The 55,722-nt window shown below is 70.9% G+C and carries 53 protein-coding genes, 1 tRNA gene and 5 pseudogenes (2 of these 59 only partly in view); 31 read left to right on the forward strand and 28 right to left on the reverse strand.

From position 1 onward, the window contains the following. Positions 1–403, forward strand: partial view of a phosphatase PAP2 family protein gene (locus BN2279_RS14940; protein WP_059010841.1) — the 3' portion only. 233 nt of this gene lie to the left of the window's left edge; 403 of the gene's 636 nt are visible here — the last part of the coding sequence; its start codon lies off the left edge, out of view; the stop codon is at positions 401–403. A gap of 22 nt (positions 404–425) precedes the next feature. On the opposite strand, the gene BN2279_RS14945 is transcribed toward BN2279_RS14940, so the two are convergent. The 9 genes and pseudogenes from BN2279_RS14945 to BN2279_RS27745 all read right to left on the reverse strand — a co-directional run. Then, positions 426–875, reverse strand: a complete 450-nt coding sequence (locus BN2279_RS14945; protein ID WP_059009810.1) for a heat shock protein transcriptional repressor HspR — start codon at positions 873–875, stop codon at positions 426–428. A 6-nt stretch (positions 876–881) separates the two neighbouring features. Next, positions 882–2,081, reverse strand: a complete 1,200-nt coding sequence (gene dnaJ / locus BN2279_RS14950) for a molecular chaperone DnaJ (protein WP_059009812.1) — start codon at positions 2,079–2,081, stop codon at positions 882–884. A gap of 42 nt (positions 2,082–2,123) precedes the next feature. Further along, positions 2,124–2,825, reverse strand: a complete 702-nt coding sequence (gene grpE / locus BN2279_RS14955) for a nucleotide exchange factor GrpE (protein ID WP_059009814.1) — start codon at positions 2,823–2,825, stop codon at positions 2,124–2,126. After that, entirely contained in the window at positions 2,822–4,681 is a 1,860-nt protein-coding gene (dnaK, locus tag BN2279_RS14960; protein WP_059009815.1) for a molecular chaperone DnaK, read from the reverse strand. The genes grpE and dnaK overlap by 4 nt, the downstream gene beginning before the upstream one ends. A 114-nt stretch (positions 4,682–4,795) precedes the next feature. Next, the gene (locus BN2279_RS14965) at positions 4,796–5,866 is read right to left on the reverse strand and encodes a PP2C family protein-serine/threonine phosphatase (protein WP_059009817.1); all 1,071 of its coding nucleotides are present in this window, start codon (positions 5,864–5,866) and stop codon (positions 4,796–4,798) included. Between the two features lie 26 nt (positions 5,867–5,892). Further along, the gene (locus tag BN2279_RS14970) at positions 5,893–6,648 is read right to left on the reverse strand and encodes a peptidoglycan recognition protein family protein (protein WP_059010843.1); all 756 of its coding nucleotides are present in this window, start codon (positions 6,646–6,648) and stop codon (positions 5,893–5,895) included. Positions 6,649–6,663: 15 nt separating this feature from the next. Then, the gene (locus BN2279_RS14975) at positions 6,664–7,308 is read right to left on the reverse strand and encodes an NADPH-dependent F420 reductase (protein WP_059009819.1); all 645 of its coding nucleotides are present in this window, start codon (positions 7,306–7,308) and stop codon (positions 6,664–6,666) included. A 234-nt stretch (positions 7,309–7,542) separates the two neighbouring features. Further along, the gene (locus BN2279_RS14980) at positions 7,543–8,457 is read right to left on the reverse strand and encodes an LCP family protein (RefSeq protein WP_079032178.1); all 915 of its coding nucleotides are present in this window, start codon (positions 8,455–8,457) and stop codon (positions 7,543–7,545) included. 109 nt (positions 8,458–8,566) lie between these two features. Then, positions 8,567–9,133 (reverse strand): annotated as a pseudogene (locus tag BN2279_RS27745) (NADPH-dependent FMN reductase); the annotation flags it as partial. A gap of 372 nt (positions 9,134–9,505) precedes the next feature. Between BN2279_RS27745 and BN2279_RS14990 the strand changes: the two are divergent. The 3 genes and pseudogenes from BN2279_RS14990 to dcd all read left to right on the forward strand — a co-directional run bounded on the left by BN2279_RS14990 (position 9,506) and on the right by dcd (position 13,007). Continuing rightward, a pseudogene (locus tag BN2279_RS14990) lies at positions 9,506–11,686 on the forward strand ((Fe-S)-binding protein). Positions 11,687–11,688: 2 nt separating this feature from the next. Further along, positions 11,689–12,375: a Yip1 family protein gene (locus BN2279_RS14995; RefSeq protein ID WP_059009825.1), complete on the forward strand. Its 687-nt coding sequence runs from the start codon at positions 11,689–11,691 to the stop codon at positions 12,373–12,375. Positions 12,376–12,431: 56 nt separating this feature from the next. Further along, positions 12,432–13,007 (forward strand): dCTP deaminase, encoded by a 576-nt coding sequence (gene dcd, locus BN2279_RS15000; protein ID WP_059009827.1) that lies wholly within the window; start codon positions 12,432–12,434, stop codon positions 13,005–13,007. Here dcd and BN2279_RS30645 read toward each other — a convergent pair. Next, positions 12,921–13,205, reverse strand: a complete 285-nt coding sequence (locus BN2279_RS30645; protein ID WP_079032180.1) for a hypothetical protein — start codon at positions 13,203–13,205, stop codon at positions 12,921–12,923. The genes dcd and BN2279_RS30645 overlap by 87 nt on opposite strands. A gap of 105 nt (positions 13,206–13,310) precedes the next feature. On the opposite strand from BN2279_RS30645, the gene BN2279_RS15005 reads away from it, so the two are divergent. Then, positions 13,311–13,384: transfer RNA gene (locus tag BN2279_RS15005), tRNA-Gly, on the forward strand. 63 nt (positions 13,385–13,447) lie between these two features. Here BN2279_RS15005 and BN2279_RS15010 read toward each other — a convergent pair. Beyond that, positions 13,448–13,882 (reverse strand): annotated as a pseudogene (locus tag BN2279_RS15010) (tyrosine-type recombinase/integrase); the annotation flags it as partial. Positions 13,883–14,058: 176 nt separating this feature from the next. Beyond that, complete coding sequence (locus BN2279_RS15015; RefSeq protein WP_234347986.1) at positions 14,059–14,355, reverse strand: hypothetical protein; 297 nt, start codon at positions 14,353–14,355, stop codon at positions 14,059–14,061. Between the two features lie 217 nt (positions 14,356–14,572). Between BN2279_RS15015 and BN2279_RS30650 the strand changes: the two are divergent. The 3 genes and pseudogenes from BN2279_RS30650 to BN2279_RS29370 all read left to right on the forward strand — a co-directional run. After that, positions 14,573–15,224 (forward strand): annotated as a pseudogene (locus BN2279_RS30650) (XRE family transcriptional regulator); the annotation flags it as partial. 16 nt (positions 15,225–15,240) lie between these two features. Beyond that, positions 15,241–15,710: pseudogene (locus BN2279_RS15025) on the forward strand (NUDIX domain-containing protein). 104 nt (positions 15,711–15,814) lie between these two features. Beyond that, positions 15,815–17,134: a hypothetical protein gene (locus BN2279_RS29370; protein ID WP_159037225.1), complete on the forward strand. Its 1,320-nt coding sequence runs from the start codon at positions 15,815–15,817 to the stop codon at positions 17,132–17,134. Between the two features lie 709 nt (positions 17,135–17,843). Here the strand turns inward: BN2279_RS29370 and BN2279_RS27760 are convergent. The 3 genes from BN2279_RS27760 to BN2279_RS15040 all read right to left on the reverse strand — a co-directional run bounded on the left by BN2279_RS27760 (position 17,844) and on the right by BN2279_RS15040 (position 20,923). Beyond that, on the reverse strand, positions 17,844–18,695 hold the full coding sequence (locus tag BN2279_RS27760) for an Eco29kI family restriction endonuclease (protein WP_079032181.1): 852 nt from the start codon (positions 18,693–18,695) through the stop codon (positions 17,844–17,846). A 117-nt stretch (positions 18,696–18,812) separates the two neighbouring features. Then, positions 18,813–19,607, reverse strand: a complete 795-nt coding sequence (locus BN2279_RS31200) for a very short patch repair endonuclease (RefSeq protein ID WP_059009833.1) — start codon at positions 19,605–19,607, stop codon at positions 18,813–18,815. Then, positions 19,604–20,923, reverse strand: a complete 1,320-nt coding sequence (locus BN2279_RS15040) for a DNA cytosine methyltransferase (RefSeq protein ID WP_059009835.1) — start codon at positions 20,921–20,923, stop codon at positions 19,604–19,606. Before BN2279_RS15040 ends, BN2279_RS31200 begins: the two co-directional genes overlap by 4 nt. A 117-nt stretch (positions 20,924–21,040) precedes the next feature. On the opposite strand from BN2279_RS15040, the gene BN2279_RS15045 reads away from it, so the two are divergent. Further along, a complete protein-coding gene (locus tag BN2279_RS15045) occupies positions 21,041–21,874 on the forward strand; it encodes a GIY-YIG nuclease family protein (RefSeq protein ID WP_059009837.1) in 834 nt (277 codons plus the stop codon). A gap of 551 nt (positions 21,875–22,425) precedes the next feature. Here the strand turns inward: BN2279_RS15045 and BN2279_RS15050 are convergent. From BN2279_RS15050 to BN2279_RS15060, 3 genes are all read right to left on the reverse strand, one after another. Beyond that, a complete protein-coding gene (locus BN2279_RS15050; protein WP_059009839.1) occupies positions 22,426–22,740 on the reverse strand; it encodes a hypothetical protein in 315 nt (104 codons plus the stop codon). Between the two features lie 10 nt (positions 22,741–22,750). Beyond that, positions 22,751–23,920: a Shedu anti-phage system protein SduA domain-containing protein gene (locus BN2279_RS15055; RefSeq protein ID WP_234347873.1), complete on the reverse strand. Its 1,170-nt coding sequence runs from the start codon at positions 23,918–23,920 to the stop codon at positions 22,751–22,753. Positions 23,921–24,369: 449 nt separating this feature from the next. Then, on the reverse strand, positions 24,370–25,107 hold the full coding sequence (locus BN2279_RS15060) for an alpha/beta fold hydrolase (protein WP_199827731.1): 738 nt from the start codon (positions 25,105–25,107) through the stop codon (positions 24,370–24,372). Positions 25,108–25,588: 481 nt separating this feature from the next. Between BN2279_RS15060 and BN2279_RS15065 the strand changes: the two genes are divergently transcribed. Continuing rightward, a complete protein-coding gene (locus tag BN2279_RS15065) occupies positions 25,589–25,885 on the forward strand; it encodes a DUF3303 family protein (RefSeq protein ID WP_059009845.1) in 297 nt (98 codons plus the stop codon). 62 nt (positions 25,886–25,947) lie between these two features. Here the strand turns inward: BN2279_RS15065 and BN2279_RS15070 are convergent, their stop codons facing one another. Further along, on the reverse strand, positions 25,948–26,427 hold the full coding sequence (locus tag BN2279_RS15070) for a hypothetical protein (RefSeq protein ID WP_234347874.1): 480 nt from the start codon (positions 26,425–26,427) through the stop codon (positions 25,948–25,950). Positions 26,428–26,434: 7 nt separating this feature from the next. Further along, positions 26,435–27,232 (reverse strand): ArsR/SmtB family transcription factor, encoded by a 798-nt coding sequence (locus BN2279_RS15075; protein WP_059009848.1) that lies wholly within the window; start codon positions 27,230–27,232, stop codon positions 26,435–26,437. Between the two features lie 187 nt (positions 27,233–27,419). Here BN2279_RS15075 and BN2279_RS15080 point away from each other — a divergent pair, with 187 nt between their 5' ends. Further along, entirely contained in the window at positions 27,420–27,917 is a 498-nt protein-coding gene (locus BN2279_RS15080) for a lamin tail domain-containing protein (RefSeq protein ID WP_059009850.1), read from the forward strand. A gap of 26 nt (positions 27,918–27,943) precedes the next feature. Here the strand turns inward: BN2279_RS15080 and BN2279_RS15085 are convergent, their stop codons facing one another. Next, positions 27,944–28,348, reverse strand: a complete 405-nt coding sequence (locus BN2279_RS15085; RefSeq protein WP_059009852.1) for a DUF5997 family protein — start codon at positions 28,346–28,348, stop codon at positions 27,944–27,946. A gap of 60 nt (positions 28,349–28,408) precedes the next feature. Here BN2279_RS15085 and BN2279_RS15090 point away from each other — a divergent pair, with 60 nt between their 5' ends. Then, on the forward strand, positions 28,409–29,212 hold the full coding sequence (locus BN2279_RS15090; RefSeq protein ID WP_059009855.1) for a LysR substrate-binding domain-containing protein: 804 nt from the start codon (positions 28,409–28,411) through the stop codon (positions 29,210–29,212). A 217-nt stretch (positions 29,213–29,429) separates the two neighbouring features. Here BN2279_RS15090 and BN2279_RS15095 read toward each other — a convergent pair whose 3' ends face one another. Further along, the gene (locus BN2279_RS15095) at positions 29,430–30,023 is read right to left on the reverse strand and encodes a hypothetical protein (protein ID WP_159037226.1); all 594 of its coding nucleotides are present in this window, start codon (positions 30,021–30,023) and stop codon (positions 29,430–29,432) included. Positions 30,024–30,066: 43 nt separating this feature from the next. Next, the gene (locus tag BN2279_RS15100; protein WP_059009858.1) at positions 30,067–30,912 is read right to left on the reverse strand and encodes an LppU/SCO3897 family protein; all 846 of its coding nucleotides are present in this window, start codon (positions 30,910–30,912) and stop codon (positions 30,067–30,069) included. Between the two features lie 118 nt (positions 30,913–31,030). On the opposite strand from BN2279_RS15100, the gene BN2279_RS15105 reads away from it, so the two are divergent. The 6 genes from BN2279_RS15105 to BN2279_RS15130 all read left to right on the forward strand — a co-directional run bounded on the left by BN2279_RS15105 (position 31,031) and on the right by BN2279_RS15130 (position 35,672). Next, on the forward strand, positions 31,031–31,420 hold the full coding sequence (locus BN2279_RS15105) for an ArsR/SmtB family transcription factor (protein WP_199827732.1): 390 nt from the start codon (positions 31,031–31,033) through the stop codon (positions 31,418–31,420). Then, the gene (locus BN2279_RS15110) at positions 31,417–31,929 is read left to right on the forward strand and encodes an SRPBCC family protein (RefSeq protein ID WP_059009860.1); all 513 of its coding nucleotides are present in this window, start codon (positions 31,417–31,419) and stop codon (positions 31,927–31,929) included. Before BN2279_RS15105 ends, BN2279_RS15110 begins: the two co-directional genes overlap by 4 nt. Before the next feature lie 97 nt (positions 31,930–32,026). Next, entirely contained in the window at positions 32,027–32,392 is a 366-nt protein-coding gene (locus BN2279_RS15115; RefSeq protein ID WP_059009862.1) for a PH domain-containing protein, read from the forward strand. Between the two features lie 34 nt (positions 32,393–32,426). Next, complete coding sequence (locus BN2279_RS15120; RefSeq protein WP_059010849.1) at positions 32,427–34,244, forward strand: NAD-binding protein; 1,818 nt, start codon at positions 32,427–32,429, stop codon at positions 34,242–34,244. A gap of 167 nt (positions 34,245–34,411) precedes the next feature. Next, positions 34,412–35,068, forward strand: coding sequence for a ClpP family protease (locus BN2279_RS15125; RefSeq protein WP_059009864.1), 657 nt, complete (start codon positions 34,412–34,414; stop codon positions 35,066–35,068). A 1-nt stretch (position 35,069) separates the two neighbouring features. Continuing rightward, positions 35,070–35,672: a ClpP family protease gene (locus BN2279_RS15130; RefSeq protein WP_059009866.1), complete on the forward strand. Its 603-nt coding sequence runs from the start codon at positions 35,070–35,072 to the stop codon at positions 35,670–35,672. Between the two features lie 11 nt (positions 35,673–35,683). Here the strand turns inward: BN2279_RS15130 and BN2279_RS15135 are convergent, their stop codons facing one another. Beyond that, positions 35,684–36,058 (reverse strand): helix-turn-helix domain-containing protein, encoded by a 375-nt coding sequence (locus tag BN2279_RS15135; RefSeq protein ID WP_059009868.1) that lies wholly within the window; start codon positions 36,056–36,058, stop codon positions 35,684–35,686. Between the two features lie 233 nt (positions 36,059–36,291). Between BN2279_RS15135 and BN2279_RS29915 the strand changes: the two genes are divergently transcribed. The 7 genes from BN2279_RS29915 to BN2279_RS15170 all read left to right on the forward strand — a co-directional run bounded on the left by BN2279_RS29915 (position 36,292) and on the right by BN2279_RS15170 (position 44,406). Further along, positions 36,292–36,576, forward strand: a complete 285-nt coding sequence (locus BN2279_RS29915; protein WP_059009869.1) for a hypothetical protein — start codon at positions 36,292–36,294, stop codon at positions 36,574–36,576. Between the two features lie 194 nt (positions 36,577–36,770). Further along, on the forward strand, positions 36,771–38,324 hold the full coding sequence (locus BN2279_RS15145) for a S8 family peptidase (RefSeq protein WP_059009871.1): 1,554 nt from the start codon (positions 36,771–36,773) through the stop codon (positions 38,322–38,324). Between the two features lie 113 nt (positions 38,325–38,437). Further along, positions 38,438–38,956 (forward strand): hypothetical protein, encoded by a 519-nt coding sequence (locus BN2279_RS15150; RefSeq protein WP_059009873.1) that lies wholly within the window; start codon positions 38,438–38,440, stop codon positions 38,954–38,956. A gap of 312 nt (positions 38,957–39,268) precedes the next feature. After that, positions 39,269–39,532, forward strand: a complete 264-nt coding sequence (locus BN2279_RS15155; protein ID WP_059009875.1) for a hypothetical protein — start codon at positions 39,269–39,271, stop codon at positions 39,530–39,532. Between the two features lie 47 nt (positions 39,533–39,579). Beyond that, the gene (locus BN2279_RS15160) at positions 39,580–40,065 is read left to right on the forward strand and encodes a hypothetical protein (RefSeq protein WP_059009877.1); all 486 of its coding nucleotides are present in this window, start codon (positions 39,580–39,582) and stop codon (positions 40,063–40,065) included. A 109-nt stretch (positions 40,066–40,174) separates the two neighbouring features. Beyond that, positions 40,175–43,258, forward strand: a complete 3,084-nt coding sequence (locus BN2279_RS15165; RefSeq protein WP_079032182.1) for an FAD-binding and (Fe-S)-binding domain-containing protein — start codon at positions 40,175–40,177, stop codon at positions 43,256–43,258. A gap of 89 nt (positions 43,259–43,347) precedes the next feature. Further along, a complete protein-coding gene (locus BN2279_RS15170) occupies positions 43,348–44,406 on the forward strand; it encodes an acetate/propionate family kinase (protein ID WP_234347875.1) in 1,059 nt (352 codons plus the stop codon). Positions 44,407–44,467: 61 nt separating this feature from the next. On the opposite strand, the gene BN2279_RS15175 is transcribed toward BN2279_RS15170, so the two are convergent. Further along, positions 44,468–45,994: an FAD-binding oxidoreductase gene (locus BN2279_RS15175; RefSeq protein ID WP_059009879.1), complete on the reverse strand. Its 1,527-nt coding sequence runs from the start codon at positions 45,992–45,994 to the stop codon at positions 44,468–44,470. A 279-nt stretch (positions 45,995–46,273) separates the two neighbouring features. Between BN2279_RS15175 and BN2279_RS15180 the strand changes: the two genes are divergently transcribed. Both BN2279_RS15180 and BN2279_RS15185 read left to right on the forward strand, forming a co-directional pair. Next, entirely contained in the window at positions 46,274–47,242 is a 969-nt protein-coding gene (locus BN2279_RS15180) for a glycosyltransferase family 2 protein (protein ID WP_059009881.1), read from the forward strand. 3 nt (positions 47,243–47,245) lie between these two features. Beyond that, positions 47,246–48,631, forward strand: coding sequence for a polysialyltransferase family glycosyltransferase (locus tag BN2279_RS15185; RefSeq protein WP_059009883.1), 1,386 nt, complete (start codon positions 47,246–47,248; stop codon positions 48,629–48,631). A gap of 64 nt (positions 48,632–48,695) precedes the next feature. Here the strand turns inward: BN2279_RS15185 and BN2279_RS15190 are convergent, their stop codons facing one another. Beyond that, positions 48,696–49,793 carry an acyltransferase gene (locus BN2279_RS15190; RefSeq protein WP_059009885.1) on the reverse strand — a complete coding sequence of 366 codons (1,098 nt, stop codon included), beginning with the start codon at positions 49,791–49,793 and terminating at the stop codon, positions 48,696–48,698. Positions 49,794–49,957: 164 nt separating this feature from the next. On the opposite strand from BN2279_RS15190, the gene BN2279_RS15195 reads away from it, so the two are divergent. The 4 genes from BN2279_RS15195 (at position 49,958) to BN2279_RS15210 (ending at position 54,589) form a co-directional block, all read left to right on the forward strand. Next, positions 49,958–50,698, forward strand: coding sequence for an LmeA family phospholipid-binding protein (locus BN2279_RS15195; protein WP_059009887.1), 741 nt, complete (start codon positions 49,958–49,960; stop codon positions 50,696–50,698). Positions 50,699–50,739: 41 nt separating this feature from the next. After that, the gene (locus BN2279_RS15200; protein ID WP_059009889.1) at positions 50,740–52,257 is read left to right on the forward strand and encodes an ATP-dependent DNA ligase; all 1,518 of its coding nucleotides are present in this window, start codon (positions 50,740–50,742) and stop codon (positions 52,255–52,257) included. Between the two features lie 161 nt (positions 52,258–52,418). Further along, the gene (locus BN2279_RS27770) at positions 52,419–53,522 is read left to right on the forward strand and encodes a L,D-transpeptidase family protein (RefSeq protein ID WP_079032183.1); all 1,104 of its coding nucleotides are present in this window, start codon (positions 52,419–52,421) and stop codon (positions 53,520–53,522) included. A gap of 71 nt (positions 53,523–53,593) precedes the next feature. Continuing rightward, a complete protein-coding gene (locus tag BN2279_RS15210; protein WP_059010858.1) occupies positions 53,594–54,589 on the forward strand; it encodes a ketopantoate reductase family protein in 996 nt (331 codons plus the stop codon). Positions 54,590–54,601: 12 nt separating this feature from the next. Here BN2279_RS15210 and BN2279_RS15215 read toward each other — a convergent pair whose 3' ends face one another. Next, positions 54,602–55,030 carry a hypothetical protein gene (locus tag BN2279_RS15215; RefSeq protein ID WP_059009891.1) on the reverse strand — a complete coding sequence of 143 codons (429 nt, stop codon included), beginning with the start codon at positions 55,028–55,030 and terminating at the stop codon, positions 54,602–54,604. A gap of 68 nt (positions 55,031–55,098) precedes the next feature. After that, positions 55,099–55,722: the 3' portion of an NAD(P)H-binding protein gene (locus BN2279_RS15220; RefSeq protein ID WP_234347877.1), read on the reverse strand. The gene runs 231 nt beyond the window's last position; the window shows 624 of its 855 coding nt (coding positions 232–855); its start codon lies beyond the right edge, outside the window — the gene reads right to left on this strand; its stop codon occupies positions 55,099–55,101.

A 55,722-nucleotide genomic window follows, 5' to 3' on the forward strand; every position in this document is an offset into this window, starting at 1 on the left:
CCGCGGCCGGCGGTGGGCGGGCGCGATCGTGGGCGCGGGGGCGCTGGTGCTGGCGCAGTGGCTGCGGTACGTGCTGGTCACGGCGGTGGACCGGGCCAGGCCCCCGGCGGCCGACTGGACCCGGCATGTCAACGGCGACGCGCTGCCGTCCGGCCACGCCTCCACGGCGGCGCTCACCGCGATCGGCCTGGCCGTCGCGCTGCTGCCGCACTGCCACCGCACGGTGACCCGCGCGCTGGCCATCGGCGTGCCCGCCGCCGGGGCGGTGGCGGTCGGCGCCAGCCGCGTCTCCCTCGGCGTGCACTGGCCCACCGACATCCTGGCGGGCTGGCTGTTCGCCACCGTCGTGACCTGCGTCCTCCTCCCGCCGCTCGGCCGCGCCCTGGGCCGGACGCGGGAGTGACGGAACGGGCGCGGGCGAAGGGTCAGCCCCGGCGGTCCGGGCGCCACACCACGATCGCCGCCGAGTGGCGCACGTCCTGGTACGGCACCAGATCGCGGCGGTAGGACGCGTGCACCTGGGCCTCGCGCTGCCGCATCGCGCTGGCGGCGCCCTCCACGGCCTGCTGCAACTCGGCCACCGTCGCCTGGAGCGCGGCGACCTGCTTCTCCAGCTCGATGATCCGCTTGATGCCGGCCAGGTTGATGCCCTCGACCTGGGACAGCCGCTGCACCTCGCGCAGCAGCCGGATGTCCCGGGCCGAGTAGCGCCGGCCACGACCGGCGGTCCGGTCCGGGGAGACCAGACCCAGCCGGTCGTACTGGCGCAGCGTCTGCGGGTGCAACCCGGAGAGCTGCGCCGCTACCGAGATGACGTACACCGGAGACTCGTCGGTCAGTTCGTAGGGGTTGCTGTGTCCGTTCCGGCCGTCCATCTCTCGTTACTCTCCCTTCGCGGCCTCGAACAGCCCTGCCCGAGGATCCTCGTCCCGCACCGCCGCGCGGTACTCCTCAAGGGCCTTCCTCGCCTCGTCGCCCAGCTCGCGCGGCACGGCCACCTCGATGGTGACCAGCAGGTCGCCCCGGGTGCCGTCCTTGCGGACCGCGCCCTTGCCCCGCGCCCGCATCGTGCGCCCGCCGGGGGTGCCCGGCGGCAGCTTGAGCGTCACCGGCGGGCCGCTCAGGGTGGGCACCCTGATCTCGGCGCCGAGGGCGGCCTCCGGGAAGGTCACCGGCACCGTGATCGTCAGGTTGTCGCCCCGGCGGCCGAAGACGGGGTGCTCGTCCACATGCACCACGACGTACAGGTCGCCGTTGGGGCCGCCGCGCTCGCCCGGCGCGCCCTTGCCGCGCAGCCGGATGCGCTGCCCGTCGTCCACGCCGGGCGGGATGCGGACCTGCATGGTGCGCGAACTGGTCGCCCGGCCGCTGCCCCGGCACACCGGGCACGGGTCCTGCGCGATCAGGCCCCGGCCCCGGCAGTCCATGCACGGGTCGGTGAGCGAGAACCCGCCCCCGCCGCCCCGGCTGACCTGCCCGGTGCCGACGCACGTCGGGCACACCCGCGGCGTGCCGTTCTTGTCGCCGGTGCCGGAGCACGCCTTGCAGGCCGCGCTGGACGACATCCGCAGCGGCACGGTCGCCCCGGCCACCGCCTCGGTGAAGCTGAGCGTCACCTCGGACTCGATGTCCTGACCGCGCCGCGGCTGTGTGCGCGTCCCCGGCCCGGTCCGGTTGAACAGGCCGCCGAAGACGTCCCCGAGCCCGCCGCCGAAACCACCGGCCCCGGGGCCTCCCGGCCCGCCGGGACCGGCGGGACCGCCGGGCTGGGTCCCGCCGAACAGGTCGCCGAGGTCGAAGTTGAACTGCCCGCCCCCGCCGGGACCGGGGCGGAAGCCGCCGTTCCCGAAGAGGGCGCGCGCCTCGTCGTACTCCTTGCGCCGCCGGGCGTCACCGAGCACGTCGTACGCCTCGGAGACGCTCTTGAAGCGGTCCTCGGCCCGGGCGTCCCCCTTGTTCGCGTCCGGGTGGTACTCCCGGGCGAGCGCGCGGTACGCCTTCTTGATCTCCGCCTCGGTCGCGTCCTTCGGGACGCCGAGGACCTTGTAGTAGTCCTTCTCGATGAAGTCCTTGGTGCTCATCCCCGGCGTCCCTCCTTCCGCTGCCTCGCGTCACCCGGCGCGTCAGCCCTCGTCCGGGCCACCGCCGTCTTCCTTCTCCGGCGTGCTCTCGTCCTGGTCCGCCGGCTTGCCCGGCTGCGGCTCGGCGACGCCGACCCTGGCGGGCCGGATCGTACGCTCGCCGATGCGGTACCCAGGCTGGAGGATCTGCACGCACGTCGTCTCCGTGACGTCCGGCGAGTAGCTGTGCATCAGGGCCTCGTGCACCATCGGGTCGAAGGGCTCGCCCTCCTTGCCGAACTGCATCAGGCCCATCTTCGCCGCGACCGTCTCCAGCGACTCGGCGACCTGCTTGAAGCCGCCGACCAGCTCCCCGTGGTCCCGGGCGCGGCCGATGTCGTCGAGCACCGGCAGCAGCTCGGTCAGGAGATTGGCCACGGCCATCTCCTTGACCGCGATCCGGTCCCGCTCCACCCGGCGGCGGTAGTTCTGGAACTCCGCCTGGAGCCGCTGGAGGTCCTGGGTGCGCTCGGTCAGCGCCGAACGCGCCTGGTCGAGCTGGGCGGTCAGGGCGACGTCCTGACGGTCCTTCGCGTCCTTCTGGTCCGGTGACGCCTGCGGCTCGGCGGAACCGCCGTCCTCCTCGGGGGCGGCCCCCCCGCCGAGTTCGTCGGACGCGGCGGACTCGACGGGTGCCTCGGGGGTCGCCGCCTCGGCGTCGGGGACCTCGGGCTCCTTGTCGAAGCCCTGCGGGTCCTGGGTCACGCCGCACCACCCTTCGGCTTGTCGTCGTCCACGATCTCGGCGTCCACGACGTCCTCGTCGGCGCCGCCGGGCGCGGCGCTCTCGGTGCCGCCGGGCTCCGCGTCGCCGGCCGCTTGCGCCGCCTGGGTGTCGGCGTACATCGCCTGGCCCAGCTTCTGGCTGGTGGCCGCGACCTTCTCGGACGCCTCGCGGATGGCGGCGGTGTCCTCGCCCTTCAGCTTCTCCTTCAGGTCGGCGATGGCGGCCTCGACCTCGGTCTTGACCTCGCCGGGCACCTTCTCGGAGTTCTCCTTGATGAAGTTCTCCGTGGAGTAGACGAGCTGCTCGGCCTGGTTGCGCGTCTCGGCGGCCTCGCGGCGGCGGGCGTCCTCGTCCGCGTACTGCTCGGCGTCGCGCATCATCCGCTCGATGTCGTCCTTCGGCAGCGCGGAGCCGCCGGTGACGGTCATCCGCTGCTCCTTGCCGGTGCCGAGGTCCTTGGCGGAGACGTGCATGATGCCGTTCGCGTCGATGTCGAAGGTGACCTCGATCTGCGGGACGCCGCGCGGCGCCGGGGGCAGGCCGGTCAGCTCGAACATCCCGAGCTTCTTGTTGTACGCCGCGATCTCGCGCTCGCCCTGGTAGACCTGGATCTGCACCGACGGCTGGTTGTCCTCGGCGGTGGTGAAGATCTCCGAGCGCTTGGTCGGGATCGTGGTGTTCCGCTCGATCAGCTTGGTCATGATGCCGCCCTTGGTCTCGATACCGAGGGACAGCGGGGTGACGTCCAGCAGCAGGACGTCCTTGACCTCGCCCTTGAGCACACCGGCCTGGAGGCTGGCGCCGATGGCGACGACCTCGTCCGGGTTCACGCCCTTGTTCGCGTCCTTGCCGCCGGTCAGCTCGCGCACCAGCTCCGCCACGGCGGGCATCCGGGTCGAGCCGCCGACCAGGACCACGTGGTCGATCTCGGACAGGTGGATCCCGGCGTCCTTGATCACGTTGTGGAACGGGGTCTTGCAGCGCTCCAGCAGGTCCGCGGTGAGCTGCTGGAACTGCGCCCGGGTGAGCTTCTCGTCCATGTGCAGCGGGCCCTCGGCGGACGCCGTGATGTAGGGCAGGTTGATCGTGGTCTCGGTGGACGAGGACAGCTCGATCTTGGCCTTCTCGGCCGACTCGCGCAGCCGCTGGAGGGCCATCTTGTCCTTGGACAGGTCCACACCGTGCGCGTTCTGGAACTGGCGGACCAGGTGGTCCACGACGCGCTGGTCCCAGTCGTCACCACCGAGGTGGTTGTCACCGTTGGTCGCCTTCACCTCGACGACGCCGTCGCCGATCTCCAGCAGCGAGACGTCGAAGGTGCCGCCACCGAGGTCGAAGACCAGGATGGTCTGGTCGTCCTTCTCCAGGCCGTAGGCCAGGGCGGCGGCGGTGGGCTCGTTGACGATGCGGAGCACGTTCAGCCCCGCGATCTCACCGGCCTCCTTGGTGGCCTGCCGCTCGTGGTCGTTGAAGTAGGCCGGGACGGTGATGACCGCGTCCGTGACCTTCTCGCCCAGGTACGCCTCGGCGTCCCGCTTCAGCTTCTGCAGGATGAACGCGCTGATCTGCTGCGGGTTGAAGTCCTTGCCGTCCAGACCGATCTTCCAGTCCGTGCCCATGTGGCGCTTGACCGAGCGGATCGTCCGGTCCACGTTGGTGACGGCCTGGCGCTTGGCCACCTCGCCGACCAGCACCTCGCCGTTCTTCGCGAAGGCCACGACGGACGGCGTGGTCCTGGCGCCCTCGGCGTTGGTGATGACGGTGGGCTCACCGCCTTCGAGAACACTGACGACGGAGTTCGTCGTGCCCAGGTCGATGCCGACCGCACGTGCCATTTCGATATCCTCCAGCTACTAGCTTGAGCGCTACAGGCTCAAGAGTGCCGCAGCCGGGAACCCTCGTCAAATGTCCTGAGCGGATGTGGCTCAACTATCGTCCGGCGGCCCGGCTCAACCGTCCGGTCGCAGCGCCAGCAGGGCCACGTCGTCCGTGATCCCGGCAGCGAACCCGGACACATCCCGCCACACGGACTCCACCAGCGCCTCCGGCTCCGGCCCCCCGGCGCCCAGCCGGCCGGTCACCCGCTCGGCCAGCGGATAGAACGTACCGGCCCCGTCGCGCGCCTCGATCACCCCGTCCGTGTAAGCCAGCACCAGATCGCCCGCGCGCAGCGGCACCGCCCCGGGCCGCGGCGGCACCGGCGCCCCGGCGCCCAGACCGAGCGGCGGCACCGGCTCGGCGGCCAGCTCCCGGGCCCGCCCGTCCCGGATCAGCAGCGCGGGCGGATGGCCGCACGCCACCAGCCGCATCTCGTCGCCGCGCTCGGCGAACTCCAGCAGCAGCGCGGTGGCGAACAGTTCGGAGACCTCCTCGTTCCCCGAGGCCCGCGCGTCCACCACCAGCCGCCGGTCCAGCCGGGCCGCGACCCGCCCGAGGTCCGGCTCGTCCAGCACCGCCTCCCGGAACGCCCCGAGCAGCGCCGCCACCGTGCCGACCGCCGCCAGGCCGTGCCCCCGCACGTCCGCCACCAGCGCCCGCACCCCGAACGGCCCGGCCCGCACGTCGAACAGGTCCCCGCCGACCACCGCGCCGACCTGCGCCGCCCGGTACAGCCCGGCGCCCCGCCCCCGCCCGACCCGCTCCGGCAGCGGCGGCAGCACGGCCCGCTGCGCGGCCTCCGCGACATCCCGTACGACGACCAGATCGCGCGTGTACCGCGTCCGGATCGCCGAGACCAGCACGCCGAAGACCGCGATGGCCGCCACCGCGCCCAGGTCGGCGTCCGAGACGTGCGGGGCGCGCGTGGCGGGCAGCACCAGCAGCGCCATCACGGCGGAGGCCAGCAGCGCGGTCGCCCACGGCCCGTAGATCAGCCCGGCCAGCGGCGGCAGGGCGGCGAAGACGAACCCGAGCTGCACCCAGTGCGGCGAGGCCCACTGCGTGACCGCCACCGCCGCCAGCAGCAGCGGCGGCAGGGCGAGCAGCCAGTGGGGCACCAGGCCCGGGGCCGCTCGCGTCATCGGCCGCGGCACCCGGATCCCCGGCCTCAGCGCCGGCCCGCCATGCGCGTCCGGGCCGCCTCGGCACGGATCTCGGGCAGGGCGGCGTACAGGGCGTCACCGGGGCAGTGCGTGGGCACCAGGTCACGGTGGCCGGAGATGACGTCCAACTCGGCCGGCTCGCCCGCCGGCACCCGGGCGGCGTCGTTGGTGGACACCAGCCGCACCCGGCCGCGCGGGTCGGTGCCGGCGCGCAGCTTCCAGGCGGCGATCTTCGCGATGGCGGTGACCAGCTCGGGTGGGACCTCCCGGCCCTCGGGGTAGTCGCCGAGCACGGCGACGCCCACGGTGTCGGAGTTGAAGCCGCTGGTGTGCGCGCCCATCACGAACCGGTCCAGGCCACCGGCCCGGCCCTCGTAGATCCGGCCGCACTTGTCGACCACGAAGTTGTAGCCCAGGTCGTCCCAGCCCTTGGCCAGCACGTGGTCGGCCTGCATCGCGCGCAGCATGGCGGGCACGTCGGCGCAGTCGTAGTCGTCGGGGTGGTTGGTGTGGTGCACGAAGAGCGCGCGGGCCGCGCCCGTGTAGGTCACCGCCTCCCGGCGGAGCGACTCGTCGGCGCCCCACGACTCGCGCGTGATGATCTCGGGCGCCGGCGCGGTCCGTTCCACCGCCGGGCGGCCCGGCTCGGCCCGGGGCGGCGTCCCGGTGACCGGCGGCGGCGTCAGCGGCGGGGCGCTCCAGGTCAGCACGGCGACGAGTGGCGTCAGGGCCGCCCACAGCGCTGTCCGTCGGGACCACACGGCGCTCACCCGGTCTCAGGCCAGAATCGTGATGGCGCTCGACCAGTTCAGGCCGAGGCGCTCCTGGGCGGCCATGTGCAGGAGCTGGAGGCCCTCCAGCTCACGGGCCCTGCGCAGGGGCCCGACGTCGAGGGGGCGCAGTCCGCCCGAGGAGGCCAGCGCGGCGACGGCGCGTTTGCCGTCCTCGTCGTCCCCGGCGATCAGGACGTCCAGCGGCCGTCCGGCGACCCGGCCCTCGATCAGGGTGCCGGCGAAGGTGGTGTTGAACGCCTTCACCACGGGGACGCCGGGCGCCGCCTCGGCGGCCATCTGTTCCGCGGCGGAGGTGCCCGCCGGGACGGTGAGGGAGTCCAGGGTGGCGAAGTCGACGGGGTTGGAGATGTCGACCAGCACCGAGCCGGTCAGCGCCGTGCCGTACTCGGCCACCACCGCGCGCCCGGCCGGGTACGGCACGGCGAGCACCACCAGGTCGGCGTCCTCCACGGCTATCGCGTCGGACCGCGCGACATCCGCGTCCGGGTCGGCGCGGCGCAGGTCGTCGGCCAGGTCGGCGGCCTTCTTGGCCGACCTGTCCACCAGCCGCACGCCGTGCCCGCCGGCCAGGGCTCTGGTCGCTATGCCACGGGCCATGGCGCCCGCGCCCACGATCGTCACCTTCATCTCTCCATGCCAGCACGCCCCCCGGCGGGCCGCATCTCCGGCGGCCGGGGGGCGTGCGGTCCCGAGGTTGCCGGTCCGGGTCCGCCGGTCCGGGGCTGTCGGGCCGGGATCTCGGGCCGGGGTCTCTCAGGCCGGGGGTGGGAGCGGACGGTCCTCGCGCAGTGCGGCGAGTATGACTCGAGTGTGATTTTGTTGTAAGCACAGGGGCGAGCCGGGAGCGCTGTGGGGTGATGGTTAGAGGGGGCGTGGGATGGGTATAAGGGGCAGGGCGGGGATGGTGCGGAACGTCAGCCCGCCGTCCGGAACGGCCTGGATGTCCCGCACGAGACGGCGCAGTTCGTCCAGCGCGTCGAGCCCGGAGTCGGCGGTGATCGCGGGGGTCACCGCCTCCAGCACCGGGTAGAGGCGGGCCGGGTTGGCGAGCGTCCCCGCGTCCGCCCGCTTCTCGTGGGGCAGGCCGCGGAACTTCTGCTGCCGGGCGAGCCGGTTGAGGTCGCTGCCGTCGCCGACGTGGACCCGGGCGCGGGCGTAGGCCAGCGCCTGGTCCCCGTCGAGGAGGTGGCGGCCGGCGGACAGGTCGTGGCCCACGTTCGGGTCGTACTCGGCCTCGGCCAGCTCCACCTCGACGCCGCCCACCGCGTCCACGACATCGGCGAACCCCTCGAAGCCGAGCACCAGATGATGGTCGACGCGGACGCCGGTCATCCGCTCGAACGTACGGATGGTGCAGGCCGCGCCCCCGTACTGGTAGGCCCAGTTGAACTGGGCGGCGCGCGCCTCGCTCGTGCCGCCGTCGCCGGTGCGGCACGCGGGGATGTCGACCACGATGTCGCGCGGCACGTTCACCGCGTCGGCCCGTTTCCCGTCGGCGGAGAGGTGGAGCAGCAGGACGGTGTCGGAGCGCGCGTTGCCCGTTCCGGAGCCCCAGTCGTCGCCGATGAGCAGGATGTTCCGCGCCGTGCCGGCCGGGGTCGGCCGTTCGCCCGCGTGTTCGTCCAGCGCCTCGGCGGCGGCGCGATCGGTGCGGATGTTCCCGTCCAGGCGCTGGTAGGCCCACAGGGCGGTGCCCGCGGTGATCGTCAGCAGCACGCCGAAGGCCAGCAGCAGCCACCACCAGACCCTCTGACCGCGCGTCATATGGACAGCCATGGCAGCCCACCCTTCCGGCTCGCTTGTGGTGCTCCATCCTGCGGGCCGGAAGGTGCGTTATAAGGCATTTGGGCTTATTGTTCGACACCTTCCACCGATCGGACGCGGGCTACGACCCGTACGGTCGGGCCGCTCGGGCCGCGCGGAGGGCGCCGCCCCACCAGGCGAGCTGGTCGAGCATGGTCTTCGCCGCGCCGCCGGCGCCCTCCGCGTCGAGGGGGCGCCCCTCGTCGTCGAACGCGCTCCAGGCCAGGTGGAAGCTGACCGTGTCCCGGACCGTGACGGCGTGCAGCTCGGCGAAGACGCCGCGCAGGTGCTCCACCGCGCGCAGCCCGCCGGAGAGACCGCCGTAGGAGACGAAGCCGACCGGCTTGGCGTGCCACTCCTTGTGATGCCAGTCGATGAGGTTCTTCAGCGCGGCCGGGTAGCTGTGGTTGTACTCGGGCGTGACGACGACGAACGCGTCCGCCGAGGCCAGCCGCGCGCCGAGCCCTGGGCCCTCGCCCGGCGGCGGGGCGGACATCTCCAGCGGCAGCGTCGCGGCGACCTCGGCGGAGTCCACGGTCTCCACGACCATGTCGCCGCGGGCGGCGGCCCGCTCCGCGAACCAGCGCGCGACGGTCGGCCCGAACCGGCCGGCCCGGACGCTGCCGACGGAGAGGGGCGTGGAGGACGCGGGGGTGGGGGGGCGCTGAAGAGAATGGAGTGCGGGGTGGGGACGGGCGGGGCAGCGGGGGAGCCATGCGGTCCGGGAGCCGGGTGGTGGCGGAGGGGGGGGGTCAGGGGCGGCTGGGTGGCGCAGGGCGGGTTGGGGCGGGCGCGGCAGTGGGCATGACGTTCTCCTCGTGATCGGCGTCAGCGATCCCCGTCCGGCGGGTGCCGGGCGGGTGAGAAGCAGCGTCATACTTCAAGGAACCTTGAAGTCAAGCAGGGCGGTCGCGCCCCTCCGCGGCGAACGGGGCGACGCGGCAAGTTACCGCCTAGTAAGATGGCGCTGGGCTATGTTGCTAGCCCTGCTCGCCCCCGCCCGCAGGTCCGAGGAGCCGACATGCAACTCGCCGCGATCATCGTCTCGCTGGTGCTCACCGCGATCGCCATCGCCCTGTTCAGCAGGGCCGTCATGGAGATCGTCCGTTTTCTGCGCATCGGCCAGTCCCTGCCCGCGGGCGCCCGCACCGACGATCCCACCGCGCGCAGCATCACGCTGACCAAGGAGTTCCTCGGTCATACGCGCATGAACCGGTGGGGCATCGTCGGCGTCGCGCACTGGTTCGTCGCCATCGGCTTCCTCACCCTGGGCCTGACGATCGTCCAGGCGTACGGCCAGCTCTTCGAGGCCGACTGGACGCTGCCGGTCCTCGGGGGCTTCGTTCCCTACGAGATGTACATCGAGTTCATCGCGGCGATGACCGTCCTCGGCATCGTGACGTTGATCACGATCCGGCAGCTCAGCGTCCCGCGCCGCCCCGGCCGCAAGTCGCGCTTCGCCGGCTCGACGACCTGGCAGGCGTACTTCGTCGAGATCGTCATCCTCACCATCGGCGCCGCGATCATGGTCCTGCGCGGCCTGGAGGGCGCGCTGCACCACGTGGACCACTACGAGCCGGCGTACTTCCTGTCCTACCCGCTCGTGCTCGCCTTCGACGGGCTGAGCACCGACACCCTGCACACGCTGGTCTACCTCGTCGCCATGATCAAGCTCGGCACGACGATGATCTGGGCCATCACGGTCGCGCTCAACACGGACATGGGTGTGGCGTGGCATCGGTTCCTGGCGTTTCCGAATATCTGGCTGAAGCGGAACGCGTCGGGTGGGACGTCGCTGGGGCCGTTGCTGCCGATGACGTCGGGCGGGAAGCCGGTCGATTTCGAGGACCCGGGCGAGGAGGACCAGTTCGGTGTCTCCCAGGTCGAGCACTTCTCCTGGAAGGGCCTGCTGGACTTCTCCACCTGCACCGAGTGCGGCCGGTGCCAGTCGCAATGCCCGGCCTGGAACACCGGCAAGCCCCTGTCACCCAAACTGCTGATCATGTCGCTGCGCGACCACGCCCACGCCAAAGCCCCCTACCTCCTGGCCGGCCAGAACACCGACACCACCCCCGCCACCGCCCTCACCGAGGCCCAGCGCCCCCTGATCGGCACCGCCGAGGAACACGGCGTCATCGACCCCGACGTCCTGTGGTCGTGCACCACCTGCGGCGCCTGCGTCGAACAGTGCCCCGTCGACATCGAGCACGTCGACCACATCGTCGACATGCGCCGCTACCAGGTCATGATCGAATCGGCCTTCCCCAGCGAGGCCGGCACCATGCTCAAGAACCTCGAACGCAAGGGCAACCCCTGGGGCCTGGCCAAGAAGAAGCGCCTGGAATGGGTCAGCGAGGTCGGCTTCGACGTCCCGGTCGTCGGCAAGGACATCGACGACCTCACCGGCATCGACTACCTGTACTGGGTCGGCTGCGCCGGCGCCCTGGAAGACCGCGCCAAGAAGACCACCAAAGCCTTCGCCGAACTCCTCCACATCGCCGGCGTCAGCTTCGCCATCATGGGCGGCGACGAATCCTGCACCGGCGACTCCGCCCGCCGCCTGGGCAACGAGTTCCTCTTCCAGCAGCTCCGCCAGAACAACGTCGAGATGCCCGTCACCGCCCTCGGCGACACCCCCGCCTAACGGATCTAGGCCACCTGCCCCCACTGCTTCAACACCCTGGCCAACGAATACCCCCAGCTCGGCGGCCACTACCAGGTCATCCACCACACCCAGCTCCTGCAGACCCTCATCGACGACGGCAAACTCATCCCCGTCACCCCTGTCGAGGGCCTGATCACCTACCACGACCCGTGCTACCTCGGCCGCCACAACAAGGTCTACACCCCGCCCCGGGAGATCATCGGCCGCGTCCCCGGCCTGCGCAACGAGGAGATGCACCGCCACAAGGAACGCGGCTTCTGCTGCGGCGCCGGCGGCGCCCGCATGTGGATGGAAGAACGCATCGGCAAACGCATCAACGAAGAACGCGTCGACGAAGCCCTCGCCCTCAACCCCGACATCGTCTCCACCGCCTGCCCCTTCTGCCTCGTCATGCTCTCCGACTCCGTCAACGGCAAGAAGAACGAAGGCAAGGCCAAGGACGACCTCAAAGTCGTGGACGTGGCACAACTCCTTCTCGAATCCGTACAGCACACCCCCGAAACCGCACCCGAAGAACCCGACACGGTACGTTCATAGGCGTGGCCGGATTCCGAAGGAAGCGCGACGACCAGCAGCCGTACCACCAGGCTCCTCCGCCGTACCAGGCTGCGCCGCCGCCGTACCCGTACAACACCGCGGACTACGGCGACGGCGCCGCGCCGGAGCCCCCGGCGCCGGCTCCGCTGCCGCCGCTGCGGTGGCAGGAGCTGCTGACGGGCATCGTGTTCCGCCCGAGCCCGACGTTCTGGCGGATGCGCGACTACGCGATGTGGTGGCCGGCGCTGATCGTCACGTTCCTCTACGGCATGGTCGCGGTCTTCGGCCTGGACGAGGCCCGCGAGTCGATCCTGGACACGACCGCGTCCACGGCCGCGCCGTACCTGCTGTTCACGGGCGTGGCGATGGTGCTGGGCGCCCTGGTGCTCAGCACCGTGACGCACAACCTGGCCCGCCAGTTCGGCGGGAACGGCCTGTGGGCGCCGACCGCCGGCCTGGCCATGCTGATCATGGTGCTGACGGACGTACCCCGCCTGGCCCTGGCCCTCTTCCTCGGCGGCGCCGACCCGGTCGTCCAGGTCCTGGGCTGGGCCACATGGCTGTTCGCGGGCGTGCTGTTCACCATGATGGTCAGCCGCTCCCACGAGATCCCGTGGCCCCGCGCCCTGGCCGCCTCGGTCATCCAGCTCCTGGGCCTGCTGATGCTGGTGAAGCTCGGCACGATCTGACGGCCCCGACCGACCCGTCGGACGACCACCATCTCCCGTACGGGTAACCTCGGGGCGTGCTTCTGTCAGACAAGGACATCCGTACGGAAATCGACGCGGGACGAGTGCGGATCGACCCTTACGACCCGACGATGGTCCAGCCCTCCAGCATCGACGTCCGGCTCGACCGCTTCTTCCGGGTCTTCGAGAACCACCGCTACCCGCACATCGACCCCTCGGTGGAACAGCCGGACCTCACCCGGACGATCGAACCGCCGGGTGAGGAGCCCTTCATCCTCCACCCGGGCGAGTTCGTCCTGGCGTCCACCTACGAGGTGATCTCCCTCCCCGACGACATCGCCTCGCGCCTGGAGGGCAAGAGCTCCCTGGGCCGCCTCGGTCTGCTGACGCACTCCACGGCCGGCTTCATCGACCCCGGCTTCTCCGGCCACGTCACGCTGGAGCTGTCCAACGTGGCCACGCTCCCGATGAAGCTCTGGCCCGGCATGAAGATCGGCCAGCTCTGCCTCTTCCGCCTGACCTCCCCGGCCGAACGCCCCTACGGCTCAAGCGGAGTCGGCTCCCGCTACCAGGACCAGCGAGGCCCCACGGCCTCCCGCTCCTACCTCAACTTCCACCGCACGCGCGTCTGACACCGGCACGGCACTCCGCAACCGGGCACACCCCGGACACCGCAACAACCGCCCCGGCCCGATCCGCTCCCGCCCCAACCGCGCCAACGGAAACCGCGCGGTACGGAACACATGCCCCTCGGCACAGCGAACAACGGTGCTGGTGGTCGTCTCCAACGCTTCCCTCTTCCCTACCGGTTGACAAACGAACGCCAACATTAGGGGATGAACCCGACACCCCCCGGCACCGGCACTCCGCCGTACCGACCCAGTCCCGGGATGCGGTAGGCTGGGACCCGACGATCAGCCTTCGGGCGATCTTCGGCGGGCGTAGTTTAATGGTAGAACATGAGCTTCCCAAGCTCAGAGCGCGAGTTCGATTCTCGTCGCCCGCTCCACCGGTAAAGGCCCAGGTCGGGGACATGGTCCCCAGCCTGGGCCTTTGTGTTGTCCAGACCGATTTACCCCCCGCGTGCCAGATCCGTGCCAGATTCACCGGCCGCCGCCCGCTGCGCCTCGACCCGGGCGTTGATCCCGGCCGCGACCTCCCGCTGACGTTCGTGGTTCGAGTGCTGGTAGATCATCGCGGCCTTCTCCGAGGACTGGCCCGCGCGGACCATCGTGTCCTTCAGCGTCGCCCCGCTCTGCGTCGAGAGTGTGTGTCCGGTGTGCCGCAGGTCGTAGAAACGGAAGTCTTCCGGCAGTCCGACCTTGACCCGAGCCTTGCGCCACTTCCGCCCGAAGGTGGACCGCCGGAACGGCTTGCCCTTCTCCCCCACGAACAGCAACCCGTCCGGTGCCTTTTCGGCGTACCAGTCGAGATGCCGACGCAGGTCCTTCTCCATGAAGGCGGGGAGCGTGATGAACCGCTTTCCGGCGGCCGATTTGGTATCACCCACGACCCCCGGATCGTCCGGGACGCTGACCACTTGATCCCCTGGTGAATCCCACTCAGGGCCGCCACCGGGCGGACGCAGCCACACCCGACTCAACTGCCGTCCCACAACCCGGCCGACCGTGCCCCGCGACAGGTTACAAGCCAGCGAGCCGATCTCCGGGGTCTCCTCAGCCATCACGACAGCGCCTCCGCGCCGTGAATCCAGCGCGGCCCCACGTCCATCCCGTGAGTGGCCAGCCACAGCGTCCGACGCCGCTCGCGCCGCAGGCGCTCGGCCCGCTCCGCGTCGCGCCGCTGCCGACTTTCTTCCGGCGTCAGCATGTACGGCCGGACCAACGCCACGGGCGAGTCAGGCGCCACGCGCGGCAGCACCATCGTCGCCCGGTCCTCGACGGGGGCAGCACCCTCAGCAGACGCTCGGTGCCAACCAGGCGCCGGGAACAACAGTCTGAGCAGCGGCTCGACCAGCATCGCCACGGCCGCAGGGTTACTTCGCTGCGTGATCCTCGCGTCACCGAACGGGACGTTGGAACTACGGCCGAACACCACTTGGGGACGTCCCGCGTCGGGTAAACGTCCCGAGTGCCGTCCTGAGATGCCGAGAGAGACTGTGACGCCCAAGGAGAGGCTACGAGCTGTCATCGCAGCCGACGGCTGAACCCACGCCACCCTTGCGGCGAAGGTCGAGGTGGACCCGAAGTCCGTCGAACGATGGGTGAACCTCGATCGTGTTCCACGCCGTTCCACGGCCCTGCTGGCAGCGGAAACGCTAGGAGAAGACGTGCACGCACATGGCCGGCGCTCCGCCAGGCGCGCCCCGCCCGAGCAGTCAGCCCGGAACTCGTGGCGCTCTACGACCAGCGCGCAGACATCCCCGCAACGACGTTCGTGGATTCGCTGGCCAGGCCGGGGAACACATCGACGTGCTGGTGTACGCGGCCGTGTTCCTGCACGAGGCGTTTCCCCGCCTTAACGCCCACCTCCGCGAGCGCGCCGCAGCGGGCGCGACGATCCGCATCGCCATCGGTGACGCCGACAGCCCGAACGTCCGGCAGCGCGGCGGAGAGGAGCGCTTCGGCCACGGCATCGAGTCCCGGTGCCAACTGGGCCCCGATGCACTACCGGCCACTGGTCGGCATCCCGGACATCGAAGTCCCACCCACGGCACCACGCTCTACAACTCCCTCTATCGCGGCGACGAGCAGATGCTTGTCAACGCCCACGTCTGGGGCGTGAACGCCTATGCCGCCCCGGTGTGGCACCTCCGCCGCAGCGACGCAGGCGGGATATTCGACACCTACGCCGAGAGCCTCAACGCCGTCTGGGCCACCGCGTCCCCGTCGGGAACACTGAACCATGGCACGAACCGAGTACTACGACGACCCCAACGCCCCGGAGCCCAACAGCATGCTCGTCGCCGCCTCCGCCGTCGTCACGGACGACCAGGGCCGCATCCTGCTCCAGCGCCGCCGCGACAACAACCTGTGGGCACTGCCCGGCGGCGCCATGGAGATGAACGAATCATTGCCCCAAGCGGCGATCCGCGAGGTCAAAGAAGAGACCGGCCTGGACATCGAGATCACGGGCCTGGTCGGCACCTACACCGACCCCCGCTACATCATCGCCTACTCAGACGGCGAAGTCCGCCGCCAGTTCAACATCTGCTTCCGCGCGCGAATCACCGGCGGTAAACTCGCGATCTCAGATGAGTCAACCGAACTCTGCTTCGTCCCCCCGGAAAACTGGTCGACCTATCGATGCACCACACCCAACGCCTTCGCCTGAACCATCACCTACAGGGCGCGCCCCTTCCCCATCTCGGATAGATATAGCCACTAGGTACTCAAAACACACGCATCCGGGCATACACGCCCATTTAGCATCAATCAGACAATATGAATTCCACCCAGACCGAACTGCATGAGGAAATGTGACCACACAAGAAAATACCCCTTCAGCCTACCCGAAGGAGATCGCCAGCATACTCTCACTCAATGGATTTCAGGTAAAGAGTTTCGATCCTTCGCGGATCATAATCACACGCAATGACGCAACAAGGCCCTACGATTCGCACATGATTCCAACTGTCGAAATTGAAACTTTGCGCCGACAGCTCCGGTCTCCCATTTCCCCCCTCTCTGAGTATGCTGGCTTAACAATTCCAGCAGATCGCTACTTTGAGATGCCAGTACAGAACATATCGATAAGGGCGAGAAGGCTCGATCCTCGCATCCGGATCAAAGAATCGGAGCAGCCCCCTTGCCGCCATTCGTCCGGCGAACCGCTTCCTTCTGTTGTCCCACCCAATTATCAAACCAACGGTACGGTAGACGCGGTTCCACGGGTTCAAAAACTGCACCTAAGCGACCCCCGCCAGGATACGTGTATTGAAATATCATGGGCATCCCCGTGCGGAATCCTCTGGGGGCCGCCGAATTCGCGCTCGTGGACCGAGCGCTTTATGTCAAGCATGTCAGTTAAGATAGAATTCGGGGATACGACCACTCCGGCAGAAATCGAAACGAAGGGAAAAGAACTCGCCTATTCTCTCCTGTATGAACTGAATATCCGTAACGGAGTCGCACTGGAGCCAATCTCGCTCGCGGAATTCGAGCAGAAGAACAGGTACACACCCAGAAAGCCCACACCACCGGCCAGATTCCCAAGCACGGCCATAAAAAAGGAAGTTGCCGAACTGTTCATGTTCGCCGAAGGCGCGAGGGCCAATCCAAGTCTCGCGTTTCTGTCCTATTATCAAGTCCTGGAATACTTCTTCCCTTTTGCCGTGCGCCGCAGCACCCTCAGGAAAGTGCGCAAAGAGATTTCAGACCCCCTCTTCGACAGAAGTTCCGATGATTCATTGATCAGGATTCTATCTGTCGCCGAGGCGGCGACTCAGACGTCTGAAGCGACACAGATATCTGTACTCATTACGGAGTCCGTCCGCGACGACCTGTTGCTGGAATTCTTCGGAACAGACAACGATTGGGGTCAACATTTCAGCAGCTCCGGCCCCATATCGGGCGTCGAGTCAATTAATCTCAAGAATAAAACCAAAACCCTGCAAGCGCAGGTTGCCGATAGGGTCTACAGGATAAGAAATCGCATCGTACACGCGAAAGACGACCCGAAGTACGCAAACGTTCGAGTCCTTTTGCCGAAAAGCCGAGAGGCTTACGCTCTGGAACCGGATATCCAATTGGTCCGGCTCTTGGCTACCGAGGTCATCCTTGACTCTCAGGCCTCATAGGGGGACGTGGTCTGAGAGCGCCTACCTCTGCGGAAGCGTGCCAGATACATGCCAGAACGGCCGGGGAGCAACGGTCAACAGCGGGCATCATGGAGAGGGCTGGGAGCCCAAGTCCCGGCGAGTTCCAACAGGCCAGAGGCCACATGGAGGCAGCCGCACCTGTGATTCCCAAGCTCAGAGCGCGAGTTCGATTCTCGTCGCCGCTCCACGACAAAGCTTCAGGTCAGCGGCCTGGAGCTTGTTTGTTGTCTGGACCTATCCAGACCCCTCGCACCACTTGCGCACCACTGGATGACTGTCCGCAGTGTCCTGGCGGGCCGCCAGCATGCGGGTGTTGAAACCCCGCGCCACTCACCCGGTACCCCTGGAACCGTGAGAGGGAGCAAAGGGCCCGGCGCCGACGACGGGCCGCGTGTGTCTATTGGCCTCCGGTGCGGACCGCCTCCCACAGCGCCGGCCGCCGGAGACTGGCCGACCCTTCGTCCCAGTCCGCGTCGGCGGGCTGGGAGGGCCGACGCCAGTGGCCAGCACGGCCCACGGGGCGGTGTGCCGAGTGCCGTCGCCCGACGCGACTGTCCACGCCGTTCAGCCAGCAGCCGATGGCGTTCGCTGGGCCGCTGGAAGACGAGCGGGAAACACGGGTCACCGTGTGCGTCGAACCGCGCGATCGCTGGGCGCCCTGGGCGTCGGGACGCCCGTCAGGCGACGTTTATCCTTCGAGAGCATCGAGTGCGGCCGCCTCAGTCGTTGTCTGCTCTGGCTTGTCAGCCAGCTCCCATTCGAGGGCACTGATGTCAAAGCCGAATCGGGCGTTTTCCTCCAGAAAAACATCCTCACGGAAGACGAGAACAGGTTTGGGGCCGGGCCCAGAACCCTTCGCTTCTTCCCAGATGGTCCGCACAGGGGAATCACGAAACGCCTTCAATTTTTCGTCACGCTGCTCACCCGCCTCCATCAGCGAGATACCGATGCCGTCCAAAATAAGCTTTTCCATTTCAGTACCGCTGTAGTTGCGGTTGCAGAGCAGCCTCGCCGCCCGCTTCCGTCCCGGGTGGATTGAATCCCAGACTGAGCGAGCGTTCCTCCGCCCCTGGCCAGGCGGGTTACCCCCGAACCCGGTCATCACGGTATTCCAGAGCACAGGACTATAGGAACGCAGAAGGGCTCGCTCACCCAGAACTATCCAGATGTCATCGAGGGTCAGACATCTGACGTCGAAATCCGAAGCAGCAAGATTGGCGACCTCGTTGATGCTTCTACGGTGATCTCTTATTCGGCCGAACAGCTTTCGTTCGGCCATGTTCGGCGGGTCTCCGTAGCTGCTATCGCCAGCCGAAGCTTTCCCAACGTAGATGGGAATATCCCGCCCCTTCAGCCCTTTATAGATGTCGAGATCACCCTTGTAGTAGAGCGCATATAGTCCCGCGCCCGGGAACGGCTTAACTTCATCCAGGGGGACGCGCGGTCGCCCGTCCATCTCCTCCCGGAGATTGCGGCCAAGCAAGTCAAGGCCCAGCGGGTTGAACTGTGGCGATGTCACGCCATCGGGGTTGGGAGCCATGGGCGGGATTCTACTCACCGCCGTAGACGCCGCCCTCGATCCTCGACGTTCGGTCAAGAGGCGGGGCACGCGAGTCGACGGTTGGCTCTTTGGATCATCTCTTCATGTTCGACCCACTCATCCGGAGCCGTGCCGATCGGGTGACGAGGCTCGCACGGCTGATATCACCCGCGCGGCGGCCGCATCGGAGACCTCGTGCTCCCAGACGCGAATGACCGTCCAGCCGGCCTCACGCAGGCGGCGATCCGTCTCCGCGTCCCTGGCCCGATTGCCCTCGATCTTGCTTCGCCAGAACTCGGCGTTCTTGTGTGACTCCCGAAGGTGTTCCGGACAGCCGTGCCAGAAGCAGCCGTCGACAAACACCGCGATCTTGGGCCGAGAAAAGATCAGGTCCGCGGTGCGCCGCAGTTCGGGAAGGGGGCGTGCCGCCACGCGATATCGGAGGCCCTGCTTGTGCAGCAGCGATCGGAGCCTGAGTTCAGGTCGGGTGTCCTTGCTCCGGTTGGCTCGCATCACCGCGCGTACCGACGGCGAGGAAGCCCAGGATCCCCCCGCCGGTGGTTCCTCGGTGAGAAGGCCCTTCTCCCAGGCCATCCTCCAACCCTCGGCGAGGTTCGCGGCCCGGGTCTCGCGCTCGACCTGTCCGAGGTAGCGGGCAGGAGACTTGCCACCGTCGGACCAGCGCAGGTACGCGCGAATGCGTCGCGTCTCGGGAAGGACCTTCAGCTCCACCGACGCCCGGGCGAACCGTCCCTCGCCGAGATCCACAGAGCGCCTGTGGCGACCACCGGCGGCCCGATCCTGTTCCGCCGCGATGGCGGCCCGGGTTCTGCCGGGCCGCCCTTTCCACGCCCGGTCGGGCGGCAGGTCGTGTTTCCAGCCGCTCTGCGCCCTGCTGGTGGGCCCGGTCACCTCTGGCGCTCCTCCGCCTCATCCAGGACGGTGGCGACCGCCTTGGCGAAGACCTCGCCCAGGGCAACGGGCACAGCGTTGCCGAGCTGACGCATCTTCTCCCCTCGCGGCCCCTTGAGTTCCCACGTGTCAGGGAACGTCATGACGCGAGCCGTTTCGCGGACCGTCATGTACCTGTACTTATACCGAACGCCGCCCCGCGCGGCCTTGTCGGCCACCAACTCGTCCAGGAGCATGACCGACTCACCCCCGGGCACACCGTGCACACCGGCCTTGACGGTTTTCGCCGGACGGTCGAGCTCGTTGGGGGTGTGCCCGTCGTAGACGCGAGCACCGGGCCAGCCGATGTGTTCCGTGAACCCGCCGAGCAAGTGCTCGGTACGGTCCAACCACTCATCTGGCACGTCCGGCAGTGGCTTGTTGTCACCGATGCCAGCGATCGCGTCGCGCAGGGTGCGCCAAGGGAGCAGGCCGTCATCCATCGGCATTGTCCTCGGGAGGCGGGCAATGACCCACTCGCGCACATGGTCAGGCACATTCGAGTGCCGCTTCCAGTACTCCCCGTCCTCCTCCATGGAGCGGACGAGGGCGGCCTCGGAGTGTGTCGGCTTCACGAGTTCCTTGAACAGCTCGATGTCGACGCCCAGGTCGCGACGGAACGCGACGATGATCACGCGGTAGCGGATCTGGGGAACCCCGTAGTCGGCGGCGTTCACCGGCATCATGACGATGTCGTACCGCTTCCTGGGATCGTCCGGCACCTTCTCGCGCCGCTCCAACAGGTACTCGTAGTGCCGCTCCCAGTCAGTGCCCTCGGCTCGTTCCTCGAAAGGCAGCTCCAGTTCGCGCTGGATGTAGTCGAAATAGCGGCGGAACGAGGGCCTGAGCAGGCCGCGCACGTTCTCGCAGATCACGGCCTTCGGCTGGATCTGCCGAACGGCCCTGAACATCTGCGGGAACATGTTCCGCTTGTCCTCGTCACCCTTGGCGACGCCACCGAGGCTGAACGGCTGGCAGGGGGGACCGCCGGCGAGCACGTCCACCTGGCCCGCCAGGTAGTCCAAGTCGAGGTCTCGGACATCGCCCGCCACGAGGGGCACCTTCTCGTCGGGCCCGGGGGCTCGGGTCGGCCTCTGGCCGTCGGGCAGTCGCCGAGCCCCATTGGCCTCCAGGGTCTCGCACGCCCGCTTGGCGAACTCGTTGAAGAGCAGGGGACGGAATCCAGCGCGGTGGACGGCCATGGCCAAGCCGCCAGCGCCAGCGAAGAGTTCGACGCCCGTGCGGTCCTTCTTCGATCCTTCTCGCAGTTCGGCCACTTCAAAAGCATACCGCGGAGTTGTCGATAATCAAGCCACCTCGAGCTGAACGTTCGGCCACGAGCACTGGCCACCGATAGGGTTTCCGAGATCAAGTCGACCAAGGGAGCGGGACGAATGACGCCGGTGGTGGGCTCCGAGGACGGGACGCGGTACCACAAGGACTTCACCCTCAGCATCACCAAGGCGCTCGGCGACCAGCTGGCAGCCGCGCTCAAGGGACTCGACAGGGCTCCCCTCACTGAGGAGAACATCGCGCGGCTCAAGGAGAAGCCCGGGGTCTACCAGCTGTACCTGAACGGCGAGTTCGTCTACGTCGGCAAGGCCGACAAGTCCCTGCCGGCCCGCCTCCGCAACCACCTCCGCAAGATCTCGGGACGCCGCAACATCTCCCCAGCCGAGATGGCCTTCTCTTGCCTGTACGTAGCGGAAGACTTCTCCGCCCTCGCCCCGGAACAGCTACTCATCACTCACCACAAGGGCCAGGGCAACATCCCCTGGAACAACAACGGCTTCGGCAACAAGGACCCCGGCCGCCAGCGCGACCACACGATCCCGAATCGCTTCGACGTGAAGTTCCCCATCGACCTGGACCGGCCGGTCGAAGGGCTGTCTCCCGGCGAAACGACGCTGCGCGAACTCCTGGAGACGATCAAGGTCGGCCTCCCATACAACTTCAGGTATGGGACGTCGGAGGAGTTCAAGACCCGGAGCGTCCACGTTCCGGCGGCCGGCTTGACGGCCGATCAGGTCTTTCGGCTGGTCTCCGCGGAGACGCCAGCCAAGTGGCAGATCACCGCCCTCATGGGCTACGTGATCATGTACGACGACAGCCCCAGCACATACAGGAGCGCGTGGCGGTACTACCGCGACGGCCAGATGATAAGCGCCCAGCCAGAGGCGGAGCTGGCAGGGAGCGTCGCGATCGATCCACCGACGCTGGACCACTGAGTAGACCGAATAGGGACACAGCCCCTCAGGGCGGGGTGACCTACGCGTCCGCGGGCGACGCGTCATATCCGGTGACAAGGCTGTCACCAGGAGCCGCCGTCGTACACAGCGATGGCGACCGGCACGCCGTTGTCGGCCGGACAGACGACGCAATCCGAGACCTGCCGCGGAGCGGTTCGCTGTGTTCCAGCGAACGCCGTGTGGTCGCGGTTCTGGCCGCGTCACCCCGTCCAGGTCATCCGAGCGAAGTCACCCCGAACGCTCCGCCGCAGGTCAGTATGCGCGCGGCCCGACCGGGACTCCCCGTACGGACAGATGGAAAGCAGTCGAGGCTTCGCCCGCACAGTCACACACCGTGGCGCACGTCATCCCCATCAACGACCCACGAGCGACGGCAACTCAAGGAACACGGAAGACGGAGCAGGAACCCGTGGCAGGGAAGGAAGGAACGATCCGCATCGTGGCGCGGCTCGCCGACCACACGCATCGGTACGGAAGTGGCCCGGGTCATTGACCGCGGCCTCCCCCATTTTCCAAGCCCGTCATACGGGTCACATACGAAGGTGGCGGGAGGCCGCCAGGCAGGAGGAAAGCCAGGTCGCCTCCGCACGGTTGATGATCAGGTCGGCGACGGTGATCATCCCGTCGATCTGACCGTCAACCCGTATCGAGTGATCGCCGACGCGGAACATCTCCCAGTCGGCGTCGCTGTGCCAGAGCCGCGCGGTCTTCTCGCCCCGGTGTTGAGCGAAGACAAGTTCCTCACCATATTCGTTCTGGAAGTAGCCGACGTAGTCCTCGGCCGTGATCACACCACCGCACAAACTGGCCAGGAGGGACTCGATCTCCGAAAAGGTGTGGGTCATCGGACGGCTCCTAGTTCGGGTCGGAGGGGTCGGAATGCTGTCGTGTCGAGGAGAAGGCCAGCATCCGCTCCGCCGAATCCAACAGACCCTCGTAAGTGATCACTTCTATGCGTACCGCATGGGCGTTATAGGTCCGCAGCGTTTCCGCGATCTCCTGTCTTGTGACGCCCCCATTCACATACCGAGGGTGACCGATAACGACTGTTGCCGAGACCCTGCGAGTGTCCACGCCGTAATCCGCGAGGATCGAATGGCGGTTCTCATCCATGATCCTCAGGTAGTTCTGCGCCTGGGAGACCGCATGATGTGCCGGGGCACCCGGCATGAGGTGGCCGCTGCGTCGGATGACCAGATCGTTGATGTTGGCGCGCTTGAGTTCCACCACGTGCAGGGAGCCATCGCCGCGTAGCAGCGGGATGTCCAGGATCGCGTCTGGGGTGTACTGCCGACGGGCCAGCTCGGCCACGTAAGCTCCTCCAAAAATCCACTCCTGATTCTTTAGACAGGCATGAAGGGCACTCTCGGAGCTTTTCGAGTCCTCCACCGCAGCACGCAAGGCCGCGAGGCCGACTCGCCTGGCCTGCATTTCGAGCAGTTGGGCCAGCAGTCCGGCGTCGATGTCCGCCAGGACATCACTCATCATCCGGGCCGCCTCGGGGGAAGCTGGCCGAGGCAAGCTCCGGAGAACGATCTCCATGTGTCCGAACTGTTGCAGACGTCTCACTTCCTTGGTGGATAGCTGGATCCCGCCCTCGCCGCTTCCGAGTCCCAAATGGTCCCCAGACTGGGCGATGCCACGAAAGAGATCACGGGCGTCGCCGGCGGTCGCATCAGGCTGGTCTCGGCACAGCACGTCCAAGGCAGCGGCGGCTCGGTCGGCTCCCATGGCGACCATCCTCCGCATTTGCTCCTCGCTGCGCTGCCGTGCCTTTTCGTCGTAATAGTTTTCCAGGATCTCGAGGAACAGGTCACCCCGAGCGTAACCGGCAAAGTGCTGAAAGCGCCGGGCGAGACCTATGTCCTCCCGCAGAAGGGCCTCTTGGGCAACGTCTTCCAAGGCGTCCACCAGGCGTCTACCTTTGCCATATGTCCCACCAAAGCCGCCCATGACGCTGAGCACCGCGTCGATACGCTCCCGCACCGTCACCTGCTCAGTGAGGTCCCGTGTCGCCTCGACCATGCGCCAGAGCGTGAAACCCGAACGATATCTCGCCATGCGGGTCATCTTAGAAGTGGGCACAGACAACCGCGCTTGCCGAAGTTCGAGCACCCCAGGCCGACGGAAAGAGCATGCCCGTCAGCAGGGCGGCGGCAGTCGCCAAGGCTCCCGAGGGCTCACAGATGACCACGGACCGCGCGAACGCGCCCCAACCGCACCAGATCGAGCGGGGAACAGCGAGGAATCACGGTGAAACGAAGCGATGTCCGCGAAGCGGTAGCCCAACGATCCGCCCAGGTCAGCGCCCGAACCGGCCTCATACGATCGCAGCTTCCCAAGCTCAGAGCGCGAGTTCGATTCTCGTCGCCCGCTCCGCAGTGAAGGCCCAGGTCGGTGGCCTGGGCCTTGTTTGTTGGGGGTGCTCGGTTCCTCGTTGGTTTGGGGGGCGTGGCTGTCTGGGGGGGGCCTCGTCATGTGGCGTTTTCGCGTAGGAATGTCTCGAGGTGGGCGGTGAAGTTCGGGGCCGACGGGACGAAGTGGCCGGCGCCTGGGTGGGTGGTGCGTTGGGCGTCGAGGGTGTTCGCGAGGGCGTCGCAGATTCGCTCCAGGGCGGGGGCGTGGTTTCCGGAGGCGACGAGGGTCGGGACGGCGGCGTCGCGGATGGCGGTGAGTTGTGGGCGCGCCTCGCTGGCCGGTCGGCCGCCGTGGGCCCGGCGGACTCCGGCGATCACGCTTGCGGGGAGCGGGCCGTCGTCGATGGGCGCGCCCGCGATGTGGAGGAACTCGCGCAGTTCGGTCGGGTCCGTGTCCATGCCGTGGGTGAGGACCGCGTCGCCGATGTGCGCGAGCCGGGCGACCTCGGGGTCGTCGGGGACCAGGTAGGTGAGCGGTGGTTCGATCAACGTGAGGGAGCGCACGCTGCCCGGCGCGGCAGCGGTCGCGATCAACGCTCCGAGGACGCCGTAGGAGTGGGCGACGACGTGCGGGCGGCCGGCGAGCAGCGGTGCCAGGTCCCGGGCGTCCACCTCGAAGTCCTGGCGCTCCCGCGGTGGTGGGCTCGGCGGGTAGCCCCGGCGATGGACGTATGCCAGGGTCCAGCGGTCGGCCAGCGGAGCGAGAGCGCCCCACGTCGTCCGCGGGCCGGCGCCGCCGTGCACCAGCAGGATCTCCGGCCCGGAGCCGTCGCGCACCACCACGATCTCGCCCACGGAGGCGAGCATAGCGGCGTACGGTGAGCGCGACTCCGGGCGAATGGTGGCGAAATCCTGGTACGCGCCCTGGTGTCCCCTCTGTTGGTCGCAGCGGGGTCAGCCAACTGTTCTCGCGTGCGGAGTGGCCGCTGAGCACACATTCGCCGCTTCGGCCATCGGGTTTCGGGTCCGCGTCGCGTTGTCGTCGCTTCGTGCGTTCGTGAGCCGTTTCATCGGTGAGCCGTCCGGTCCCTGAGCCGTGTGGGTCGCTGTCCCGGGGTGGTCGCTGAGGTGGCCGCTTCGATCAGGGCTTGGACGACGCGCAGGATCAGGGCCGGGTGGCACCGCGACGTGACCGAGCGCCTGATCCCCGGGGCCGTCCCCGGATGGCCCGCGCGGGGTGCGGCGGGTCCGGGGGTGAGCCACGATCGACGTGCCGCGGCGATCAGGTGCCGGGGTCGGGGCGGCCTCGGGCCGCGCGGGAGAGGTGGAGCCTGGCATGAGGACGATGCTCATCGCGGAGTTCGACACGGACAAGGCGAACGAGGCCATCAGGGATCAGACCATGGCCCGGGTCATGGGCGGCACTCTGGAGAAACTGAAGCCGGAGGCCGCCTTCTTCGGGTCCAAGGACGGCGCGCGCACCGGTTTTCTGGTCTTCGACCTGGACGAGCCGGCCAGGATTCCCGAGGTCTGCGAACCGCTCTTCCAGGAACTCGGGGCGAAGATCACCATGTTGCCGGTGATGACGTTCGACGACGTCAAGGCGGGGCTTCAACGGTACGCGGCAGGCTGAGACTCCGCCGTTCCTCCGCCGTGTGGTGGGCGAGGGTGGTCGTGGCGCGGTGGTGCCCCCGGTCAGCCGACGAGGGCCAGGAGTTGCTTCGTGTGGCCGGGGAGTTCCGCTTCCGCGAGGCCGGTGAGGAGGGCTCGGAGGGGAACGGGCCGGTCGAGCACGGCTGTCGCGTGGGACAGCAGCAAGGTGGGCACGGGGGTGTCGAGTTCGGGTTCGGTCAGCATCGGGCCGGTGAGGGCGCACAGGGCGTCCGCCTGGAGGCGGAGGCGGTTCCGTAGTCCCGCGTTGTCGCCGGCCAGGGCGATGACGCGTTCGATGGTCCAGGTGTCGTGCGTCGACCGGTTGTCGTACGTCGCGTTGGCTCCCGACGCGACGGTCGAGACGGCGGCGAGAGTGGTGGCGGTGACGAGGGTGACGTGCGCCAGGATCTGGTCGGCGTTCCACTCGCCGGGTGGTGGGACGGGGGGTGTGCCGGCGGCGGCCACGGTGGCCGCGGCGTCGATCAGGGCGCGGTAGGCGTCCCGGAGGGGCGTGCTGTCCATCAGGCTCCTACTTCCCGCCGTCGTGCGCGCGGTACATCTCCCATGGCGCCTGCGGGAGCACCTCGCCCGTTTCGAGCAGCGATTTGAGGTTCGCCAGCACGGCCGGCCATCCGTGGGAAATGCCGTTCAGCATCGCCTCGTTGGGCAGGTTCTCGTGGGTCACGGTGAGGCGGACGATGTCGTGGTGCGGCTCGATGACGAAGGTGACCAGCGAGGGTTCGCGCCGCGACGCGGTGTCGGGGGCGTCGTCGAAGGTGATGACCAGGCGTGTCGGGGGCTCGGTCTCGATCACCCGGCCGACGACGTCGACGACGTCCGATCCGTCGACGCGTCGGTGCTCCCAGGGTGAACCGGGCTGCCAGTCCGAGACGTTGGCGTGTCCCCAGTAGCGCGCGGTCAGGTCCGCGTCCGTCAGGGCCCGCCAGACCTGCTCCGCGCTCGCGCGGATGTAGGTGACGTAGACGTAGGTCGGCACGGTGGTGGGTTCGTCGGTCATGGCGTACTCCTCTGCCTGTCTCTTGATGGCGCTGATCGCTCGGAGGCGGGGCTTGTCGAATCCCGAGATCCAGCGCTCCTCGATCTCGTGGAGCGGCGCTGGGTTGAGGTAGTGGAGCCGTTCCCGTCCGCGTCGCACGACGGTCACCAGACGCGCCCGCTCCAGGACTTCGAGGTGCTGGGTCGCCGACTGGCGGGTCATGTCGAGGCGTTCGCACAGCTCGCGCAGCGTCTGGCCGTTCCGCTCGCGCAGGCGGTCGAGCAGGTGCCGTCGGGTGGGGTCGGCCAGCGCTTTGAAGACCGGGTCCATCGCTCTCGCTTCGAGGCTCACGGACCGATTATGCAGGTAATCACCTGCATATTGTCAATGGCGTCACCGACGATCATTCCGGTAACGGATTGGCAACCCGGCGTACAGGTCCGATCACCACATCGATACTCTTGACCCGCGTCGCGCACAGAAGGTGCGCAGAGCCGCCACATCCGAGGAGAATTCGTTGAGGAAGCCTGTCCGTGCCGTCGTCGCGGCCGTTGCCGCGGCGTGTGCCGTCGTACTGATACCGGTCCAGTCCGAGGCCGCCGAGTACAGCTCGGCGTTGAAGATCCGCGGAGTCCAGTACGACGCGCCCGGCCGGGACTCCAACAGTTGCTCCTCCGGCAACACCGACGAGGAGTACGTGACGATCAAGAACTACTCGTCGACGACGACCGTCAACCTGCGGAACTACGTCATCAAGGACGCCGCCGGCAACCGCTTCGTCTTCCGCGCCGACCACTATCTCCAGCCCGGGGACTACGTGAAGCTGCGCGGCGGCAACGGAACGGACTCAGACAAGAACAACGTGGTCTACCGCGACAACTGCAACTTCCTCTGGAACAACGACCGCGACACGATCTACCTGTACAAGCCCTCCGGCAGCCCGGCGGATTCCCACTCCTACACCAGGAGCGGATCCGACGCCGACGGCAACGGCTACGTGAGCTTCCACGGCTGAGCCGCGTCCCGCGGCTCCGGTGCGGGTCAGGAACGCGGTCGGCGGGGCTCTTCGCCCCGGGCCGCGTTCTTCTCCTTGACGCGCGCCGCTTCCTTCCGGACCTCGGCCTGGGTGGCGCGTTCCCGCCGCAGCCACTCGGGGAGTTCGCGCTTCAGCGCGTCGATCTGCTCCGTGGTGAGGGCCTCGGTGATCCCGCCCCGTGCGAGACCCGCGATGGAGACGCCCAGCTTCGCCGCGACCACCGGCCGGGGATGCGGACCCTCGCGCCGCAACTCCACCAGCCACTCGGGGGGATCGGCCTGGAGCGCGCTCAACTCCTCGCGCGAGACGACGCCCTCCTGGAACTCGGCGGGAGTGGCCTGGAGGTAGACACCCAGCTTCTTCGCCGCGGTGGCGGGCTTCATCGTCTGGGAGGCGTGGTGCGACGTCATGGGGTCAAGGGTAACGAGCGTGTGCGCCGCCTTTCGACCACGACCGGATAGCCTGGCACGGTGACAGGCTCGGAAGCAGCTCCTTCGTTCCGCCTCGCGTACGTTCCGGGCGTGACGCCGGCCAAGTGGGTGCGGATCTGGAACGAGCGGCTGCCCGAGGTCCCGTTGTCCCTCGTTCCGGTGGCCGCCGCCGAGGCGTCCGGCCTGTTGCGGGGCGGCGGTGCCGACGCCGGCTTCCTGCGGCTGCCGACCGACCGGACGGACCTCAGCGCGATTCCCCTGTACACGGAGACGACGGTGGTCGTGGTCCCCAAGGACCACGTGGTGGCGGCGGTCGACGAGGTGACGGCCGCCGAACTCGCCGACGAAATCGTGCTGCACCCCCTCGACGACACCCTCGCGTGGGAGCGCCCGCCGGGGCGGCCGGCGAACGAGCGTCCCGCCACGACGGCCGACGCCGTCGAACTGGTGGCGGCCGGCGTGGGATTGCTCGTCGTCCCGCAGTCACTCGCTCGCCTGTACCACCGCAAGGACCTGACCTACCGGCCGCTTTCGGACGTCCCCGAGTCGCGCGTCGCGCTGTCGTGGCGGGAGGACCGCACCACGGAGTGGGTGGAGGACTTCATCGGGATCGTCCGGGGGCGGACGATCAACAGCTCGCGCGGGCGCCCGACTCCGCCCCAGCCGAAGCGCAAGCGCCCCGACACCGGCGATGCACGGCGGACCCCCACGGCCGGGAAGCCGACCGGCACATCGGCCGGGAAGTCAGCCGGAAAGTCCGCCGGGAAAAAGCCGCGCGGCGGTTCCGGCGGCGGCGGCGCCAAGGGCGGCGGGCGCGGCAAGCCCCGCCGCCGGGGGCGCTGAGCGGAGATCCGCCGACGCCCCACGACGCGATGCGCGCCTTTGAGGAGGTGGCCCGTCCGGGGGCCTGTGGTACGGGCGGCTGCGCGAAGTCGCTTTGTCCCTCGCTCGGGTGGCCGCCGCCGAGGCGTCCGGCCTGCCGCGTTCCTCCTCCGTTTCTCCTCCGCGTCGTCCCCGAAGGACGGAACGCGGACCCGGCTCCCGCCCGGGGCAGGCGTTGTCACGGAGTGGTGGGACGCGTCCTGCCGAGGAGGTAGCCGGTGAGGATCGCGGCGGCCGGGGCCAGGGGGACCAGGGCCCAGGTGACGCCGTGGGCGTCTTCCGTCCAGCCTTCCCAGCAGTCCGAGAAGTTGTCGAAGAACAGCTCGAACGCGCCTTTCGCCCCATCGGTCGCCTCCGAACCGAGCACGGCGGTGGCGAACGTCTCGCCCAGCAGCATCGCGACCAGCGCCATGGCACCGGCGAACCAGTAGGTCCCGGCCTGGCCCGGGGCCAGCCTGGCGGCGGGCAGGCCGATCAGGGCGCCCATCGCGGCGGCGAGCCAGGTGAGTTGCGGGATGTCCAACTCGGGGTCGCCCGACTCGATCGCGTCCTCGGCCAGTGATTCGAAGTCCACGACCAGGCCCGTGAGGAAGCCGTACAGGAGCAGGACCGCCACCGCGACGGCGGCGGTCAGCGCGATGGCCGCGCCCGGCTGGGAGCGGCGGGCGGGCGGCGGCATGGGCATGGGCATGCCCGCCCAGCCGCCGGGCGCCGGATAGCCGTAGTGTCCCGGTCCCGGTGGTGGCGGCTGCGGCTGCCAGGGCTGGCTCATGAATCCCCCGAGGTTCGCGGCGATATCGCTGTCTGCGCCGGGCTCATCCGCTGTACACCACGGCGCAGAGGAGAACCGTGTCGTTGTCCACGGTCCACCAGTAGTAGCTGTTCTGGTCGCCCGACGACTGGCGGCATTCGTAGCCCTGGACCTCCGCGGGGGCGGAGTAGACGCCGGTGACGTTGTAGGTCTGGCTGTACGGCGCGGGAACGCTCTGCGCGCAGTCCACCCAGCTCATGAGATTGGCGGTGCCGTCCGCCATGCCCAGGAAGCACTGGCCGACCTCGAACTGCCGGGTGACGCACAGGGCTACGGTCTCCAGACCGGAGCTGTAGGAGAGGTACGAACGGCCCGCGTCCACGGGGCAGTCACTCGTCGTGTCGGAGGTCTGGGACACCCACACACCGGCGCCGTCGTCGTCGCAGGGAACGATCTCGGGGGTGGAACTGACCCAATCGGTCTCCGAGATCATCCAGTTGTTGAGGCAATCACCCGCGCTGACCGCCCGGTAGAGGTCCAGGGTCGGGTCGTACGGCGTGGTGGGCGAGGGAGTTGGCGTCGGCATGGGGGGGGGGGTCGCCCCGCCGGATCCGCCGGACGCGCCCGCGTCACCGAAGCCGCCGGATCCGCCGGAGGTCAGGCCGTCCGGGTCGGGGATGCCGCCGAGGCCGCCGTCGTCCCCGAGCCCCGGGCCGGTGGGCAGGGGCGCGGCGGCCGTGCCGCCGCCCCTGGTGTCGGCGCCGGTCGCCTTCGCGAGGCCGAAGGAGAGACCGACGATCACCGCTATGACCAGCAGCAGGATGCCGAGGCGCTGCCCGTCGCCGCCGTTCCTGACCGGGCCCGGCGCGGGCGCGGGACCCGCGCCTGGCCAGCCGTGTATACCGCTCATCGTTCCCCCGTACCGTTTGCTCGGGCCAGGCTAGCAACCCGGTGGGGCGGGCGGCACGAACGGGGAAGCTCCCGGGGGGACTTGCGGAACACGTAACCCACTGGTTACGTTTTGGTCCATGGACGGGTCCCTGGACGAGCTGAGCGATGTCGCCGGCGCGCTGGCGGATCCGGTGCGGCGGGAGATCCTGGCCATGCTGCGCCACACCCCGCTGGCGGCGGGGGAGATCGCCCGCGCGTTCCCGGTCAGCCGTCCCGCCGTCAGCCGGCATCTGCGCGTGCTGCGGGAGAGCGGGCTCGTTCGTGACGAGCCTGCCGGAAGGCAGCGGCTGTACACGCTCGTTCCGTCCGGGATCACCCGACTCGCCGCGTGGCTGGGCCAGTTCGATGCGCCGCCCGGCTGGGAGCAGCGTCTCGACGCCCTGGGGACCGAGGTGCGCCGCGCCCGTCGCGACCGGACGGCGGCCCCGCGCGCGGTGGATCACGACAGCGAGGAGCGATCGGCATGAACCCCACTCCCACGGGCCGCCTGGTGCGTACCGCCGAGGGCTACGACCTGGTGCTGACCCGCACCTACCGCGCGCCGCTCGCCGACGTATGGGCGAGCGTCACCGAACCCGAGCGCACGGCGCGGTGGTTCGGCGCGTGGCGCGGTGACGCGGCGCCCGGGCGCGTGATCGAGGTCCAGTTGGCGTTCGAGGATGACGCCCCATGGTGCGAGATGCGCGTCGACGCCTGTGAGCCGCCCCGCCGTCTGGCCGTCTCGATGCGCGACGAGGCGGGGTACTGGCCGATGGAGCTGCTGCTGAGCGAGTCGGGCGGCGCGACGGAACTCCGGCTCGTGCACCACCGGCCGGCCGGCGAGGGACTCGGTGACATCGGCCCCGGCTGGGAGTTCTACCTGGACATGCTGACCGCCGCCCGTGAGGGCGCCGAGCCGCCCCGTTTCGGCGACTACTACCCGGCGCAGAAGGCGTACTTCGAGGCGCTGCCCGCCGAGGGGGCCGGGAGATCGTGAGCCCGGCGGTGAACGCCGGTCGCGGGCGGCCCGGTTCGCACCCGTGTCCGTATACGGTGGAGATGATCGTCGTACGTCACGAGGCGGGGGGCCTGTCATGGCGCTGTTCGGGAACGCGCACAGTATCGATCCGGGGTCGGCGCAGCAGCAGTACGCGCGCCTGCTGGGGCAGGGGGAGCAGGTCTACGCCGCATACCTGCTGATCCGGGACACCATCCTCTTCACCGACCGGCGGCTGATCCTCATCGACAAGCAGGGCATCACGGGGAAGAAGGTCGAGTACCACTCGATCCCCTACCGGAGCATCACGCACTTCGCGGTGGAGACGGCCGGGACGTTCGATCTCGACGCCGAGTTGAAGATCTGGATCTCGGGGACCTCGGCGCCGGTGGAGAAGACGTTCACCAAGGGCGTCGACATCTACGAAGTGCAGGCGATCCTCACGCAGTTCGTGGCGAGGTAACCGGCCCGTGTCGGTCCTTCCTCCCGCCGGGGGCATGATCGTCTGTGGTGACGACGCGCTGGCCGCACGGCTCGCCGGGGAGTTGCACGGCGTGTACCGGGAACGGGTCACGCTGGTCGTGCCGTCCGCCCGGGAGTCCGAGGGGGTGGCGGGGCGCGTCCGCGCGTCCGCGCTGCTCGGCCGGATCTCCGCCGCGATGAACCGGCCCGCCGGCGTCACCGATCCCTGGTCCAGTGGCGAAGTCGTGCTGCCGATACGGGAGATGGCCGCCCCGGAACCCACCGAGGAGGTGCTGCGGCAGGCCGGTGCGGAACGGGCCACCGCGCTGGCTCTCGTCTACAACGACGACGAGACCAACGTCCGCGGCGCGTTGGCCGCCCGGCGGCTCAATCCCCGGCTGCGGCTGGTGATCCGGCTCTACAACCGGAAGCTGGGCCAGCACCTGGCCGAACTCCTCGACCAGGCCGCCGCGGTGGGCGGCTCGGTGCGGGACGCGTCCACGACCGTGCTCTCCGACGCGGACACGGCGGCGCCCGCGCTGGCCGCGACCGCCGTCGCCGGGACCAGCAAGGTCCTGCACGCGGACGGCCTGATGCTGCGGGCCGTGGAGCGCCCGCCCTCCGGGGACGGGGAGGCCGCCGAGCCGGGGCTGTGCACGCTGGCGTTGCTCTCGTCCACCGTCAACGACCCGGCGGGCACGGAGGGTTCGGACCGCAGCGGCCCACAGGGCCCGTTGCTGCTGCCGGACGACGACGCGGTGGCGGCGGCCACCGGGCGGGGCGCGCTGGTGCTCCAGACCGTGACGCACGCCGTGCCGCGCTCGGCGCGTGGCCTGTCGGGACGGGGGGCGCCGCTCGGACGGTTCTTCTCACGGCGGTTGCGCTGGGCGGTGTTCGGGGTGATCGCCGCCGTGTTCGGGCTGGCGGTCGCGTCGTGGTGGATCACGGGGGACGAGCCGCTGCACGTGACCTATGTGACGCTGCTCGACCTGTTCGCCATCAACGACCCGGCCGTCGGGGAGTCCACGTCCCGGCAGGTGCTGCAACTGCTGTCGGGGCTGGTCGGGTTGGCGTTGCTGCCGCTGCTGGTGGCGGGCGCGCTGGAGGCGCTGGGCGCGTTCCGGGCGGCGTCGGCGCTGCGCCGGCCGCCGCGCGGGCTCTCCGGCCATGTCGTGCTGCTGGGCCTGGGGAAGATCGGCACGCGGGTGCTGGACCGGCTGCGGGAGTTGGGCATTCCGGTGGTGTGCGTGGAGAGCGATCCGGAGGCGCGGGGCCTGCCGCTGGCCCGGCGGCTGCGGGTGCCGGTGGTGCTCGGCGACGTGACGCAGGAGGGCGTGCTGGAGGCCGCCAAGGTCGGCCGCGCGCACGCGCTGCTGGCGGTCACCAGCTCCGACACCACCAACCTGGAGGCCGCGCTGTACGCCCGCACGGTCAACCCCGAACTGCGGGTGTCGCTGCGGCTGTACGACGACGACTTCGCCACCGCCGTCTACCGCACCCTGCGGACCGCGCACCCGGCGGCCAGGACCCGGAGCCGCAGCGTCTCCAGCCTCGCCGCCCCCGCGTTCGCGGGAGCGATGATGGGACGTCAGATCCTGGGCGCCATACCGGTGGAGCGCAAGGTGCTGCTCTTCGCCCGCCTCCAGGTCGCCGGACACCCGGAGTTCGAGGGGAAGACGGTCACCGAGGCGTGCCGACCGGGGGCTTGGCGCGTGATCGCGCTGGACACGGCCGGGGCGGGCGACAGTCCGAGCGGGCTGATGTGGCACCTGCACCCCGGCTATGTGCTGGGGCCCGACGACCAGGTGGTCATCGTGGCCACCCGGCGCGGCCTGGCCGAGCTGCTGACGTGACCGCCGACGGGTGCGCGGGCCGAACCGCCGGGTGACGCCCGCCGGGCGGTGCGCTCTGCCCTCAGCCGATCTGCCGCGGGCCGATACGACGGATGCGCCGGGGTGACCGGGCCGAGACTCGGAAGGGAGCGGCGAGGGCCGCCGCTCCCGGAAGAGGGAGGTTTCCCATGGCGCTGCTCACCACCGGCCGGGGTCCGGCCGCGATGCCGCGGGCCGAGGAGGGCGACACGCCCCCCACGCGGTTCGACGACCACCTGGCCACGGAGTTGCTCCGGCAGCGGATCGTGTTCCTCGGGACGCAGGTCGACGAGGTGTCCGCCAACCGGATCTGCGCCCAACTGCTCCTGCTGTCTGCGGAGGACCCGCGGGCCGACATCGCCCTGTGCGTCAACTCCCCCGGCGGATCGGTCACGGCCGGGCTGGCGATCTACGACACGATGCGGCTGATCCCGAACGACGTCTCGACGCTCGCGATGGGATTCGCCGCCAGCATGGGCCAGTTCCTGCTGACCGTCGGCACGAAGGGCAAGCGGTACGCGCTGCCGAACGCGCGGATCATGATGCACCAGCCGTCGGCCGGCATCGGGGGAAGCACCGCGGACATCGCGATCCAGGCGGAGAACCTGGCGTACATGAAGCAGTCCATTGAGCGGATCACCGCCGAACACACCGGTCAGAGCGAGGAGACGATCTCGCGCGACGGCGACCGCGACCGGTGGTTCACGGCGAAGGAGGCGAAGGAGTACGGCATGGTCGATCACGTCGTCCAGTCGCTCGCCGACATCCGCCCGGCCGGTGGCTCGCAGCGACGGATGGGGTTCTGACATGGGCCAGTACACGATCCCGACGGTCCTGGAGCGGACCCCGAACGGCGAACGGGCCTACGACGTCTACAGCAGGCTGCTGTCCGAACGGGTCATCTTCCTCGGCACCGAGATCGACGACGGCGTCGCGAACGTCGTCATCGCGCAGTTGATCCACCTGGAGGCGTCGAACCCGGACCGCGAGATCGGGATCTACATCAACTCACCGGGCGGCTCGTTCACTTCGCTGATGGCGATCTACGACACGATGCGGTACGTCGCCGCGCCGATCTCGACCATCTGCGTCGGGCAGGCGGCCTCGACGGCGGCGGTGCTGCTGGCCGGGGGCGATCCCGGGCGGCGCGTCGTCCTGGAACACGCCAGGGTGCTGCTCGGGCAGCCGGCGAGCCCGGGCCACCGGGGGACGGTCTCCGATCTCAGCCTCCAGGCCAAGGAGATGCTGCGCATCCGCGCCCAGGTGGAGGAGGTCCTCGCCCGGCACACCCCGCACGATGTCGCCACCCTGCGCGCGGACATGGACCGCGACAAGGTCTTCACCGCGCCGGAGGCCGTGGCGTACGGACTGGCCGACCACGTGCTCACCCGGCGGGTGCCGGCCGCCTGAGCCGGCGGGGCTCAGGCGGCGAGCAGCATCGCCTTCGCCTCGGGAGCGGTGGAGCGGGTCGTCCTGGCCGGCCTCGGGTGCGCCACGGGGCCGGTCAACTCGCTGTGGGCTCGGGCCAGCAGGTCGGCCAGGCGGAGGCCGAGGGCGCGGGCCGCCGCGGCGAGGACCTCGGAGGACGCCTCCTTCCGCCCGCGTTCCAGCTCGGAGAGGTAGGGCATCGAGATGCGGGCCGCGTCGGCCACGTCCTTGAGGGTGCGCTCCTGGGCGAGGCGCTCACGGCGCAGGACGTCACCGACGAGGTGCCGCCACAGGGGCTCTTTCGGCTCCGCCGCCTTGGCGGGGCGCAGCGGGATGACACGGGCGTGGTCCGGCGCGTGGTTGCTCACCCCTTCAGCGTAGAAGCGCCGGGCCCCGCCGCCACGCGGGCGGGGTCCGCCCTCCGCGAAATCGCGCGGCCGGACACCCCGGTGCCCTCCGCCGCACCGGCCGGACGGCGGGTGGTACAAGAAAGCTGATCATTCGCGCGAGTCCCGCAACTCCTCGTCCGTCACAGGCGTCTGGGACCGGAGGGCACCGTGGTGTCCTCGTCCGCGCACAGCCGACTGGAAGGACGCCTCCGATGCCCGCCCTTGACCGGATCGTGATACGTGGCGGGGTCGCCGCCCTGCCGCTGCTGCTCGCCGCCGCGCTGCTGACCGGCTGCTCGGACGACGCCGACTGCGACAACCGGGCGGCGGCCCCGGAGGGGGCCGCCGACGAGGTGGCCCCGGTGGCGGCGCCGGAGCGGATCAGCGGGGGTTCCGGTGGCAGGAGCGGCGGTTCGGGGGGCCGGAGCGGCGGTTCGTCCACTCGGTCGGGCGGCACGTCCTCGGTTTACACCGGGAGCGGCGACTGCGACGACTGAGCGGACGGGCGGCGGGAGGGGCGTTGTCGCCTCGGTGTGAGGTTTTCCATCGTCTCCGGCCTCTTGTAGGAACCGGAGGCATGGGTCACTCTGTCGCTGGCAACGCGGAGCGCACTACTACGCGCGTAAACCCGCATTGTCATGCGCATGCGCTCCCCCACATCCCCCCACACCCAACGACAAGGACCCCCTCGATGCGAGGTTCACGCCGCTCCGGGCGAAGACTCGCGGGAACGGGCGCCGTCAGCGCCGCCGTTCTCGCGATCAGTCTGTTCTCCGCGCTCCCCTCGGGCGCCGCGCAGCAGCCGGAGGGCCGGATCCAGAACGCGGGCGCGTCCGGCGCGATAGCCGGCAGCTACATCGTGATGCTGGACGAGAGCGACGTCCGGGCCGGCACGGGCGCGGGCCGCGACCTCGCCGAGGAGTACGGCGCGGACATCACCGAGACGTACACGGAGGCGCTCAACGGGTACGCCGTCGAGCTGTCGGAGCGGCAGGCCAGGCGGCTCGCCGCCGATCCGTCGGTCGAATCCGTCGTCCAGAACCGGACGTTCACCATCGACGCGGCCCAACCGGCCCCGCCCTCCTGGGGCCTCGACCGGATCGACCAGCGGGCGCTGCCGCTCAACCAGTCCTACAGCTACCCCGACACGGCCGGGCGGGGCGTCACGGCGTACATCATCGACAGCGGAGTCCGCGTCTCCCACCGCGACTTCGGCGGCCGGGCCAGGAACGGCTACGACGCCGTCGACGACGACAACGTCGCCCAGGACGGCAACGGCCACGGCACGCACGTCGCGGCCACGGTGGCGGGCACCTCGTACGGCGTGGCGAAACGGGCCGACATCGTCGCCGTCCGGGTGCTGGACGACTCCGGCTCCGGCACCACCGCGCAGGTCGTCGCGGGCATCGACTGGGTGACGCGAAATGCGGTGAAGCCGGCCGTCGCCAACATGAGCCTGGGCGGCGGCATCGACAGCGCCCTCGACACGGCCGTCCGCAACTCGATCGCGTCCGGCGTCACTTACGTGGTGGCCGCGGGCAACGAGAACGCCAACGCGTCCGGTTACTCCCCGGCACGCGTCACCGAGGCCATCACCGTCGGGGCCACCACCAGCACCGACGCCCGGTCCGGCTACTCCAACTACGGGAGCGTCCTGGACCTGTTCGCGCCGGGCTCGAACATCGTCTCGGCGTGGAACAGCGGCGACACCGCGACCCGCGTGCTGTCGGGCACCTCGATGGCCGGCCCGCATGTCACCGGAGCCGCCGCGCTGTACCTGGCAGGCAACCCGGCCGCGACGCCCGCCGCCGTCAGCGCCGCGCTGAAGAACGGCGCGACGACCGGCGTCGTCACCGACCCGGGAACCGGCTCCCCCAACCGCCTGCTGGCCACCGGCGCGGGTTCCGCGCCGACCAACGCCACCGATGTCGCGATCCGCGACCACGCCACGGCGGAGTCCCGGATCACCGTCACCGGCGTGTCCGGCAGAGCCCCCGCCGCCCTGGGCGTGCCGGTCGACATCGAGCACACCTACAGCGGTGACCTGCGCGTCCAGCTCGTCGCGCCCGACGGCACCGCTTATCTCCTCAAGGACTACGGCGTCGGCGGCAGCACCGATCACGTGCTCCGCACCTACACGGTCAACGCGTCGAGCGAGGCGGCCAACGGCACCTGGCGGCTGCGGGTCACCGACAACTCCTCGATGGACACCGGGAAGATCGACTCCTGGGGCTTGCGGTTCTGACCGGACCGCTCCCCCGGGACCACGGCCGGCGCCGGTCCCCGGGCCACCACACCGGCCCGGAACCGCCGGCGCGGACCATCCATCCGCACCTGGACGACGAAGGGTTCCCCACCATGAAGTTCCGTTCCGTCCTTACCTCGTTCGCCCTCGCCTGCGCCGCGCTCCTCGCGGTGCCGGGTGCCGGGGCGGCGACCGCCTCGGCGGCCGACGTCACCCCGTACGCCACCAAGATCAGCCACGCGCAGGCCACCAGCATGTTCCGCGAGGTCGGCATCACCTGGTCGTCCTCCGGCGGCTGTTCGGACCGCTACAACTCCACGTGCACGTCCTTCGAGCAGCTCAACCTCGCCAGCGCGCAGGGCGCGCAGACCCTGAAGCGGGCCAGCGGCTGCGCCCTGAACATCACCGGCGGCACCGAGACCGGGCACGCCAGCGGCACCTACAGCCACTGGAACGGCTACAAGCTGGACTACGCGCTCGGCACCTGTATCAACTCCTATGTGACCAACAACTTCACCTACATCGGGCTGCGCGGCGACGGTGCCCCGCAGTACCGGTCGGGTTCGGGCAACATCTACGCCCGCGAGAGCAACCACTGGGACGTCCTCTACTACAACTGCGGCGGCTGCTGAGCCGTCCGGTGATCTGCCGTCCGGCCGCCGGGAGTTGTCACCGGCGGCCGGTGCGGTCCCGGACCCGCGCACGGAGTGCGGGCGCCCGGCGCTGGAGGTGGCGGGGACGCCGCTGATCCGGCCCCCGATGGGAGGGCCGGACGGGCCGCCGGTGGCGAAAAATCTGCTGCCGGGCACCCTGACGGCGGCACGCGCCGGGACGAACCGGCGCCCGGGGCGGACATCCGGCCCGCGCCGCCCCGGGGGGCGCTCATCGGCTGCGAGAGCGGCGGCGACCCGCGGTTCACCGAGCCGTTCGGCCCGGCCGCGGCCATGCTTCACAACGGCGCCGAGCTGGTCACCACCGCGCCCTGGACGCTGCCGACGAACCTGGCGTTCCACCGGTACGGCGGTGTCGCCGCGACCGAACGTCCGCCGGCCGGGGCGGTCGTCGCCGTGGACGCCGCGCACGACGGCGAGGACCCGGTCGCCGCGCTGTGCGGCCGGCAGCGCGACCGCCTGGCGGACTGGCGGAACGGGCGCGGGGTCGCCCACTCGCCACCGCTCCGGGCGGCGGTGGCCACGGTCGGCGCGTAGCCTCGGCGAGAGAGGTACGAAAAGGTACGAACGGGAGGAAATAGCCCATGGGTACGCGTTCGGACACGCCGTCCCGCGCCGGGGAACTGCTGCGCGGCGCCGCCGCCGGGGCGGCGGGGGCCGCCGCGCTCAACCTCGTGACCTACCTCGACATGGCGACCCGCGGCAGGCCCGCCAGCCGGACGCCCGAGGAGACGGTGGAGAGGCTGTCGTCGGTGACGCACGTCCCCGTGCCGGGCGAGGGCGCGACGCGGAGCAACCGCGTCTCCGCGCTGGGCGCGCTGACCGGGCTGATGGTCGGGGTGGGGGTCGGCGCGGCGCTCGGCGCGGTCCGCACCGGACCGGTGCGGACCGGCCTGGCCGCCGGGCTCGGCGCCATGGCCGGCAGCAACGGCCCGATGGCGGCGCTGGGCGTGACGGACCCCCGCGCGTGGAGCCGCGAGGACTGGCTCAGCGACGCCGTGCCGCACGCCGCCTACGGCGCGGTGACGGCGGGCGTGCTGCACGGGCTGCGGCGCGGCCAGTCGGCCTAGCGCCGCTTTCGCCCCGGTCCGTCCGGACGCAGGGTGGGGACAGGGTGGGGACGAGGACGCGCGGCGCGGCCGGACCGGCGCGCGCCGCGACGATGCGACGGGAGCCCCCATGGAACCGATCGAGCCCACCCGGCCGGTGCCGCCGGCCGACCTTCCGCCGCCCGTCGTCCGCCGCCCCCCGGAACGGGCGGTGGACACGGCGGCCCTGGAGCGGGCCCTGCGCGAACGGGTCGGCGGCGAGGTGCGGTTCGACGCCGGGACGCGGTCGGTGTACGCGACCGACGCGTCCAACTACCGGCAGGTGCCCATCGGTGTGGTGCTGCCCCGCACCCCGGAGGACGCCGAGGAGGCCGTGGCGGTGTGCCGCGCGCACGGCGCGCCGCTGCTGTCGCGCGGCGGCGGCACCAGCCTGGCCGGGCAGGCGTGCAACGCGGCCGTGGTGCTGGACTGGAGCAAGTACTGCGACCGGCTGCTCTCCGTCGATCCCGAACGGCGGCTGTGCGTCGTGGAGCCGGGCATCGTGCTGGACGACCTCAACCGCCGGCTCGCCCCGCACGGCCTGCACTTCGGGCCCCGGCCCGCCACCCACGCCAACTGCACGCTGGGCGGCATGATCGGCAACAACTCCTGTGGTTCCACGGCCCAGATGTACGGCAAGGTCGTGGACAACGTCCGGCGTCTGGAGGTGCTGACCTACGACGGACTGCGGATGTGGGTCGGCGAGACCACCGACGAGGAGCTGGCCAGGCTGACGTCGGGCGAGGGCCGCCGGGCCGCGATCTACCGCCATCTGGTGGAGATCCGGGCCCGCTACGGCGATCTGGTGCGCGAACGCTACCCGCGCATCCCGCGCCGCGTCTCCGGTTACAACCTCGACTCGCTGCTGCCCGAACACGGCTTCGACGTCGCCGGACTGCTCGTCGGCTCCGAGTCCACGCTGGTCACCGTGCTCCGCGCGGAGCTGGAACTGGCGCCCGCGCCCCGGCACATCGCGCTGGTGGTGCTCGGCTACCGGGACATCGCCACCGCCGCCGACCACGTCCCGGCCGTGCTGCGGCACGAGCCGTACGCGCTGGAGGGGATCGACGAACGGCTGGTGGACGCGCAGCGCCGCAAGCACCTCAACCCGGAAGCCGTCCGGGAACTCCCGGACGGCGGCGCCTGGTTGATGGTGCAGTTCGCCGGTGACTCGCGCGAGGAGGTCGCCGCCAGGGCACGGGCGCTCATCGACGCCAAGCCCGAGGACGTGGGCCACTCCTGGTACGACGACCCGCGCCGCCAGGAGGAGATGTGGCTGGTCCGCGAGTCGGCGCTGGCGTCCACCGCGCACGTGCCCGGTGAGCCCGATACCTGGGAGGGCTGGGAGGACGTCGCGATCGACCCGGCCCGGCTGGGCGGCTATCTGCGCGATCTCCAGGCGCTGTACCGGGAGTTCGACTACGACCACCCGTCCGTCTACGGCCACTTCGGGCAGGGCTGCGTGCACACCCGCATCCCGTTCGACCTGGAGTCCGCCGACGGTGTCGCCGACATGCGGGAGTTCGTGGAACGGGCGGCCGATCTCGCGGTCTCCTACGGCGGTTCGCTGTCGGGCGAGCACGGCGACGGGCAGTCGCGCGCCGAGTTGCTGGACAAGATGTACGGGCCGGAGCTGATCGAGGCGTTCGGCCGGCTCAAGGCCGTCTTCGACCCGGCCGACCGGATGAACCCGGGCAAGCTCGTCGCGCCCTTCCGGCTGGACGACAAGCTGCGGCTCGGCGGGGACTACGACCCGTGGGAGCCGGCGACGGTGTTCGCGTTCCCGCACGACGACGGCTCGTATCGCCGGGCGGCGGCCCGCTGCATCGGCGTCGGCAAGTGCCGTTCCCTCCAGGGCGGGGTGATGTGCCCCAGCTTCCGCGCCACCCGCGAGGAGGAGCACTCCACGCGCGGCCGGGCCCATCTGCTGTTCGAGATGGTGCGCGACGGCTCCCCCGTGGACGACGGCTGGCGCTCGACGGAGGTCCTGGACGCCCTCGATCTGTGCCTGGCCTGCAAGGGCTGCAAGACGGACTGCCCGGTCAATGTCGACATGGCCACGTACAAGGCCGAGTTCCTCCACCACTACTACGCGGGACGGCCGCGCCCGCGCGCCCACTACGCGATGGGCTGGCTGCCGGTCGTGGCGCGGCTGGCCGCGCGGGCGCCGCGCGCCGTCAACGCCCTCGCGGCGGTCCCGTCACTGGCCCGCGCCGGGAAGGCCCTCGCGGGGGTGGCGCCGCAACGGGAGCTGCCGGTCTTCGCGGAGCAGCGGTTCACCTCGTGGTGGCGGGCGCGCGGCCCGCGCGGCGGCGCACAAGACGCACACGGTGAACGCGGCACTGTCGTGCTGTGGCCCGACACGTTCACCGACCACTTCCACCCTGCGGTCGGCCGGGCGGCCGTGGAGGTGCTGGAGGCGGCCGGGTTCCGGGTCACGGTGCCGCGCGAGGCGGTGTGCTGCGGGCTGACCTGGATCTCCACCGGCCAACTGAACGTCGCCCGGCGGGTGTTGCGCCGGACACTGGACGTGCTGCGGGAGGATCTGCGGCGCGGCACGCCGGTCGTCGGCCTGGAGCCGAGCTGTACGGCGGTGTTCCGCTCCGACGCCGCCGAACTGTGGCCGGACGACCCCGACGTGCGCAGGCTGCGCGACCAGACCCGCACCCTGGCCGAGCTGTTGGCCGAACGCGCCCCCGACTGGCAGCCCCCGGCCGTGGACGCGCGGGCCGTCGTGCAGCGCCACTGCCACCAGTACGCCGTGATGGGCTTCGACGCCGACCGCGCGCTGCTGGAACGGGCCGGGGTCACGGCCGAGGTGCTGGACGCCGGTTGCTGCGGCCTGGCGGGCAACTTCGGCTTCGAGACCGGCCATTACGAGGTGTCCATGGCCTGCGCCGAGGCCGGGCTGCTGCCCGCCGTCCGGGCCGCCGACCCCGGAACGCTGGTCCTGGCGGACGGGTTCAGTTGCCGCACCCAGGTGGAGCAGGCCCACACCGGCCGCACCCCGCTGCACCTGGCCGAGGTGCTCGCCGCCGGGCTGCGCGGCCGGGACGTCCGCGAGGCGCCCGAGCGCCCCCGCGCCGTACCGGCCGGGCACCGCGCGCTGCTGGCACCGGCGCTGGCGGCGGGCGCGGCGGCGCTGGCGTTCGAAGCGGTCAGGAGGCGGCGCTGACCCCCGGCGCGGCGGCGAGCAGCCGGGTCCTCGTCCTGGACGCGGGCTCCGCCAGCCTCCACATCACGCTGTCAGGACCCGACGGCACCGTGCTCGCCCGCCACGACACCGAGGCGCCGCCGGGCCCCGGAACCGCCGGTGAGCTGCGCGAACTCCTCGCCCGCGCGCCGAGCCCCGACGCCGTCGGCCACCGCCTCGTGCACAGCGGCCCCCACCTGCGCGGTCCCGTGCTCGTCGACGACCGGGTGCGGGCCCTGCTGGACGAGGCGGCGCCGCTCGCGCCGCTGCACCTGCCGCCCGCGCTGGCCGCCCTGGACGCGGCGCGCGAACTGCTCCCCGGCGTGCCGCACGTGGCGTGCTTCGACACCGCCTTCCACGCCGCGATGCCGGAACCGGCCCGCACGTACGCCGTTCCCGAACGGTGGCGCACGGCCTACGGGGTGCGCCGCTACGGCTTCCACGGCCTGTCCTACGCGTGGGCGCTGGACCGCGCGGCGGCGCTGCTGGGCCGCCCGCCCGGCTCGGCGCACGCCGTGCTGCTGCACCTCGGCGGCGGCTGTTCGGCGGTCGCGGTGCGCGACGGGCACGGCGTGGACACCACCATGGGCCTGACCCCGCTGGAAGGGCTGGTGATGAGCCGCCGCAGCGGCAGCGTCGATCCGGGCGCGCTGCTGTGGCTCCAGACGCGGCACGGCCTGGACGCGCGGGAGATCGAGGAGGAACTGAGCCGGCGGTCGGGGCTGCTCGGCCTGTCCGGCACCTCGGGCGACACCCGCGATCTGGTGGCGGCGCGGGCGGCGGGCGACGAGCGGGCCGCGCTGGCGCTCGCCTGTTTCACGCACGCCTGCCGCCGGGCCGTGGCGGCGATGGCGGCGTCCCTGGACCGGCTGGACGCCCTGGTGTTCACCGGGGAGATCGGCCAGGACCAGCCGGAGGTCCGGGAGGAGGTCTGCGCCGGGCTGGCCGTGCTGGGGGTGCGCGGCGGCCTGACCGTTCCCCGCGCGGGCGACGAGGACGCGTTCCGCGTCTCCCCGCCCGGCGCGGAGGTGCCGGTCGTCGTCGTGCCCACCGGCGAGATCCGGCAGGTCGCCGCCGAGACCCGGGCCGTGCTCGCCCGGCAGCCGGCGGGCCGGGGGCGGGAGGAGTGACCGTCCCGGACCGGTCGCGGGGGCCGCCGGTCCGGGACGGGGTACCGGGCGCGGGCGGGACTCAGGCGCCGACGCTCTGGGCGAAGCTGAAGGCGTTGTACGGGTCGTACCGGCGCTTCACCGCGACCAGGCGGCTGTAGTTCTCCGCGTAGTACGAGGCGCGCCAGTCGGGCAGCGCCGGGTCGATGAAATTCTGGTAGGTCTCGCCGTTGGAGTACGGGTCGCCCGTCGCGAAGCCCCGGTCCACCCACGCGTGGGCGACGGCGCGCGCCTCGTCGGTGACGGTGCCCTGGCGGATCGTGGACAGGAAGTTCAGCGTGAACAGGCTGTCGCGGTGCACGTAGGCGGTGGCGGTACGGCTCAGGTCGCCGGCCGCGCCGCCGGTCGGCAGCACCTGGAGCTGGTGGGTCTGGCCGGCCAGACGGTCGGCGTCGAAGACGGCCACGATCCGCTCCCACGCGGACCGCGCGGGCGCCCCGCCGAAGAAGCGGCTGCGCTCCAGGCCGAACAGCGGGCGCGGGAGCTGGCCCTCGGGGGTGGCGCCGACCCGGTGGCACTGGGACACCGTGCGGGTGGCGCAGCCGTAGACGCCCATCATGAGGTTCACGTACGGCAGGACGTTCGCCGACCGGGACGCGGCGGGGCCGGTCAGCGACAGCAGGCGGGCGACCTCGGACTCCAGTTCGGCGCTGGTGCCGGTGGAGACGAGCTGGACGACGGGCACCGGCACGCCGCCGGGCGCCGCGTCGGGCAGGGTGATGATGCCGCCGCCGCCGATGGTGCGCGGGGCGTCGGTCAGCCACTGGGCGTAGCCGTGGAGCATGTCGACCGCGCGGTCCCAGGTGAAGGAGAGGTTCGCCGTGGCGACCGTGGTGAGCGGGTCGGGGGTGACGGTGTACGAGGTGACGATGCCGAAGTTGCCGCCACCGCCGCCGCGCAGCGCCCAGAACAGGTCGCTGTGCTCCTGCGCCGAGGCCGTGACGGTCCGGCCGCTGGCCAGGACGACCTGGGCCGAGGTGACGTTGTCGCAGGCGATGCCGAAGGAGGGGGTGAGGAAGCCGATGCCGCCGCCCTGGATGAAGCCGCCGGCCGCGACCGTGGGGCAGGCGCCGCCGACGACCGCGAGGCCGCTCGGGGCGAGGGCGTTGAGGATGTCGACGTTCTGCGTGCCGGTGCCGACCTTCACGGTGCCGTCGCCGAGCGTGATGCCGTTGAGCCGGGAGACGTCGATGACCAGGCCCCGGCTGGTGGAGTAACCGCCGCCGCTGTGGCCGCCGCTGCGGGCGGCGAACGGCAGGCAGTTGTCCTGGGCGAACCGGAGGGACGCCGCGACGTCGCCCGTGGTCTCGCAGTAGACGACGCCGCTGGGGTCGACCTTGTCGTACTCGACGGTGTCGAGCTGCTTCGCCGTGGCGTACGACGCGTCGGAGGGGAGGATCAGGTCTCCCGTCAGGCGCCGGCGGAGCTGGTCCCACGGCGGGGAGGAGGTGGCGGAGCGGGTGCCCCCGGCGAGCACCGGGCCGGCCTGGAGGACCGAGTACGCCGTGGCGGCGGACCCGGCGCCCAGTATCGTTCTTCGACTGATCATGCGAGCACGATGCCGCAGCGCCCGCGTCAATTCTTTAGCAGTGAGTCGCCAGTCTCTTTGCTGTGTGTCCTCCCCCTCTTCACCGGGTGAACACGGTGTCCGGCCCGGCCGTGACCCGGTGCGCGGCCTCCCAGGTCAGCACCGGGGAGAAGGCCGGGAGAGGGGAGCGAATAACCTAGCGTACGGATAGCGTTTACCATATGGACACTCACGCGTATCCTGACGCGCCGCTCACCTGTCTACGGTGCGTTTGTCCTGTTCACAGCCCCTGGAACCCCGGTGCCCAAGCTCTCTGTCATCGTCGCCTGCCACAACGTGCAGGACTTCGTCCCCACCACGCTGCGCAGTCTGGCCCGCAATGCCGGGCCGGAGACCGAGTTCATCCTCGTCGATGACCGCTCCACCGACGCCACAGGCGAGATCCTCGGCCGGGCCGAGGGGGAGCTGCCGGGAGCCAGGGTCATCAGACACGACCAGAACCTGGGCATCTCCCGGGCGCGGAACACAGGCATCGACGCGGCAAAGGGCGCGTACCTCACCTTCCTCGACGGCGACGACTGGTACGCGCCGGGCTATCTCGACGAGCTGGTCGCCGCGATCGACGGGCTGGGCTGCGACTTCGTGCGCACCGACCACGTGCAGTCCAACGGCAAGCGCCGCACCATCGCCCGCGCGCCCGCCCCCCGCCGGGGCGAGGTCATCGCCCCGCGCGACGCCATCGCGCCCGCCGACCGCAAGACGATGGTCGACTACCCCTTCGTCTGGGCCGGGATCTACCGCCGGGAGCTGTTCGAGGGCGGCCTGCGCTTCGAGCCCGGTCTGCGCACCGCCGAGGACCGGGTGTTCACCTGGCAGCTCCACCTGCGGGCCGAGACGTTCGCCGCCGTGGGGCTGCTCGGCGTGTTCTACCGGCGCGGCGTGACCACCTCGCTCACGCAGATACGCGACGACCGCCAGCTCGACTTCGTTCCCGCCCACGACCTGATCCTGCGGGAGGTCGTGGCCGACGCCGAGGCGGACCGTTTCCTCCCCAAGATCATCAGGACCTACTGCGCGATGATCGCCTTCCACGCCGCCAACGCCGACCGCTACGAGCCCGAGGCCGCGCGGCGGCTGAAGCAGGAGTCGGCGGCGGCGATGCGCCGCTTCCCCCCGCAGCTCCTGGAACGGACGCTGGTGGCCATGGGGGAGGACCGCGAGCGCGTGCTCAGGCGGCTTCTCGGCCGGGCACGGAAGGTGGCGGCCTGAGCCATGGCTGATCACGCCCGCACCATCCAGATCTTCGAGGTCTCCACGCTGTACGGCGCCGCCACGCTCGCCGCCGCGCTGGACGCCGGCCAGTTCGGGCCGCGCGGCGACTCCCGCCGCGTGCTGCTCGTCAGCAACAACGCGACCATCCCCGAGACGGCCGCCGACCTGCGTGACATGGCGGGCTGGCGCGGGATCGCCGCCCGCTTCGACACCGTCCTCGACTGGAACGACACCATCCGCCCGCACCACCCGAGCGACTGGGGTCCCTCCGACCGCGACGCGCCGGTCTGGGAGCGGATGCTGCGCCGCTTCTGGGACCTCGGCGACGGCCGCGTCGAGCTGATTGTGGAGTCCGTCCACGCCAAGCCGGCCGCCGCGCTGGCCGTGATCTTCGCCGACGCCGACGTGCACGTGTACGCGGACGGGCTGATGAGCTACGGCCCGACGCGCGACCGCCTGCCGGGCGACACCGCGATCCGCGTGCAGCGGCTGCTCCACCTCGATCTGGTGCCCGGGCTGCGCCCGCTGCTGCTCGCCGAGCACGGCGTGCCGTCCGAGGTCGTGCCGGACGACGCGTTCCGCGCGGTCCTGGACGAGATCAGCGCCGAGAGCGGGCCCACCGGCGAGGAGGCGCCCGCGCGGGTCGCCGTGATCCTCGGCCAGTATCTGGCGGCGCTGGAGATCCTCACCCCGCGCGAGGAGGAGGCGCTGCACGAGCGGATGCTGCGCGGCGCCGCCGCCGCGGGCTTCCGCGCGGTGGTCTTCAAGCCGCACCCGACCGCCCCCGCGCACTACTCGAAGGTGCTGGAGAAGGCGGCGGCGGACGCCGGGGTGCGGCTGACCGTGCTGGACACGCCGATGCTGGCCGAGACGGTCTTCGAGCGGTACCGGCCGGGGCTGGTGGTGGGCTGCTTCTCGACGGCGATGTTCACCGCCTCCGCGTACTACAAGGTGCCGATCGCCCGCGTCGGCACCGGGCTGCTGCTGGAACGGATCGCGCCCTACCAGAACAGCAACCGCGTCCCGCTGACCATCGTGGACGCCCTGGTCCCCGACCTGGAGCGGAAGGCGGCCGGGGAGGTCGTCACCGACCGGGCCGACGCGGCCGAGCGCGTCGGGCCGCTGGTGCGGACCGTCGGGTACTGCATGCAGGGCAAGCTCAACCCGGGGCTGCGCCCCGAGGCCGAGGCGTGGCTGGACGCCCACCTGAACGAGGAGACCTGGCGGTACTTCAAGCGCGCCCGGCTCACCGCCCTGGCGCTGCCCGGCGGCTTCGGGTCCGCCCTCACCCGCCAGCTCCCCGGCTCGGGCGCGGCACTGCGCATCGCGCGCCGGGTACGGAAGGCGACCCTGCGGGAGAACAAGAACGGCAAGGCCAAGCGCTAGCGACGCGCGAGGGGCGGCGGGCCATCCGGCCCGCCGCCCCTCGCGTGGTGTCCCGCCCCGGGTGTCAGCCCAGGAAGCGCCGCAGGCCGAAGCGGCCCCACAGCAGGCTGACGGCGTACGACAGCGCGATGGTCATCGACGCCGTCACCACCAGCAGCACCGTGCCGTCCGCCGGGCCCATGTCCGGCGAGATCATCCGCCTCACCAGTTCCTCGACGAAGAAGATGTGCACCAGGTACGCGCCCAGCGCCGCGCCGGCCACCTGCTTCAGGCGCGGGCGCCACCGCTCCGGCACGCGGAGCCGGAGGACGAGCACCAGCACGGCCAGCGTCATGAGGGCGACGAAGGGGTGCGCGTTGGGGATGACGTAGTGGATCCGCGTGTCGTACCAGACGCAGCCGGCCACGGTCAGCAGCAGCGCGGCCAGCACCCAGGGCCGGTAACGCGGCGGCAGGCCGTTCGGCAGGGCGAGGATCAGCGCGCCGACGGCCGCGTAGACCACGGAGTAGGTGCCGAAGCCCCAGCCGACGGTCGGTGTCGTCCAGCCGGTCACCTCGCCGACCGTGGACACCAGGGAGGGGGCGCCGGCGATGACGGCGAGCGCGATGCCCAGCCCCCAGGGGCGCTGCCCGGACCGCATCAGGACGAGGAACGCGAACAGCATGGTGATCGGGATGTACGCGTACATGAACCACAGGTGGTACGCGGGCTGCACCGAGCCGAAGACGCCGTCGAGGGCGAGGTCGGAGGCCGGGTCGTCGTTGGTGTCGCGCAGCCGGCCCCAGGCGATGTAGGCGGCCGTCCACACGAAGAGCGGCAGGCCGTTGCGCCGGATCCGCTGCCACATGCGGGCCTCGTTCCTCGGGGGCGCGCCCATCACCACCGTCCAGCCCCCGATGGCGAAGAACAGGGGCACCGCGAAGGAGCTCGCCGCGTCGCCGATGTGGCCGATCCAGTACGCGCTGCGCCCGTTGGACTCCTCGTTGCCCACCTCCCCGATGAACGCGGCGGAGACATGGGTGAAGATCACGGCGCAGGAGCCGATCAGCCGCAGCAGGTCGATGTCGTACCGGTGCTCATTCTCCGGGGTGGACCGCGGCGCGGGGGTGGGGGCCGGCGCGCTCTCCGCCGGCGCGGGCGCGGGGTCGGTCTTGGGGTGCATGGTTCCGATCGCTGGCTCGGTGATGATGCCGGACCTGGCTTCCGGAATCCGTTGCCCGCGAACGAGGAGCCGTTCACCGGAAATGGTCCGCCGCGGGAAGATTATCATCCGGTGACCGCACCGGTTCCGTCGGAGCGGCGGCCGGTGAGGGAAGGGAGCGCGCGGTGGAAGCGTTCGGCGCGGCGGTGCGCCGGGTCTCGCGGCGGCGCGGGGTCAGGGTCGCGGCGGTCGTCACGGCCGTGGTGCTCGCCCTGGCCGTGGCGGGTGAGCTGGCGGGCCGCGCGATGGTGCAGCGGCGGATCACGGAGGCGGCCGAACGGGACCTGGGCGGCGACGTCGAGGTGGACGTCGGGGACGGCCTCGCGCTGCTCTCCCTCGCCGACCGGCGCCTGAACTGGATCGAGGTGCGCGCGGACGGCGCCGAGGTCGGCCGCGTCAACGGCGCCGACGTGCGGGTACGGGTGGACGACGTGCGCCTGAACGGGCTCGGCTCGGGCAGCGGCGGCACGGGGGCCGGCAGCCACGCCGAGGGGATGGTGCCGACCGAAGCGCTGCTGGAGCTGTCCGGCGAGGCGGGGGGCGGCGCCCCGCCGATCAGCGCCGCCCGGACGGACCCGGCGGCGGGAACGGTGGTGCTGGACGTCGGCGGCGGCCTGGGGCAGGTCACGGTGATGCCGGAACTGCGGGGCGGGCGCGTCGAGTTCGAGGTGACGGACGCCTCGTTCCTGGGGATGCCGGTGCCGGGCGCCCTGGTGGAGCGGGTGGCGGAGGCGCTGTCCGACCCGACCGAGGAGGAGGAGTACCCGCTGGAGATGGCGGCCACTTCCGTCGAGGTCACCGGCCGGGGCGTCGAAGTGGTCCTCGACGGCGGTCCGGCCGCCCTGGAGGGCGACGACGCGGCGTAGCACGCGTCGCGGGCCCCGGCCCGGCGGGTGACCATGGACAGATGCTGCTGGCGGATGTCGCGCGCACCTCGCGGGAGGTCGCGGCCACGGCCTCGCGGACCGAGAAGGTCGCCGCGCTGGCCGCGCTCTTCCGCGCCACCGCGCCGGACGAGGCGCCGATCGTCATCACCTATCTGGCCGGACGGCTGCCGCAGCGCAGGATCGGCGTCGGCCCCCGGGCGCTGGGCGACCGCCCGGCGCCCACCGCCGCGCCCCGGCTCACCGTCCGGGAGACCGACGCGGCGCTGACCGCCATCGCCGGGGTCACCGGCTCCGGCGCCGCGGCCGGGCGGCGCGGCCTCCTGACCGGGCTGCTGGCGGCGGCGACCGGGGAGGAGCAGGACTTCCTGGTGCGGCTGCTCGGCGGCGAGCTGCGGCAGGGCGCGCTGGACGCCTTCGCGGTCGAGGGGCTCGCGGCGGCGGCGGGCGCGGACCCGGACGCGGTGCGGCGCGCGGTGATGCTGGGCGGCTCGCTCGGCGCGGTCGCGGGCGCGCTGCTGGCGCGGGGCCCGGCGGCGCTGGGGGAGTTCACGCTGCGGGTGGGTCGGCCGGTGCTGCCGATGCTGGCGCAGAGCGCGCGGGACCTGGACGCCGCCCTGGACCGGCTGGGGCCGTGCGTGATCGAGGAGAAGCTCGACGGCATCCGGGTGCAGGTGCACCGGGACGGGGACACGGTGCGGATCTGGACCAGGACGCTGGACGAGATCACCGGACGGCTCCCCGAAGTGGTGGGCGCCGCGCGGGAGCTGGCCGCGGACCGGGCGGTGCTCGACGGCGAGGTGATCGCGCTGGACGACGACGGGCGGCCCCGCCCGTTCCAGGAGACGTCCGGCCGGGTCGGCTCGCTGCGCGGCACGCTGCCGCTGGAGCCGGTCTTCTTCGACCTGCTCGCGGTGGACGGCCGCGATCTGCTGGACCTGCCGACCGAGGAGCGGCACGCCGAGCTGGCGAGGATCGCCCCCGCGCCGCGCCGGGTGACGCGGCTGGTGGCCGAGGACCCGGAGAACCCGGAAGTCCGGGCGACGGCCCGCGAGTTCGCCGACGCGGTGCTGGCGCGCGGTCACGAGGGCGTGCTGGTGAAGGCGTTGGGGGCGCCGTACAGCGCGGGGCGGCGCGGGGCGTCCTGGGTGAAGGTGAAGCCGGTGCACACGCTGGATCTGGTGGTGCTGGGGGCCGAGTGGGGGCACGGCCGGCGCACCGGGAAGCTGTCCAACCTCCATCTGGGCGCGCGGGGCGCGGACGGCTCGTTCGTGATGCTCGGCAAGACGTTCAAGGGGCTCACCGACGCGCTGCTGGCGTGGCAGACCGAGCGGCTGAGGGAGTTGGCGGTCGCGGACGACGGGTGGGTCGTGCGGGTGCGGCCGGAGCTGGTGGTGGAGGTTGCGTTCGACGGCGTGCAGCGCTCCACGCGCTACCCGGCGGGCGTCACTCTGCGGTTCGCGCGCGTCGTGCGCTACCGGGAGGACAAGGCTCCGGAGGACGCCGACGGGGTGGACGCGGTCCTCGCGCTGCTGCGCTGACCCCACTGGCACGACCGACCCCACTGACCCCGCTGACAATACGGTCGCGTATCCGTGGCCGCATCGTTATGGCTCCGGGCGCAACAAACGGGTTGGTTCGCGCATCTTCACCTATGAGGTCCTTTGAGGCCCGATGAGGTCCAGTAACTCCAGGGGGAACAGTGGTACGCGCCGCGCTCTTTCGAAAGTCCGTCCTCTCCGCCGCCGCGGCGCTCGCCACCGGTGCTCTGCTGCTGACCGGCTGTTCCGCCGAGGGGCAGGAGCCCACCGAGCGGACGCCGGCCGGGGAGTCCACCGAGGAGGCGTCCGGCGGCGGTGACGACGCCCAGGGCGGTGACGACGGCGAGGACGGCGGGGCCGAGGAGACCGAGGAGCCGGCCGAGGAGGTCGTCCTCGACTTCGGCGACGAGTCGGAGCAGGTCCGCGAGTTGCAGGCCCGGCTGGAGCAGCTCGGCCACTTCGTGGCCCAGCCCACCGGTTACTACGGGGACGTGACGCTCGGCGCCGTCTCGGAGTACCAGCGGGAGGCGGGCCTCGAAGTCTCCGGCACGGTCTACGCGTCCACGTGGGCGGCGCTCACCGGCGAGACCGAGACGCCCGGCGAGGACGACATGTACCCGCCCCAGCAGGTCATGGGGTACGGGGACAACTCCGAGCAGGTCCGCGAGCTCCAGGCCCGCCTGAAGCAGCTCGGCCACTTCGAGGAGAACCCCACGGGGTACTACGGGGACGTCACCACCGAATCGGTCCGCGCGTACCAGGAGTCGGCCGGCATCGAGGCCACCGGCACGGTCTTCGAGCCGACGTGGACGGCGCTGACGGCCGAGACCGAGACGCCCGCCGAGGAGGACATGTACCCGCCGCTGGACGTTCCCGACGTCCAGCCCGCCCAGGACCTCGACGAGCGCTGCATGACCGGCCGGGTGCTGTGCATCTCCAAGACCACCCGCACGCTGTCGTGGGTCGTCGACGGCGAGGTCCGGATGACGGTGGACGTGCGGTTCGGCGCGGAGGAGACGCCCACCCGCGAGGGCGAGTTCGAGGTGTACTGGAAGTCGCGCAACCACCACTCGACGCTGTACGACTCCCCGATGCCGTACGCGATGTTCTTCGACGGCGGCCAGGCCGTGCACTTCTCGGCCGACTTCGCCGCGAACGGGTACAACGGGGCGTCCCACGGCTGTGTGAACGTGCGGGACGAGGCCGCCATCGCCCAGCTCTTCGACGTGGTGAACGAGGGCGACAAGGTCATCGTCTACTGGTGACCCCGGGTCCGGGCCCCGGGCTTCTCCGGGGCCCGGTCGAACGTTCGAGCGACACCCGCGACAATGCCCTCATGCGCTACATCATCATCGGGGCAGGGGCGGTCGGCGGAGCGATAGGCGGGCGGCTCCACGCGAGCGGACACGACGTGGTTCTCGTGGCGCGCGGCGCGCACGGCCGGGCGCTGCGCGAGAGCGGGCTCCGGCTCCAGACGCCCGACGAGTCGCTGACGCTGCCGGTGCCCGTGGTGGAGGGCCCGGAGGAGGTCCACCTCCGCCGCGACGACGTGCTGGTGCTCGCGGTCAAGACGCAGGACAGCGTGGCCGCCCTCGACGCGTGGGCGGCCCGCCCGGTGGCCAGGGGCGGCACGGCCGGCGAGTCGCTGCCGGTGCTGTGCGCGCAGAACGGCGTGGCCAACGAGACGATGGCGCTGCGCCGCTTCCGCCGCGTCCACGGCGTCTGCGTGTGGCTGCCCGCCCAGTTCCTCGAACCGGGCGTGGTCACCACCTCCACGGCGCCGCTCACCGGGATGCTGCACCTCGGCCGTTTCCCCGGCGGCGTGGACGACACGGACCGCCGGGTCGCGACCGCCCTGGAGAAGTCCCGCTTCCTGGCCCCCGTGGTGCCGGACGTGATGCGCTGGAAGTACGGGAAGCTGCTGGCGAACCTGGCCAACGCCATCGAGGCGCGGGGCGGCCCGGTCCGGCAGCCGCCGCTGACCGACCTCGCCCGGCGGGCCCGCGAGGAGGGCGCCGCCGTGCTGGCGGCGGCGGGCATCGCGTACACCCCGGAGGACGAGCAGGCCGCGGCGCGCGGCGACCGGCTGGAGCAGCGGCCGGTGGCGGGCGCCGAACGGAGCGGCGGCTCCTCCTGGCAGAGCCTGCGCCGGGGCACGGGCTCGATCGAGACCGACTGGCTCAACGGCGAGATCGTGCTGCTGGGCCGGCGGTACGGCGTGCCCACCCCCGTCAACGAGCTGCTCCAGCGCCAGGCCGGCGACTTCGCCCGCCGGGGCCGCCCGCCCGGCTCGCTGCCCGTCGCCGAGCTGGCCGCCGCCCTCGCGCCGTGACCCGGCGGCAGGTCAGTCCGTGCCGTCGGGCACGCGCTCGGTGAGCCGGGCGTACCGCTGCCGGGCCGCCTGCGGCGTGCCGAGCCCCAGCCCGAACGCGATCTCCTGCCACGTCAGGCCCCGCCCTCTGGCCATCGTCAGCAGCCCGGCCTCCAGCTCGTCCATCTCGCCCCGGGCACGCGGCACCAGGCTCAGCGCCGCGGTGATGTCCGCCCGGTCCACCTCCGGCTCGCCCTCCTCCCGCTGCGCCGCGCCGCTGAGCAGGAAGGCCACCAGCCGCACCGCCTCGTGCGGCGCCAGAACGGCCGGATGCGTCTGCCGCGCCCGCCACGCGCCGGTGGCCGCGTGCCGCTCCGCGATGCGGAACAGCGCCGCGTGGGCCCGGTGCGCCCGCGCCCGCTCGGGGTCGGGCGGGGTGAAGGGATCGCTCGTCTCGGTCATACGCCCAGCCTGACGGTCCGCATGACACGTTGTCAACGGATCGATGCAAACGGATCGTTCATCACGTGTCAGCCGTGCCCCGCCGCCCGGTCCCGCGCGTACGCGTCGATGCCGCGCGGCTCGCGTCCGGTCAGCTCCCGCACGGCCGTCGTCACCACGTCCATGCCGCCGGCCGCCATCTCCGCCCACAGCTCCAGCACATCGGCGGTGAACCCGGCGGGCAGCCCGGATCCCCGCATCCCCGCCGCCGCGTCGGCGGGCGGCACGTCGAGGTAGCCGACGCCGAGCCGGGCCGCGATCTCCCGGTGCGTCAGCGCCTCGGGCCCGGTCAGGTCGTACGCCTCGCCGACGCCCCGCCGGCCGTCCCCGGTCAGCAGCGCCGCCGCGCAGGCGGCGATGTCGTCGGCGTCGATGTATCCCACGCGCCCCTCGCCGAACGGCCCGGCGATCCGGCCGTCGGTGATCAGGCCGCCGGTGCCCGTCGTGAAGTTCTGGAAGAAGCCGCTGGGGCGCAGGGACGTCCAGGGCACGCCGGACCGCTCCAGATGCCGCTCGATCTCCCAGTGGGCGCCGATCGCGAGCTTGCCGCCCGGCCGAGGGCCGAGGACCGACACCTTCACCACGTACCGGACCCCGGCGGCGCGGGCGGCGTCCACGGCGGTGATCTGCCGGCGGATCATCGGCTGCGGCGC

This window comes from Streptomyces specialis, assembly GCF_001493375.1.
In the GTDB taxonomy this organism is placed as follows: domain Bacteria; phylum Actinomycetota; class Actinomycetes; order Streptomycetales; family Streptomycetaceae; genus Streptomyces; species Streptomyces specialis.

Bases quoted from the DNA above. Each gene is read 5' to 3' on its own strand.
- BN2279_RS14975 (WP_059009819.1), bottom strand. From the start codon at position 7,308: ATGAAGGTGACGATCGTGGGCGCGGGCGCCATGGCCCGTGGCATAGCG.
- BN2279_RS15050 (WP_059009839.1), bottom strand. From the start codon at position 22,740: ATGACCCACACCTTTTCGGAGATCGAGTCCCTCCTGGCCAGTTTGTGC.
- BN2279_RS30645 (WP_079032180.1), bottom strand. From the start codon at position 13,205: ATGTTGGCGTTCGTTTGTCAACCGGTAGGGAAGAGGGAAGCGTTGGAG.
- BN2279_RS15165 (WP_079032182.1), top strand. From the start codon at position 40,175: ATGGAACCGATCGAGCCCACCCGGCCGGTGCCGCCGGCCGACCTTCCG.
- BN2279_RS15065 (WP_059009845.1), top strand. From the start codon at position 25,589: ATGAGGACGATGCTCATCGCGGAGTTCGACACGGACAAGGCGAACGAG.
- BN2279_RS15145 (WP_059009871.1), top strand. From the start codon at position 36,771: ATGCGAGGTTCACGCCGCTCCGGGCGAAGACTCGCGGGAACGGGCGCC.
- dnaK (WP_059009815.1), bottom strand. From the start codon at position 4,681: ATGGCACGTGCGGTCGGCATCGACCTGGGCACGACGAACTCCGTCGTC.
- BN2279_RS15215 (WP_059009891.1), bottom strand. From the start codon at position 55,030: ATGACCGAGACGAGCGATCCCTTCACCCCGCCCGACCCCGAGCGGGCG.
- BN2279_RS15155 (WP_059009875.1), top strand. From the start codon at position 39,269: ATGCTTCACAACGGCGCCGAGCTGGTCACCACCGCGCCCTGGACGCTG.
- BN2279_RS15150 (WP_059009873.1), top strand. From the start codon at position 38,438: ATGAAGTTCCGTTCCGTCCTTACCTCGTTCGCCCTCGCCTGCGCCGCG.
- BN2279_RS15190 (WP_059009885.1), bottom strand. From the start codon at position 49,793: ATGCACCCCAAGACCGACCCCGCGCCCGCGCCGGCGGAGAGCGCGCCG.
- BN2279_RS15120 (WP_059010849.1), top strand. From the start codon at position 32,427: ATGATCGTCTGTGGTGACGACGCGCTGGCCGCACGGCTCGCCGGGGAG.
- BN2279_RS14945 (WP_059009810.1), bottom strand. From the start codon at position 875: ATGGACGGCCGGAACGGACACAGCAACCCCTACGAACTGACCGACGAG.
- BN2279_RS15210 (WP_059010858.1), top strand. From the start codon at position 53,594: ATGCGCTACATCATCATCGGGGCAGGGGCGGTCGGCGGAGCGATAGGC.
- BN2279_RS15125 (WP_059009864.1), top strand. From the start codon at position 34,412: ATGGCGCTGCTCACCACCGGCCGGGGTCCGGCCGCGATGCCGCGGGCC.
- BN2279_RS15075 (WP_059009848.1), bottom strand. From the start codon at position 27,232: ATGGACCCGGTCTTCAAAGCGCTGGCCGACCCCACCCGACGGCACCTG.
- BN2279_RS15175 (WP_059009879.1), bottom strand. From the start codon at position 45,994: ATGATCAGTCGAAGAACGATACTGGGCGCCGGGTCCGCCGCCACGGCG.
- BN2279_RS15160 (WP_059009877.1), top strand. From the start codon at position 39,580: ATGGGTACGCGTTCGGACACGCCGTCCCGCGCCGGGGAACTGCTGCGC.
- BN2279_RS15185 (WP_059009883.1), top strand. From the start codon at position 47,246: ATGGCTGATCACGCCCGCACCATCCAGATCTTCGAGGTCTCCACGCTG.
- BN2279_RS15105 (WP_199827732.1), top strand. From the start codon at position 31,031: ATGGACGGGTCCCTGGACGAGCTGAGCGATGTCGCCGGCGCGCTGGCG.
- BN2279_RS15130 (WP_059009866.1), top strand. From the start codon at position 35,070: ATGGGCCAGTACACGATCCCGACGGTCCTGGAGCGGACCCCGAACGGC.
- BN2279_RS29915 (WP_059009869.1), top strand. From the start codon at position 36,292: ATGCCCGCCCTTGACCGGATCGTGATACGTGGCGGGGTCGCCGCCCTG.
- BN2279_RS15115 (WP_059009862.1), top strand. From the start codon at position 32,027: ATGGCGCTGTTCGGGAACGCGCACAGTATCGATCCGGGGTCGGCGCAG.
- BN2279_RS15085 (WP_059009852.1), bottom strand. From the start codon at position 28,348: ATGACGTCGCACCACGCCTCCCAGACGATGAAGCCCGCCACCGCGGCG.
- BN2279_RS15200 (WP_059009889.1), top strand. From the start codon at position 50,740: ATGCTGCTGGCGGATGTCGCGCGCACCTCGCGGGAGGTCGCGGCCACG.
- BN2279_RS14965 (WP_059009817.1), bottom strand. From the start codon at position 5,866: ATGACGCGAGCGGCCCCGGGCCTGGTGCCCCACTGGCTGCTCGCCCTG.
- BN2279_RS15015 (WP_234347986.1), bottom strand. From the start codon at position 14,355: ATGCTGGTCGAGCCGCTGCTCAGACTGTTGTTCCCGGCGCCTGGTTGG.
- BN2279_RS15055 (WP_234347873.1), bottom strand. From the start codon at position 23,920: ATGGTCGAGGCGACACGGGACCTCACTGAGCAGGTGACGGTGCGGGAG.
- dnaJ (WP_059009812.1), bottom strand. From the start codon at position 2,081: ATGAGCACCAAGGACTTCATCGAGAAGGACTACTACAAGGTCCTCGGC.
- BN2279_RS15110 (WP_059009860.1), top strand. From the start codon at position 31,417: ATGAACCCCACTCCCACGGGCCGCCTGGTGCGTACCGCCGAGGGCTAC.
- BN2279_RS15100 (WP_059009858.1), bottom strand. From the start codon at position 30,912: ATGAGCGGTATACACGGCTGGCCAGGCGCGGGTCCCGCGCCCGCGCCG.
- BN2279_RS14980 (WP_079032178.1), bottom strand. From the start codon at position 8,457: ATGGCTGTCCATATGACGCGCGGTCAGAGGGTCTGGTGGTGGCTGCTG.
- BN2279_RS27760 (WP_079032181.1), bottom strand. From the start codon at position 18,695: ATGGCTCCCAACCCCGATGGCGTGACATCGCCACAGTTCAACCCGCTG.
- BN2279_RS15045 (WP_059009837.1), top strand. From the start codon at position 21,041: ATGACGCCGGTGGTGGGCTCCGAGGACGGGACGCGGTACCACAAGGAC.
- BN2279_RS15095 (WP_159037226.1), bottom strand. From the start codon at position 30,023: ATGAGCCAGCCCTGGCAGCCGCAGCCGCCACCACCGGGACCGGGACAC.
- BN2279_RS15070 (WP_234347874.1), bottom strand. From the start codon at position 26,427: ATGGACAGCACGCCCCTCCGGGACGCCTACCGCGCCCTGATCGACGCC.